The following is a 56,067-nucleotide window of genomic DNA, read 5'->3' as shown; positions in this document are numbered from 1 at the left end:
CTGCGCCATCGGCGCCCGGCCCATCAATTTCCATCTCCAGGGGCTGGAGAAACTCGGCTCCACATACGAATTGACCCAGGGCTATGTTGATGCCAAGGTCGGGGGAAGGCTGCAGGGAGGCACCGTCTGTTTCGATATCCCTTCCGTCACCGGCACCGAGAATATCCTCATGGCCGCGACCCTGGCCGAGGGCGTCACCGTGATCAAGAATGCAGCCCGGGAGCCGGAAATCGGCAATCTTGTTGATCTGCTTGTCGCCATGGGGGCACGGATCAAGGGCAAGGATTCGGACACCCTGGTGGTTGAGGGGGTCAAGAAGCTGCACGGGGCCGAACAAGAAGTCATCCCGGATCGGATCGAGGCGGGGACCTACCTCATTGCCGTTGGCGCGGTCGGTGGTGAGGCCACGGTGACCCAGTGCAACCCGCAGCATCTGCCCGCTCTGCTGGAAAAATTACGGGCCGCCGGGCTCTCCATCGAAGAGGGTCGGGACCGCATCCATGTTACCCGCAAGGGGCCACTCCAGAGCGTGGACATCAAAACCATGCCTTATCCGGGATTCCCCACGGATCTGCAGGCCCAGATCATGGCCCTGATGACCTTGAGCGAGGGCTTAAGCGTGATCGCCGAGACCATCTTCGAGAACCGTTTCATGCATGTGGCTGAACTGCACCGTATGGGGGCGGACATCAAGGTGGACGGGCACAGCGCCATCGTCACCGGCACCGGCCGGTTGAGCGGCGCGCCGGTGATGGCCACGGATCTGCGGGCCAGCGCCTCGTTGGTGATCGCGGCCCTTGCCGCCGAAGGGGAAACCCATATCTCCCGGGTGTATCATCTGGACCGGGGATATGACGACCTGGTCGGCAAACTCACCCAGGCCGGGGCACGGATCAGGCGCGAAAAAGAGTAAACGTGCAGAGCAGCACCGCATCTGCTTCGCAGTCTCGCTACGCTCGCTTAGCTGTCATCGGCCAGCTCATGTGCAATAGCACAGGTCGCGGGCCTCTTGGTCGGCACTGCTGCCGACAATTGACACGCGCATCTGCGGCAGCAGCGAAGCGGCGCTGCTGCGCGTTTACATTTCAGAGATCGAGCCATGCTTCTTTTCTGCTAACACCGCTTACCCCGGCAGGACAATGTTCACCGTGGTGCCTTGCCCTTCCTTGCTTGCTATTTTGATCGTGCCCCCGTGTTCGTCAATGATTTTATAAACCATGGCCAGTCCCAGGCCGGTGCCTTCCGGTTTGGTCGTAAAATACGGGTCCATGACCCGTTCCAGGGTATCTTCCGCGATGCCGCAGCCCGTGTCCCGCACCTGTATTTCCACGGTGCCTGGCCGGTTGCCCTCCTGCACCGACACCTGTAATTCCCCGCCGTGTTCCATGGCCTGCAAGCTGTTGAGATAGAGGTTCAGCAGAACCTGATTGAGGCGGTCTTTGTCAAGGCGCACCAGCTTTCGCGTCAGGGAGATCTCATGGCGCACGGCAACGCCCAGTTCCTTGGCGTCACTCTGGATGAGCTTGAGGGATGCCTCGATAAACGGCTCGATTTCAATCTCGGCGATGGCCAAGGGAAGTGGCCTTGCATAGGTGAGCAGTTCGGTGATGCTGCGGTTGAGCCGCTCCACCTCGTTGACCAACAGCCTGGACGCCTCTCCCTCCTCGCTTTCTTCGGGGAAACGGGAGCCAAGCAGGGTGGCGAACCCTTTGATGGAGCTCAGGGGGTTTCGTACCTCATGGGCGACGCCTGCGGCCATTTTGCCCAGGGCGACAAGGCGGTCATGCCGCCGGACCTGGGCCTCGAGCTTTTTCGTCTCCGTAAGATCGTACATGAGCACAACCCTGCCGATGGTGTTGGCTTGCTCATCGGTTATGGGCACGGAGCTGACGCGCAGGTGCTTGGGGGTTGGCGAATCCGGCGGCAGGAAGATCTCTTGGTCGATGATTTCTCCTTCCTGGCCTGGCGGGGGGATGAGTTGCCGGATCTGCGGCAGGACTGCTGTCTGGAGATGACCAATGATCTGTTCCGGGGGTTTCCCGGTAAACTCCGCCGCGGTGCTGTTGAAGGTCTGGATATGTCCTTCGGCATTGGTTGCGATGATGCCCACGGGCAGACGGGAGATGAGCAAATCCGTGAAGGCCCGCATATTGATAAGGGTTTTTTGCGAGGATCGATAACTCTGCGCGGTGAGCAAGGCAATCCAGCCGCCAATCGCCACCAGCAGCATGGCGATGGACATGTACAGCATGTGGCGCCGGTCCTGCTGGATGATCGCATCCTGTTCCGTCATGTCCAGGCCGACGATAATGAAGAGATTGTTTTCCGGCTGCCAAACATTATTGGCGGGGAAAGGTCGGCAAGGCGCATTTTCTCCGGCAGGGTTGTCCTGTTTTTCCGGCTGCTCCATGGCCTGCATGCGTTGTCTGAAAAAATGGCCGCGGCCGCGCATGAACGGTTTGAATGGCGCCACAACCTCAAACACCTTGTGTTTGGTTTTCGGGTCGTTGATGATCCGGTGTTTGCCAAAAGGGGAAAGATTCGGGTCGGAAAGCAGGGGATGGTCAAGCGTGCCGCCCGTCAGGGAAGGGGTGCTGTGTGCCACGATTGTCCCCGTGTTGTCGGCCACCACGATATAGAGAAGAGTTGATTCACCCGCGACCTGTTCGATAAGATGCTGGAATTGCTGGTTATTGGCGGTGCCCATCATCATTGAGGCCCTGGTCCCTGCGCCGACAAAACGGATGATCGCCTGCCCCTTGTTGAAAAGACTATCGGTCATGATCCGTTTTTCCCGCTGCAGATTGTTGACTGCAAAGAAAAAAACAATGGCAATGAGCATGCCTATGGCCGTGGCGAGAATCCAGGGAGAGGCATAGGCAAAGGGAGAGGTGATGATTTTTGTTTCTTTTTTCATGACGCCTTATCCTGGGGAAATCATTTTTTGCATGGAGAGTCTGGCCGTTTTCATAAAACCACGATTCCAAGACACAAGCAATTGTTGTTCCTCGTTTGCTCCGGTAATGAAAATGAGGCCTGGACAGCATCCGGGCGTCTTGTTGTTGCCCAGAAAATTCCAGGTTGGGTAAAAAATAGCCAGCCCGTCGTCCGGGTATGGATAAAAAATATCCAGCCCGCATCCTTTTGTTGTGATTCCGTGGGGGGTGCGGTTTTCAATTTTATTGAAAAACCTTTAATTACAAGATGTTGCGTTGTTTATTTTGCTTATGGCATGGTTGTTGTATTAACAGGGCGCAGAGAGAAACCATTGCAACCCATTTAATTCACCACCACATATTCAGGAGGTAGACGATGAAAAAGACATTACTCGCAGTTGCCGCAATAGCTACGATTGGCCTGGCCGGTTATCAGGTTGCCGAGGCGCAATCTTGGGGAGGCGGTCCTGGCATGGGGCACGGCTACGCAATGATGGGCATGGGGCAAGGCCAGGGGCAGGTGAGCGAAGAGACCATGAAGGCCAGGGAAAAATTCTTTAACGAGAATACTGACCTGCGTAAAAAGATGGTTTCCAAGAAAACGGAGTTGAGAGCGGTTATGAGCGGAGAAAAGCCGGATGAGAAAAAAGCGGCCAAGCTCTCCGAGGAGTTGTTCGACCTCCGTACCCTGATGCACAAGAAGGCCCAGGAAGCAGGCATTGCCCAGGCCGGGTTCGGCCCTGGTTTTTGTGACGGTCCTGGCATGGGGATGGGCTCCGGCCCGCATCATCGCTCCAGCCGTTGGTAACATGCGCTGAGCGGTTTTCCTGATTCCGGGCGGGCTTCAAGAGTGAAGCCCGCCTATTTTTTTGTCCGCCTTTCGGAGTCTTACCCCCCTGCGGCTTGGCCGAGAGGGGGGCGTGCCCGGCGGGGTGTCAGTTGATTTTTTTCCCCTGGAGGTGCAAACTGCATTCGGTTTCCCGCGCCATGTCGTTGAGGAGGGTCTGCCTGGCTGATTGAACTTTTTCGTACGGCAGCTCAAGGAACATGGCGATGTCGGAGATGTCGATCCCCGCTCCGAAATGTTCTTCCGCGATGATGATTTTGAGAAAATCTTCCTTGACGAAAGTCCGTATCTCCGGGCTGATGTCGTTGAGGGTGTCACAGGCATGGTCATATGTCCGGCCCTGTGATAATTCTTCCCGTATTTTTTTCACCGCGCGTTCGTATTCTCTGTGCATGATGGCGGTAAATTGGCCATACTGTTTCATAGTGGTGGCGGACATGGGTGCTTCTCGTTGTTTTTTTTCGATGAGGCGTGCATCTGCGTTGTTGGCTTGCCGAGGCGACGATGGTATCGTAACTATGTACCATAAAAAAGTTAGGTGAAAACAGCAAAAAAATGAAGAAGCCAATCACGCGGTGGTACTCTTTTTTAGGCGGGGCTCTCGTGCATAGAGTGACTCTGAAAAATATCTCCAATTTCCGGGGAGGTATGCTCCTTGTCTCTCTGCTCTGTTTCCTGCTTGTGCCTCTCCTTGCCTGGGGCGAGGCATTTATCGATGCCGATGGTTTTCTTGTCGTGCGTCCTTCCTCCCCCCGTGCAACCGGGGCACATCCCGGTACCGGCCCAGACGAGGCGTTGCTGCAAACCGCCTATGCCGGAGGGGAGACACTGCGCTATACGGTCAGTTGGCTTGGCATTACGGCGGGGGAACTGGTCATGCGGGTCAACAAGGTCGCGGACAGGCAGGAGATGTTTTCCCTTGATCTTACCGCCAGGAGTGCAGGGCTGCTCGAGGTGTTCTACCCGGTGGAGGATACGTTCCGCACCATCGTGCAGGGGCGGATGCGGTTGCCCCGCCGCCATGAAATGCAGCAGAAGGAGGGGCGTCGGGTTAACAGCAAGCTTACCCTCTATGATCAGGAAAATTTTCGGGTGTCCTACCGTAAAAATGACGAGCCGGCTGATGTCTACCAGCTCGATGGCCCGATGCATAACGAGTTTTCTTCATTTTTCTTCATGCGGGCGTTGTCGTTTGCCGGGGATTCCCCGATGATCGTCCCCACCTTTGCCGATAAAAAGCGGCATGAGGTGGTCGTTACGGTGGAAGGAAAGGAAGAACAGGAAAGCGTGCTGGGAAAGAAAAAGACCCTCAAGGTCCAGCCGCATCTGAAGTTCAAGGGGCTGTATGAAAAGATAGGGGATCCGTTGGTCTGGCTCACCGACGATGCCTGGCGAATCCCCACCAGAATTCAGGCGAAGATCGTCATCGGCGCCCTGACCGCGGAACTGCTCGAATACACAGGTCCTGCCGGACATTTTATCGTCAAAGACACTCCTGCAGAATTGCCTCCACAATCTCCGGCGGATACTCGCTGAGCCGCCACAGCCGTGCCTGCGCCCTGGTATTTTCGGCCAGGGCGGGGATATCCTTGTGCGAGAGACCCAGATCGGCCAGTGAGGTGGGAGCGGCTATTGTTTGCAGCCATTGCCGGAAAAGACCGATCCCTTCCCGGGCAAGGAGGTGCTGATCCGTGGGCGCAAGTCCAAAAACCTGGACGGCAAAAAGGGCTTGGCGGGCTGGGTTTTCCCTGGCACCATACGCCATGGCTCCCGGCAGGATGGCCGCGAGGCCTGCGCCGTGGGGGATGTCGTGCATGGCGCTGAGGGAGTGTTCGATCAGGTGGAAGGGGAAGCCGACCCGGCCCAGGCCTGCCGTGCTGATGCCGTTGAGGGCCAGACTGCTTGCCCAGAGGAGTTCGGCCCTGCTCTGGTAATCCGAGGGGCTGGTCAAGGCTGTTTTGCAGGCTTGCATCAGGGTTTGCATGAGTCCGGCGCTGTAGTGGTCCTGCAATGGAGCAAAGGACTCTTCCCGGTTCAGGTAAAATTCGAGCAGATGGCTGAAGGCGTCCACCGCCCCGAAAGCGGTTGTGGAGGGCGGAACGCTGAAGGTGACGGTGGGGTCCAGAATGGCGATTTTCGGGAAAAGATGCCGGTTGCCGATGCCGATCTTCTGCCCGGTTGTTTCATTGGTGAGCACCATGCCGTTGTTGGTTTCCGAGCCTGAGCCTGCAACCGTGGACACGGCGACAACCGGCAGGGCGTTCTTGATGCTTTTTTTTCCCTTGAAAAATCCCCATACGTCGTGGCCGACCAAGGCTCCGGCGGCAATGGCCTTGGCGCTGTCGATGACGCTGCCGCCCCCCAGGGCGACAACGACCTCGATCCTGTTTTTTTGCGCAAGGGCAATGCCCTGTTGGACGTGACTCAGAATTGGGTTTGGTTGTACGCCTGCATGTTCGGTAACTTCTATCCCAGCCTGATCCAGGGAGTGACGGACAATCTGATGCACCCCCACTTTTTTCAGACTCTCTCTGCCTGAGACCAGCAAGGCTTTGGCGCCTAGGGAGGCGGCTTGTCCGCCTGTTTGCCCAAGGACGTTTCGGCCGAAGATGATCGTGGTTGGGTTGTGAAAAACAAAGTCTCGCATGGCAAATCAGCCCGGGGGGCAGGCGGCCACGGCATTGGTCAGGCGGACAAAATCCTCGAGGGTCAGCCGCTCCGCCCGGGTTTCCGGATTGATCCCCGATTGGCTGAGCAGGGTGGCCATTTGCTCCCGCGACAAGCCGTTGATCATGCCGGCGCTGAGGGAGTTGCGCAGGGTTTTGCGCCGTTGGCCAAAGGCGGCGTTGACGATGCGCCGGAGTAGTTTGCGGTCATGGGGGGGGAGCTGGGCCACCCTTGGCGGGACCGGACGGAAGGTAATCCGCACCACCACCGAATCCACCTTGGGCCGTGGGTGAAACTGGCCGGGGCCCACCTGCATGATGGTTTCCACCGAGGCGCAATCAGCGAGCAGGACGGAGAGCACCCCGTATTCCTTGGAGCCCACCTGGGCGGTAATCCGCTGGCCCACCTCTTTTTGCAGCATGAGCACGGCCCGGTCCAGGGATTCGTGGTTTTCGATGAGCTTGAAAAGAAGCAGGTTGGAGATCGAGTAGGGAAGGTTGGCCAGGATTTTCAGCGGGCCATTGGTCTGGGCCGCAAGCGCGGCGAAATCGGCCTTGAGAAGATCCTGGTGGAGGAGGGTGACGTTGGCGGGCAGATCCTGGTGCTCCTGGTGGTAGGCAATGATTCCGGCATCAAGCTCCAGGCCGATGACCTGCTTGACCCGTTCGGCCAGGGGCAGGGTCAGGGAACCCAAGCCTACGCCAAGCTCCAGAACAGAATCCTCCGGGGTGACGCCCGAGAGCGCGACAATGCGTTCCGCGGTCTGCCGGTGAACCAGGAAATTCTGCCCCAGTTTTTTGCTGGGGGCCAGTTGGTGCTGGGAGAGGATTTTTTTTATGGGAAGATCGTTGCTCATGGGGTCTCATGTAAGGATGTGTTTTTCCCGCCTCTTTTTGCGGAGGGCGCGGAAAAATTTAAAGGCGAGAATATATCCGGCACAGGTAAAAGGGATCGCCAGCAGAACTCCGCCGGCCAGCATGACCGCAACCGCTTCAAGTCCCATCTGTCCGAGGCGGGCAAGGTTTTCCCGGAAGCTTGCGTCCGAGGCGAACACCCCCAGCAGATCCTGTATGCGGTCCCAGGAAAGACGCCCGGGAAGCAGCCAGTTTCCCATCTGCCAGGAAAAATAATATTGCGGCAGCCAGGTAAGGGGATTGCTGACCGCCATGGACGCGATCAGGGCGGCAAGGATGTTTCCGCGCAGGGGCCAGGCAAGGGTGACGATGAGCGCGGTGTGCAGGGGGATGGTCGGGGTTATGCCGACAAAGAGCCCTATGGCCACACCCAGGGCCAGGGAATGCGGGTCTCCCTGCAAGCGGAGAAATTTCAGGTAATAGTATTTTGCGGCGCGGTTGGGGTTCATGGCGCGGCGCGGACCGTTGGCGGAGCCGGCGAATCTCCGCCGGAAAGCGGCCCGGGATGCAGGATCGGCGAGCGGGAATAGGCATCGGTATCAAGCGAGGTCGTGGCTTTTTCGGCAAAATGATAAAATCCTGCCAGGGCGATCATTGCGGCATTGTCCGTGCACAGCTCCAGGGAGGGCATGAAGATTTTGATGCCCCGTTGGGCGCCGAGATCCTGGAGAACGGCGCGCAAGCGGGCATTGGCCGCCACGCCACCGGCCAGGGCAACGGTGGAGATTCCGTGCATCCGTGCCGCCGTGAGCACCTTTTCGCAGAGGACCTCCACCACGGCTTCCTGGAAAGAGGCGCAAACGTCGGGGATATGGAACGGTTCGTTTTTCTGCTGGTGTTGGTGGACATAATTTGCCACCGAGGTTTTCAGGCCGCTGAAGCTGAAATCGAGGCTGTCCTGCCCAAGCCAGGCCCGGGGAAAGGGAATCGCCGCGGGGTTTCCTTGCTCGGCTAAGCGGCTGATCACCGGCCCGCCGGGGTATTCGAGGCCAAGAATCTTGCCCACCTTGTCAAAGGCTTCGCCTGCCGCATCATCACGGGTTCTGCCCAGGGGTTGGATGGTGGTGTGGTCATGGACCAGGAAGATGCTGGAATGTCCTCCCGAGGCAACCAGGGCGATATAGGGGAATTCCGGCTGGTCCTGTTCCAGGAAAGGGGAGAGGAGATGGCCGACAATATGGTCTACCCCCACATAGGGGATACCCTTTACCGCGGAAATGGCCTTGGCAAAGGAAAGGCCAATGAGCAGCGCGCCGACCAGACCCGGCCCCTGGGTGACGGCCAGTCCGTCAAGGTCGTCCAGGCCCACGCCTGCCTGGGCGAGGGCCGCCTCCACCACGGGATAAATGTTTTCCAGATGCTTGCGGGAGGCAAGTTCGGGAACCACCCCGCCGTAGGGGCTATGCACGGCCACCTGGGAGTTGATGACGTTGCTCAGCAGGGTGCGGCCGTCGCGCAGGACCGCCGCGGCGGTTTCATCGCAGGAGCTTTCAATGCCGAGGATGAGCATGGACGGTTTTTCCCAGGGTGAATTTTAAGGGGGAAGGCATAAATGACGATTGACGAATGCTTCCAGGCATCGTAGTCTTACGTCCCCATTATGTAGCAGGAAAGCCGGAAAAAATCAAAGATTGATGCAAGCGGCGCGGACGATTTCATCCGGACAGCCGGAAGGGCGTCGCTTCTGGAAGATCTTTCCCTGCCGGCAACTTTTAAAATATGCGTAAGACGAGCATGACAACCAATCACGAACACCATACGCCACAGCAGCCGGAAGCTCCCGTCACCCCGCCTGAACCGGTGCTCCCCGGCCACACCCAGGGAGAGCGGTTGACGGACATGTTTGCCCGTTCCATCAGCTATCTGCGGATATCCCTTACCGATCACTGCAATCTCCGCTGCCAGTACTGCACACCGCAGGAAGGGCAGATAAAGTTGGCAAGCGAGGAGCTGTTGAGCTATGAGGAGATTCTCCGCGTAGTGCGCATTGCCGTTTCGCTCGGCATTGAAAAGGTCCGGCTGACCGGCGGCGAACCCTTGGTGCGGCGGGATGTGCTCGTCTTTATCAAGGCGCTGGCCGAAATTCCGGGCCTCACCGACATCCGTCTCACCACCAACGGCGTCTTGCTGGCCGATTATGCCGAAGCCTTGCAAAAAGCCGGGATCAGCAAGCTGAATATCAGTCTTGATACCCTGCGCCCGGAGCGTTTCCGGCAGATCACCGGGGTGGACGCCTTTGATCGGGTCTGGGCCGGAATCAGCAAGGCCCGGGAGCTTGGCTTTTCCCCGATCAAGCTGAATATTGTTGCGCTCAAGGGGGTAAACGACGATGAGTTCATCGATTTTGCCCGGCTGACCCTTACCGAGCCCCTGCAGATTCGCTTTATCGAGTTCATGCCCATTGGCGCTTCGGCCCTCTGGGACAAGGGGAAATACATCAGCTCCCAGGAAATCATGGAGCGCCTCAAGCCCTTGGGCCCGCTTGAGCCGGTGGAGGCGAAGCGGATGGATGGTCCCGCCCGCATTTACCGCTTTGCCGGGGCTGCCGGCAGTGTCGGCTTTATCAGCCCCATCAGTCATCATTTTTGCGACCGGTGCAACCGGTTGCGGCTCACCTCGGAAGGCAGGTTGCGCTCCTGTCTTTTATCCGATCAGGAGACCGATCTCAGGAAGAGCCTGCGCAGTGGGGCAACCGATGAAGAGATCCGGGGGCTTATCGTTGCGGCCATCCTCAACAAGCCGAAGGGGCATACGATTTCCCCTGAGGGCGGGGGGAGCTGCCACGGGCAGATGTCGCGGATAGGGGGGTGAAAAAGCGGCGCAGGCAGTACGGGTTGGGCGGCTGTTTCTTTGCCCTGCTTACTCTCCGACCCGAGGGTAGGAGCCCAGCCATTCGAAATACGAGCAGATTTCCTTCAGTTTTTCACAGCCATCCTTGACAATCTCATCCTCCAGATGGCCCAGCATGTCGATGAAAAACAGGTACCGGCCCGGTTCGTCCTTGACCGGGCGGGATTCGATCCGGGTCAGGTTGATGGAACGCGCGGCCAGGATGCTCAGGGCGTCGTTTAAGGCGCCGGGCCGGTCCAGGAGGCTGACCAGCAGAGAGGTCTTGTCCTTGCCGCTTCTGGAGGGCGATTCCTTGCCGATGAGCAGGAAACGGGTGGTGTTGCCCCGGTAATCCTCGATTCCCTTGACCACGGTCTGCAACTGGTAGGTGGTGATGGCCAACGAGCTGGCAATGGCCGCGACGCTGGGGTCTTTCGCCGCCATTTTCGCGGCGACGCTGGTGCTGAAAACGTCTTGGATCGCAACGTTGGGAAGATGTTTTTTCAGCCATTGCCGGCACTGGGCAATGGGTTGCGGATGGGAAACCACCAGCTTGATGTCATCCATATTGCCTGATTTATTGACCAGGTTGTGGATGATGCCCAGGTTCAATTCCCCGCAGATCTTGACGTTGTACTTGATGAAGGAGTCCAGGGTCGAAGTGACCGCGCCCTCGATGGAGTTCTCCACCGGAACAATGCCGTATTGGGTTCTGCCCCGCTCAACCTCGTCGAAGATATCCTCAATGGTCTCCATGGGGAGATATGTGGCGGCGTGTCCGAAGTATTTCACCCCGGCCAGATGGGAAAAGGTCGCCTCGGGTCCAAGGTAGGCGACTTCCGCCTTTTTTTGCGAGAGCCGGCAGGTGGTGATGATTTCGTGGAAGATGCTCAGCAGGGGCTCCTCGGGAAACGCGCCATTGTTTTCCGCCAGCAACCGCTCGAAGATCTGCCGTTCCCGCAAGGGATCCCATTTTGCCTTGTTGTTTTGATCCTTGAGTTCGCCGATTTTTTTGGCGCAGAGCAGCCTTTTTTTGAGAAGCTCCAAAAACTGGCTGTCTATGGTGTCGATCTGTTGGCGAACGTCGGCAAGGCTGAGGTCTTTTTTGTTTTTCATCATGGGATTGCTGGGGTTTAAGGGCTCTGTATATGGAACGGTTTTTTGGGAGGTCCTGTTTCTGGCAAGGTGTTTCTGATTTCAGGCAATTTCCTTTGGGTACAGTGACTTTCTAATCGTATCCAGGGAAAAATAAAAGGGAAAAGTTCTCCGCTTTGCCGGAGGCTGTTTTCTCAAGGGAAAGTCGCCGGGCAAGGGGATTAACTGTTTGCTTCTCCGGGTGGATAATGTATAAACTTGATAATGGTTTTGTCTTGTTTTTGCAGCAACCGCACCCATATTTCTCAGTGTGAGAGAGAAAAAAACGAACAACAGCTTCCCGGACCGGATGGATCATGAAAGTAAAAAACTGCATGCAAAAAGATCTGATCACCATCGGGAAGGACGCTTTGCTGCAAGAAGCAGGGGCGTTGATGAAAAAACATTCCATCCGCCATTTGCCGGTGGTGGAGGATGAACAGTTGGTCGGTTTTATCACGGAAAGCGATTTGCGGCAGTATTCCTTCCCTTCACGGGAAAAAGACATCCATGTGCACGAGGTGATGGTGCTCAACCCCATTACCGTTAATATCAACGCCAGCATCGAAAAGGCCGCCCGCCTCATTCACGATTACAAGATCGGCGGCTTGCCGGTTCTCGACAAGAAAAAACTGGTGGGAATCATCACCGCCATTGATTTGCTTTCCGCCTTTATTAATATGATGGGGTTGTTGCGGGACTCCTCAAGGCTGGATGTTTTGGTCGGCAAGGTCGGCGGGGTCGAGGATGTTACCAGAATCATTAAGGCGCACGGGTGTGAGATAATCAGCGTGGCAACGGAAAGTCATTCCTCACGGCGGAAATTGTATTGTTTCAGGTTGGAGAAGGGCGAGTTGGACAAAGCGATCGACGCCCTGGAAGATGCCGGCCATAAAGTTGTTTCGGTGGTGGATTAGCTTTTGGCCGTCGTTCGACTATTCCCAACAAGGAGCGGGTTGCATGGGTGAGTTCAAGGTTCAGAAAACATACGAAGAAATCAATGCCAAGATCAAGGCGGGTCAGGCCGTGGTGGTCACCGCCGAGGAAATGGTCGGCATTGTGAAAAAGCATGGCCCGGTTGATGCGGCCAGGAAAGTGGATGTGGTCACCACCGGCACCTTCTCGCCCATGTGTTCCTCCGGCGCGTTCATCAATTTCGGCCACTCCAACCCAACCATCAAAGCGCTCAAGGTGTGGATGAACAATGTCCCTGCCTATGCCGGTATCGCCGCCGTTGATGTGTATATCGGCGCAACGGAGCCCACCGAGGATGATCCCCTGAACAAGGTTTTTCCCGGGGAATTCTTGTATGGCGGCGGCCATGTGCTGGAAGATCTGGTGGCCGGGAAAAAGGTGCTGTTGAAGGCGGTTGGGTATGGCACGGACTGTTATCCCAATAAAAACGTGGAAAAAGAAGTGACCCTCGCCGATCTGCCCTATGCGCTTCTGGTGAATCCCCGCAACTGCTACCAGAATTATAACTGCGCCATCAATCTTTCCGATCGCACCGTGTATTGTTACATGGGCACCTTGAAGCCCCAGGTGCGGAATGCGACGTATTGCAGTGCCGGCGAGTTGAGTCCGCTGTTGAACGATCCATACTATAAGACCATCGGCTTGGGCACCAGGATATTTCTGGGGGGCGGAATCGGATATGTGACCTGGCAGGGCAGCCAGCACAACCCGAAAGCCCTGCGTTCGGAAAACGGTACCACCAGAAGAGCGGCCGGCACCCTGATGGTGCAGGGGGATTTGAAGCAGATGTCTTCCCGCTGGCTCAAGGGCGTGAGCATGCAGGGCTACGGGAGCTCCCTGGCCGTGGGTATCGGGATACCGATTCCCATCCTCAATGAGGAAATGGCGGCCTATACCGGGGTTTCCGATGCGGAGATTTTCACCCAGATCGTTGATTATTCCTATGATTACTCCCACGGGGTGGCGCGCAACTATGGCGAGGTCAGCTATGCGCAGCTTAAAAGCGGCCAGATCGAAGTGAACGGCAAGATGGTGCCCACGGCGCCGCTTTCCAGTGTGGTCCGGGCGCGGGAAATTGCCGAGACGCTCAAGGGGTGGATAACCTCTGGAAAGTTTCTGCTTGAAAAACCCATCCAAACCTTGCCCTCAGAGTAGCCGCAAGCGGAGTGAAAAAATCCCCCTCCGCAAAATACAGGGATCTGCAGGGCATATTTTCTCGCCATAAGAAGGTTGCTGTTGCCTTTTCCGGAGGGGTCGACAGCTCCTTTCTCCTGCATGCCGCCTGCGCAACCCTGGGCCCTTCGCTGGTGCATGCCTTCCATGCCCAGTCAGAGCTCAGCCCGCCGCTGGAAGCAGAGCGGGTTGCGCGCATCATTTTAGAGCGGGGGTGCGTATTCCATCCCCTTGCAATCGAGCCGCTCACCTGGCCGGAGTTTGCGGCCAACGGCCCTGACCGCTGCTATCACTGCAAGAAAAAAATCTATCAAACATTCCTGGCTGATCCGTCCTTTCCCGTGGGCGCGGCTCTCTTTGATGGTACCAATCTTGACGATCTCGGCCAAGATCGCCCAGGGTTACAGGCTGTTGCCGAATTGCAGGTGCGGACTCCTTTAGCTGACCTCGGTTTTACCAAGGACGAGATTCGGTTGCTCAGCAGGGAATTTTTTTTGTCAACCTGGGATGTCTATTCATCATCATGCCTGGCAACACGAATATCGCAACACGAACCCATCACCAGGGAAAAAATTTTACTGGTGGCCCGGTGTGAAGCGCTGTTGCAAAAAATGGGGTTCCTGGGCGTGCGGGTGCGTCTTGCCGGGGAGATCGCAACCATTTTTGTTGTAAAAAAAGATTTGTCGCTGATACAAAATAATCGCGTATTTTCAGTGATTAAGAGCAATTTTTTGTCGCTGGGACTGCATAAGGTTTTAATTAATCAACAGGGACGGCCGGATTGAATAGGGTGATCCCTGGGCCGGGATGGCAGAAAAAAATGCAGCAGGAGGTCGTTTTTTTTCTTATTTCATCGCATTTTTTGTTTGACAGACGCTTTTTTTTGTTTGACAATCAGCACACATAAGTTTAAATCGCCCCTAAGGCAACTGATTACGGTGCTTGTAGAAGGCAGAGAATCTCTAAATTCACGAGGAGGAAGGAGAGGAATGAACAAAAGTGAATTAGTCGAGAACATGGCAAAGGCTGGCGGTATCAGCAAGGCTGCAGCAGAGAAAACCCTTGGTGGCATGTTGGCCGCAGTTACCACCGCTTTGAAGAAGGGTGACAAGGTAACCTTGGTTGGCTTTGGCACATTTTCCGTGACCAAGAGGGCCGCCCGTCAGGGTCGCAATCCTCAGACCGGAAAGGCCATCACCATCAAGGCTCGCAAAGTAGCTCGCTTTAAGCCCGGCAGCAAGCTTGCCGAATCAGTAAAGTAAACTGATTTTCATCAGTCGCTGTATCTGTTGATCAGACAAGGCAGGTTCTCCTTCAGAAGGGAGTGCCTGCCTTCTTTTTTGTTGACGCCCCTAAAAACTCTGGGTACATATGGTCCACAATTCTCCGGCAGGAATCAACGGCTGGAAAATTGTGAGTAGGCTTATAATGTCGGGATGTGGCTCAGCCTGGTAGAGCACGTGCTTCGGGAGCACGGGGTCGGAGGTTCGAATCCTCTCATCCCGACCAGTAATAGCAACGGCTTGCGGATTTTTCGCAAGCCGTTTTTTTGTGGGAAATTAGCTACAATTATCCACGCAGGCTCAGCCGGGCCATATTTTTTTCACCTCGCAGTCGATCCCGCCGTGGCCAAGGGTGACGCTGATCCTTTCCCTCGACTGCACCTCTGTGCTGCTCCGCACGACAACTCCATTTTTTTGCCGCACAATACTGTAGCCTCTGCCAAGAACCGCCAGCGGACTTATGGCATGCAGAAGGCCGGCGTTTTTTCCCAGCGCCGCGCGCTTGCGTTCGTGCTGGCGAAGCATGGCCAGGATCAAGCGCCTGCGCAGTTCATGAACCCATTGCTGCTGATATTCCAGGCGTTGTTGGGGGCTATGGCTGGCAAGGATTTGGCTGAGTCTGGCCAGGGCGAGCTGGCGTTGGTGGATGGCGCTGGAAAAAGCGAATTGCAGGGAGGCTAGTGCATGGTCTGTTGTCAGGCGGAACTGGTCAAGCAGGGAGGTGGGGTCGCCCAGTATCTTCCGGTGGGCTTCAATGACGCTGCGGAAAAACGCCAGCCTGTCCGTAGCAGTTTTTGTAAGCCGGCGGGTGAGGTTGTGCAGTTGGGCGGACAACTGGATGCGGCTGGGGACAACCATTTCGGCCGCACCGGTTGGCGTGGGGGCCCGGAGGTCCGCAACCAGATCGGCAATGGTGAAGTCAACCTCATGGCCGATTGCCGAGACAACGGGGATGCGCGAGCCGGCAATGGCCCGGGCAATCCTTTCCTCATTGAAGGTCCACAGGTCTTCCAAGGAGCCGCCGCCCCGGCAGAGAACGATCACGTCATTCTCTGCCCGTTCGTTGCAGAGGGCGATGGCCTCGACGATGTCCTCCATGGCCCCTGCCCCTTGCACCCGGACCGGGATAATCTCCACCGGCACCGCGGCGCATCTTTTTTGGGCCATGCTGAGAAAGTCATGCACCGCCGCTCCGCTGGGCGAGGTGATAAGGGCTATTTTTTCGGGCAGCAGCGGCAGGGGCTTTTTGCGTTCTCCGGCAAAAAGGCCTTCGGCGGCCAATTTGCTTTTGAGCAGGTCAAAAGCGAGCTGCAACGCTCCCGCCCCCTGTGCCGCAAGAACGTCCACAATGAGCTGGTATTCGCCGCGCGCTTCATACAGCGAGATGCGCCCCCGGCAAATCACCTGCATGCCGTCCGCCGGGGTGCAGGGGAGATAGCGTTGCTGGGGCTTGAAGAGCACTGCTTTTATTTGGGCGGTTTCATCCTTGAGGGTAAAATAGAGATGGCCGGAGTGCGGGCAACGCAGGTTGGAAATCTCCCCGGCCACGGTCACAAAGGGAAAGGAAACCTCAAGCACTCCGCGGATTGACTGGGTAAGCTCGCTGACTGTTTGGACATGATCCTTGGCTATGCTGTGCATGTTCACTTCCTAGCATGGTCGGCACGGAAGGGACAAGTTTTTTGTTTTTTGCTGGCGGTGATTCCCCATCGCCTTGCTTCCCAAGTGGCGATCAGGACCATAAAATGACGGATGCTTTTTTCGGGCGTAAAAGGTATAGTGTCGGCACATTTTATTGTTTCAGGATAAAAAACGATAGCAGTGCAACGCTGAGGGGTTGAGGCATGTCCGAAGAAAACACCTATTTGCAACAAGAGATTCTAAACAAGCCTTTGCAGAAGCATGGATTGCTCGAAGAGCTCAACCTGCCTCCCAAGGCCATCCGGTTTATCCGTGAGAACAGGCGGAATCTGGTAATCGCCGTGTTGTGTTGCGTGCTGGCAATTGTTGGTTGGTCGTCCCTGAGCTATTATCTTGCCAGGCAAAATGATCAGGCCGCCGCTTTGTTGTCCAAAGCCATTGAGCAGGGGGAGCCTGAACAGCGCAAGGCTCTTCTGCAGAAGGTTCTTGGCGATTATGGGCGCACCGGCTCAGCCCTGTGGGCAAAGGTCGAACTGGGACATATGGCCCTTGATGCGCAGCAGTATGACGAGGCAGTCAAGGTGTATCTGGCGCTCCGCGATGATCTCTCCGTCTCGAGTCCGGCTTTTCCCCTGGTGCAATTGAGTCTGGCCCAGGCCTATGAACATAAAAATGCACTGCCGGAAGCCCTTGCCGCCTATCAGCGTTTGGCGGAGATCAAGGGGTTTGCCGGGGAGTCCTATCTGGCCATGGGCAGAATTCATGAGTTGCAGAAGGACCTGCCCAAGGCAAAAGAGATGTATGGCAAGGTGCTGGCCGACGAGGGTGTTTCTCCCGAGGTCAAGGACAAGGTGCAGGCAAAGCTGGAGCGGCTTTAGCCTCCGGCTGCACCTCGGGAACACGACGCGGGAAGTATTGAGCCATGGAGATCATCCGCACGCCTGCCGCGATGACGGCCTGGGCAAACAGGATTCTTGCCGCAGGGCAGACAATCGGTTTGGTGCCCACCATGGGTTTTTTTCATGAGGGGCACCTGCGCTTGATGCGCACGGCCAAAGAAAAGGCCGACCATACGGTGGTGAGTCTGTTTGTCAACCCGATTCAGTTTGGAGCCAACGAAGACCTTGGCAAGTATCCCCGTGATTTTTCCCGCGATTGTCAGCTCGCGGAGGCCGAGGGGGTGGATGTGCTTTTTGCTCCCGGGGTCCAGGATATGTATCCGTCGGAAGCTTGCACCAGGGTGATGGTTTCCGGCTTGACCGATGTCCTGTGCGGCGCGAGCCGTCCGGGTCATTTTGCCGGCGTGACCACCGTGGTTGCCAAGCTTTTTCACATCATCAAGCCGCAGTGCGCTGTTTTCGGCAAAAAGGATTTTCAGCAGCTTGCGGTGATCATGAGAATGGTGGCTGATCTCAATTGGGATGTGGAGATCGTCGGACACCCCATTGTCCGGGAACCGGACGGCTTGGCCATGAGTTCCCGGAACACCTATCTCTCCGGCACGGAACGGCAGGCGGCACTTTGTCTTTCCCGGGCCATAGCCCACGCGAGAAGGCGGGTGCGCGAAGGGCTGGTTGAGGCGGAGATTCTGTTACAGGAAGTGGAATGGTTGTTGCAGCAGGAAGCAGTGACCATTGAGTATGCAAGCCTTGTTGATCAGGCGACTTTGCGGCCCCTGGCCGTGTTGCAAAAAGGCGTGGTGCTGGCTTTGGCCATAAAGGTCGGAGCTACTCGCTTGATCGACAACGATACCCTTTTTGAAGAACACTGAGAGAACGACAATGCTGCAATACATGTTAAAATCAAAGATTCACCGGGCCACGGTGATCGAGGCGGATCTCAACTATGAGGGAAGTCTCTCGGTGGACAGGGATCTGATGGACGCCGTTGGCCTGTCCCCCTATGAGCGGGTCAACATCTACAACATCAACAACGGCGAGCGTTTTGACACCTATGTGATCGAAGGAAAGGCCGGATCCGGGATGATTGGCCTTAATGGCGCGGCTGCCCGCAAGGGGATGGCCGGAGATCTCATTATCATTGTCAGCTATGCCTTGTACGCCCCGGAAGAACTGGCAGGCTACAAGCCCAGGATAGTGGTGCTTGACAAGGGCAACCTGATCAAGAAGGTGATGCATGTCGAGGAAGCGCAACATCCATACCGCGGGTAGTCTTCCGGTGGATTGCTGTTTCGGCGGGCCGTGTCTTGTGGCTGGGCCGGGCAATTTCTTTTCCGACGGGCGTTCATGATTCTTCTCGTTGCCGCCACGGAGATGGAAGCCTTGCCTGTGGCCGGGAAAACGACCGGTCAACCCCATGCGCTGTTTATCGCCGGCGTGGGGCCGCTTGAAACAGCGGTCCGGCTCACGCGGCGGCTGGGTGAGGTCCGGGGGGAGATTTCCCTGGTTCTTAATTTCGGCGTGGCCGGAGCTTACGGCGGTTCCGGGGCGGATCTGCTTGATATCTGCCTGGCCGAGCGTGAAGTTCTGGGCGATTTCGGGATCTGCCACGCAGAACGCATCGAACCTTTTGACGGACAATTGGCAGGCAACTCCGTTTTCCCCCTTGACCCACGGTATCTTGCCCGAGCCGCTGAAATGCTTGGGGAGCTGGATTACAACTGCAAAAAAGGCGTGTTTGTGACGGTCAATGGGGCCAGCGCCACGGCAAGGCGCGGCGCCATGTTGCGTGCTGCCCATAACGGCCTGTGCGAGAACATGGAGGGCGCGGCAGTGGCCAGGGTTTGCGAAGAGTTTGTTGTTCCCTGCCTTGAAGTCCGCTGCGTCAGCAACATGGTGGAAGACCGTAATCCGGCGAACTGGCAGCTTGCCGCGGCCGTGCAGAGATGTGGGCAGGTTGTTTCCCTGCTCATCGATCACCTCGCCCCCATCTGAACCAGGCAGAAAATCCGTGTCACTTCTTGCAGAAAAAAACAGGCTCACCCTCGGCTTTTCTCCGTGCCCCAACGATACGTTCATCTTTCACGCCCTGGTGCATGGGCAGGCTTGCCCCGGTTCTCTCAATTTTGACGCCGCGACCCTTGCCGATGTTGAAACCCTGAACGAATGGGCGCTTGCCGGGCGTCTTGACGTGACCAAGCTTTCGTTCCACGCCTTGGGGCATGTCCTTGACCGGTATATCCTGCTCACGGCCGGAAGTGCTCTTGGGCGCGGCTGCGGTCCCTTGCTGGTGGCGGGAAAAAGTTTTTCTCCAGACGAGCTGCCCCGGCTGACCATTGCCATTCCAGGCAAGTACACCACGGCGGCCCTGCTTTTGCACATGTATTCCCCTGTCCCCCTGACGACCAAGGTGATGCGTTTTGACACGATCATGCCGGCCATTGTGGCGGGCGAGGTCGATGCCGGAGTGATCATCCACGAGAGCCGTTTTACCTTTCTGGCGCATGGGTTGCGGTTGCTCCAGGATCTCGGGGTCTGGTGGGAGCAGGAGACGGGTTTTCCTATCCCGCTGGGCGGCATCGCGGCAAAACGTTCCCTGGGCAAGGAGAAGATCCAGGCCATTGACCGGTGTGTCCTGGCCAGTGTTTCTTCTGCCTTTGCCAATCCGGAGGCGGGCATGGCCTATATCCGGCAGCACGCCCAGGAGCTTGACGACTCGGTTATCAAGGACCATATCGGGCTCTATGTGAATCCGTTTTCGCTTGATCTGGGCGAGGAAGGGGTCGGCGCGGTGCGCGAATTTCTGGAGCGGGGGCACCGCCTCGGGCTTTTCCCGCAGCAGTCTCCGGCTTTGCCGTTAACCAGCAGGGATCTGTAATCCCCGGCGAGACGGAAAACGAATCGTCGGAGTTCTCTTTTGGCGTCCTCTTTCGGTCATTAGCCAGAAACGTGCTTGACAAGAAATATATTCAGAATATATTTCAAAATACCCTGTTTTGTAAGGTTTTGGCCTGTGCACGGCAACGCACGGTATATAATGGGTTTATAATCCGATCTTCATCGGAAGACGCATTGAATTCAAAGGTAAGGAACAGAGCATGAAACTCACAGGAGCACAGGCCTTCATCAAGTGCCTGGAAGAACATGGCGTTGAGGTTATCTTCGGCTATCCCGGCGGGGCACTCATCGATGTCTATGACGAGTTGATGAAGAATGACAAGGTCCATCACGTTTTGACCCGGCATGAGCAGGCCGCAGTCCATGCCGCCGATGCGTACGGGCGGGTGAAGGGCGAGGTCGGCGTTGCCCTGGTGACCTCCGGGCCCGGCGCCACCAATGCGGTTACCGGAATTGCTTCGGCCTACATGGACTCGATTCCCCTGGTGGTTTTCACCGGGCAGGTGCCGACCAAGCTGATTGGCAACGATGCCTTTCAGGAGGTCGATATTGTCGGGATTACCCGGCCGATCACCAAGCATAACTATCTGGTGAAAGACGCCGAGGAACTGGTTCCCATTATCCGGGAGGCCTTCCATCTGGCCAAGACCGGCCGCCCCGGCCCTGTGCTCGTTGACCTGCCCAAGGATGTATTGGCCACCCGGATCACCTATCCCGAGGTTAAGCCCATCACCATGCGGACGTACAAGCCGACCTATGAGCCGCATCCCGGTCAGGTCGAAAAGGCCTGCCAGGCAATGCTCAAAGCGAAAAAGCCGGTGATCTACGCAGGCGGCGGAGTCATCCTTTCCAATTCCAATGAGGAGCTGACCGAGCTTGCCAGGAGACTGGACTGCCCCGTCACCATGACCCTGATGGGCTTGGGCGGCTTTCCTGGGACGGATCCTTTGTCCATGGGCATGCTGGGCATGCATGGGACTTACTATGCCAATATGGCCGTGGCCAACTGCGACCTGCTGATTGCGGTCGGCGCCCGTTTCGACGACCGGGTCACCGGCCGGGTGGACGCCTTTGCCCCCCACGCCGAGATCATCCACATTGATGTCGATCCTTCCTCCATCAGCAAAAATGTCCGGGTGGATATCCCCATTGTGGCCGACTGCAAGCACGCGCTTGTTGCCATCAATGCCTGGTTTGCCCGGAGCAAGGATTTCAATGCCAAGGAGTGCGCGGAAAAACATCGCTCCTGGCATGAGCAGATCCGGGAGTGGAAGAATAAGCATCCCCTGGGCTATGTCGAGGAAACCGATATCATCAAGCCCCAGTTTGTTATCCAGAAGCTGCATGAACTGACCGGCGGCGATGCGATCATCACCACCGAGGTCGGCCAGCATCAGATGTGGACCGCCCAGTTCTATCATTTCAACAAGCCTCGCCAGTGGGCCACCTCCGGTGGGCTTGGTGTCATGGGCTATGGCTTTCCCGCCGCCATCGGCGCGCAAATGGCAGCGCCGGACAAGGTGGTTATCGATATCGCCGGCGACGGTTCCATCCAGATGAACATTCAGGAACTGGCCACCTGCAGGCAGGAAAAACTGCCGGTCAAGGTAGCCATCCTGAATAATGGCTACCTGGGCATGGTTCGCCAGTGGCAGGAGCTGTTTTACAACAAGCAATACTCCTCCACGGTCATGGAAGTCGCGCCGGATTTTGTCAAGGTGGCCGAGGCCTATGGCGCGGTGGGACTGCGGGCGACCAAGCCCAGCGAGGTCGAGCCGGTTATCCGGGAGGCCTTGAAGATTAATAATACTGTGTTCATGGACTTTGTCATTGCCAGGGAAGAAGGTGTGTACCCCATGGTTCCTGCCGGTAAGGCCACAACAGAGATGCTGCTGGTTTAGGGGTTGCTGATCTGGGGCCGTCTTCTTTGCTTACAAGGGTAACTTAAGGATAGCGCGATGAAACATACCATTTCCGTACTGTTGCAAAATAAACCTGGAGTTTTGTCCCGAGTCACCGGCCTTTTCAGTGGCAGGGGCTTCAACATTGAGAGCCTGTCCGTGGCCCAGACCCTTGAGCCGGATGTTTCCTGCTTGACCCTGGTGACCTCCGGCGAGGATACCATCATTGAGCAGATCACCAAGCAGCTCCACAAGCTCATCGACGTTATCAAGGTCACCGATATGTGTGAGCATGATAATGTGGAGCGGGAGATGGCCCTGATCCGGGTAAAGGCCGAGGCGCACACCCGAGCCGAGGTGTTGCGGATAATCGACATCTTCCGCGGCAAGGTCATTGACGTCGGGCCGAAGAGCTATGTGGTGGAGGTTACCGGCAAGGCAAGCAAGCTCCAGGCGGTGATTGATATCCTGCGCCCCATCGGCATCCAGGAGATTGTCCGTTCCGGCACCATTGCCATGACCAGGGCGCAAAAGTCGTAACCGGTTCCGGTCAGCCAGGGTTTACAGGTGAACTGACAGGCTGTGATCGCGGCCTGTCAGTTCATTTTTATATGGACCGAAACGATCCGGGCCTCAAGAAACCATTTTGCAGCGAGACAGGAAACCCATGAAAAAACCACAAGTTCCTGTGGCCCTTGAAGGATATCCGTTCATCGGTTTTGCGGCCTTGACCACCCTGGTCCTTGCCATTCTGGACTATGATTGCAGCGCCTTGCTGGCCTTGTTCACCACGGCCTTTGTCCTCTATTTTTTCCGGGATCCGGACCGGGTAATCCCGGAGGATGAGGATGTGCTGGTTTCACCGGCGGACGGCAAGGTTATCCTCATCGAGAAGGTGTTTGACGACAGGTTCGTAAAGGAGCATGTCTATAAAGTGAGCATCTTCATGAATGTCTTTAATGTGCATGTGAACAGGGCGCCCTGTCCCGGCACCGTGACCCAGGTGCAGTATTCCCCGGGCATGTTTTTTTCGGCCAATACCGAGCGCGGGGCCTTGGAAAATGAGGCCTGCGCTCTGACCCTTGAAACCCGGAGCAATCGCAAGATTGCGGTGGTGCAGGTGGCAGGTCTCATTGCCCGGCGGATTGTCTGTTGGGCGGGCAAGGGGGACCGGTTGATGCGCGGAGAGCGTTTCGGCCTGATTCGTTTGGGTTCCCGGGTCGACCTCTATCTTCCGCAGCAGACTCAACTGGAGGTCTCGGTGGGTCAGAAAGTACGGGCCGGCGAGACGATTCTCGGCTATCTCCCTTGATACTCCTATGCAGAAAGGCATTTTTTCAATATACTACCCAGGGTAAGCGTGCGGACATGGCGCGGTTTGTAATTATAATCGGGAGGAAAAGGACATGAACAGGCACCATGAAGCCGAAGATGTAATTTCCTCAAAGGGGAAAATCTGTCTGTTGCCCAGTGTTATCACCACGGCAAGCCTGTTCAGCGGGTTTTACGCTATTGTTGCCGCGATCAACGGCCAATATTTTCATGCCGCCGTGGCGATTATTATTTCCGCGGTTTTTGACGGCTTGGATGGCAGGGTTGCCCGTCTTACCGGGACGACCAGCAAATTCGGCATGGAGTATGATTCCCTGTGCGATCTGGTGGCCTTTGGCGTGGCCCCGGCGCTTTTGGCCTACGAGTGGGTGCTGCGGCCCTACGGCCGGTATGGTTGGCTGGCGGCCTTTCTCTATGTGGCGACCACCGCCTTGCGCCTGGCCCGTTTCAACAGCCAGGACACCACTTCGACCAAGAACGAATTTACGGGGTTGCCGTGTCCCGCCGCCGGAGGGATGATCGCCGCATCCGTACTGTTTTGCAGTTTCTTTGAGTTCAGCGGCACCTTGAGAAATTTCATGGTGTTGGTAACCGTTTACGGACTTTCCTATCTCATGGTCAGTTCCGTGAAATATCAGAGCTTTAAGCATGCGGAAGCCGATCGGGTCAAGAAATTTCAGGTTCTGGTTGGGTTGGTTGTTCTCATCATGATTCTGGCTGCGGAACCACAGGTTACCCTTTTTGTTTTGGGAGCGGCCTACGTTCTATCCGGACCGCTGGCGGCGGGGTATCGTTTGGTGGTGAAGGGCAGGAAGCCTGCCGAAAAAGAACAGGAACCTTCGGTATAAGCTCGATTGCAGGCGGCATTCTTCTTCCGCTGCCCGAGCTGAGAGGAGTGACGAAGCGATGGCTGATAAAATAATTATTTTCGACACCACCTTGCGTGATGGCGAGCAGTCGCCCGGCGCAAGCATGAATATGCAGGAAAAATTCCGCCTGGCCCAGCAGTTGGTCAAGCTGAAGGTGGATGTGATCGAGGCCGGGTTTCCCGTGGCCTCGCCCGGGGATTTCGAGTGCGTGCGCAATATCGCCGAGCATGTCCGGGGTGCGCAGATCGCGGCTCTTGCCCGTTGCAACGTCAAGGATATCGACCGGGCCTGGGAAGCGCTCAAGGCCGGGGAAAACCCCAGGATCCACACCTTCCTGGCCACCTCGGACATCCATCTCAAGCACAAGCTGAAGATGAGCCGCGAGCAGGTGCTGGAACTGGCCGTGGCCTCGGTGAAGCATGCCGCCAAATACACGAGCAACGTGGAGTTTTCCGCTGAGGATGCCTCGCGCAGCGACCTTGATTTTGTCTGCAAGGTTTTCAGCGCGGTGATCGAAGCCGGGGCCACGACCCTGAATTTCCCGGATACCACCGGCTATGCCCTGCCCGATGAGTTCGGCCGCAAGATCGGCTATCTCATCGAGCACATCCCCAATATCCACAAGGCTGTCCTCAGTGTGCATTGCCATAACGATCTGGGCTTAGCCGTGGCCAATTCGCTGGCCGCCATCAACCATGGCGCGCGGCAGGTGGAGTCCACCATCAACGGTCTCGGGGAAAGGGCGGGCAACACGGCCATGGAAGAGCTGGTCATGGTCATCCGCACCCGCGCCGACCAGATGCAGGTCCATACCGATATCGTCACCGAGCACATCTATCCCACCAGCCGGCTGGTCTCCACCATCACCGGCATGGCGGTGCAGGCCAACAAGGCCATTGTTGGGGCCAATGCCTTTGCCCACGAGTCTGGAATCCACCAGGACGGGGTGCTCAAGGAGCGGACCACCTACGAGATCATGAATCCGGCGGATATTGGGATCTCCACCGGCAACATCGTGCTCGGCAAGCATTCAGGACGGCATGCCCTGAAGGATCGCATTGCGGCCATGGGATACAGCCTCAAGGACGATGAGCTGGACCGGGTTTTTCTCAGGTTCAAGGAGGTGGCCGATGTCAAGAAGGATATGTTTGACGAGGATCTGGAAGCCATCCTCATGGATGAGGTGCTGCGGATCACCGAAACCTTCTCCCTGGTGCATCTGGGGGCGATGAGCGGCAACAAGAGCCTGCCCACCGCGGCGGTGCGGCTGCTCATCGACGGCAAGGAACAGGAGAAGGCCTGCATCGGCATCGGTCCCATTGACGCCTGTTTTCGAGCCATTGCCGACCTGACCCAGACCAAGAGCAAGCTCCTCTATTTTTCGGTGAGCTCCATCTCAGGCGGCACCGATGCCCAGGGCGAGGTGCTGGTCCGCATCGAGGACGAGGGCAAGGTCGTGGTGGGACAGGGGGCGGACCCGGATATCATCACCGCCGCGGCCAAGGCCTATCTCAATGGCCTGAACCGGCTGGTGTTTTTAAAAAGGGAAACCATGCGGCAGGGAAACTAACCCGTTGGGTGTGTGTTGTTTGTAACCTGCTGATATTTTTTAATTGCCGGGTGATCCCCGGCTGCTGTCTGTAAGGGATTGTACACAATGACTGCTGCAAAAAAGAAATTCAATGTTGCTGTTGCCGGCGCCACCGGTGCTGTGGGCGGCGCCATGCTCGATGTCTTGGCGCGCAGGGATTTTCCCCTGGACGAACTGCGCTTGCTTGCCTCGGAGCGGTCCGTGGGCAAAACCCTTACCTTCAAGGGCAAGGAGATTCCGGTTCAGCTTTTGAGCAAGGATGCCTTTGCCGGGATCGATATTGCCCTTTTTTCCGCGGGCGCTACCCGGTCTTTTGATTTTGCTCCGGCTGCCGCGGCGGCAGGGGCCGTGGTTGTCGACAACTCCAGCGCCTACCGCATGGATCCGGAGATCCCCCTGGTGGTGCCCGAGGTGAATCCCCATGCCATTGCCCAGTATAAAAAACGGGGCATCATCGCCAACCCGAACTGTTCCACGATCCAGATGCTGGTGGCCTTGAAGCCCATCCACGACAAGGTGCGGATCAAACGCATCGTGGTTTCCACCTACCAGGCGGTTTCCGGTACCGGGGCCAAGGCCATCGAGGAACTCCAGCAGCAGATCCAGGATTATGCGGCGGGCAAGCCCATGACCCATAGCGTGTACCCGCACCAGATCGCCTTCAACTGCCTGCCCCAGATCGACAGCTTCCTAGAGAACGGCTACACCAAGGAAGAGATGAAGATGGTCAACGAAACCCGCAAGATGTTTGAAGACCCGACCATCGGCGTTACCGCCACCACGGTGCGGGTTCCGGTTTTCTACGGCCATTCCGAGTCGGTCAATATCGAGACCGAAAAGAAGATCACCGCGGCGGAGGTCAAGGCCCTGCTGAAAAATGCCCCGGGTGTAAAGCTGGTGGATGAGCCGACCCTGGGCCAGTACCCCATGGCCGTTGATTGCGCCGGCAAGTTCGAGACCCTGGTGGGCCGTATCCGGGAGGATGAGTCCATTGCCAACGGGATCAACCTCTGGGTGGTGTCCGACAATATCCTCAAGGGCGCTGCGCTCAACGCGGTGCAGATCGCCGAGGTCCTTATCCGGGATTATCTGTAATGGTCGGCATCGCCTGCGGCGCGATGCCAACAGTGGTCATGGATTCAACCTTGCACGCTTGCCGGACCTGTGACCTTTTTCCTTTGCATGGGAGACCGGCATAATTGCGGATCATCAGCGGCAGCGCCCGCGGGCGCAAGCTGCTGGCGCCGGGCCAGCGTTTCGGCGATGCTGTCCGCCCCACCTCCGACCGGGCCAGGGAGGCGATTTTCAGCATCCTCGCCGCCAAGGTTGCGGGCGCCCGGGTGGTGGATCTTTTTGCCGGCACCGGCGCCTTGGGGCTTGAGGCCTTGAGCCGGGGCGCGGTGTCGGCTGTTTTTGTCGATGCGCAGCGTTCCGTTGTCGATCTGATCGAAAAAAATATCGCGCTCTGCGGATTCGGCGAACGCGCCACGGTGCTGCAAAAGGATCTGGCCAGGGGGCTTGCCTTTTTGGCGCCGCTCAAGCCGGTCGGCGGATTCGACCTGGTCTTTCTCGACCCGCCCTACTCAGGCACGCTTGCCCAGCGGGTGCTTGCGTCGTTGGCGGAAGGAAATTTTCTCGGGGCCGAGGGGATTGTTGTTCTCGAAGATGCGGCTGCGGCGCAATATCCCCAAACCGTTGGTCCGCTCACCTGTTTTGACCAACGCCGTTACGGAGAAGCCGGGTTCTGGCTCTACCAACACACGTGAGGCAGGGTGCAATGACTGACTATGAACCGTTCGTCTCGGAAGCCACATCCGAATCGGTTGCCGTGTATCCAGGCACCTTTGATCCCATAACCAACGGGCATCTCGACATCATCCACCGGGGGTTGAACCTGTTTGACCGGATCATCATTGCCGTTGCCAGCAATCCCGCCAAGCAGCCGCTTTTCCCTCTGGATGAACGGCGCAGGATGATTGAGGATTGTTTTTCCGCGGCGGAAACCCGGATCGAGGTTGTGGATGTTTCCGGGCTTCTCGTTGATTTTGCCTACAAGCGAGGGGCCAAGGCGATTATCCGCGGCTTGCGGGCCGTGTCGGATTTTGACTACGAGTTCCAGCTTGCCCTGATGAACCGCAGGATCGAGCGGGAGGTGGAAACGGTTTTTTTGATGACCGGCTTCCGCTGGATATTTATCAGTTCCAGCATCATCAAGGACGCAGCCAGGCATGGCGGGGATGTGAGCGGCCTGGTGCCGGACCATGTCTGCGAGAAATTGCGGGCGCGGTACCTGCAGCCATGATGGAGAGCAGCACTTACGGGATACTCCTCCATGGCTGATCTGGAGCAACGAGCAAAACCCCTGACCCGGCGGATATTTCTGATTGGTTCCTGGTCCTGGCTGCGCTGGGGCGCCGGCGCCCTGCTGTTGTATCCGGTTTTCCGCTTTCTCGGTTACCGCGCCCCCAAGCAACCACGGGTGGTGAAAGTGAACAAGGTGGTGCCTCTGGCTGGGTTTGTCCTGGAGCATGACTTCATCCTCTTCGTCGGACAAGCCGGGCCTTGGGCCGTGTCGCGGAAATGCACTCATCTGGGTTGCCGGCTTAACTACCAGGAAAAGGAAGGGGTTTTGGTCTGCCCCTGTCATCATAGCCGATTCAACAAGGAAGGCGTCCGGCTCAGCGGCCCGGCCAAAAAAAATCTTCCCCGTTTTCAGGTGGCGGCCATGCAGGAGGGCCAAGACGGCAAAGGGTACCTTGTTACCTATTAAGGGTATGGATATCCGGACGTTTATCGTCGAGACGAAATGGGGGGGCATGAGCCTGGTCTCCCTCTATCTCTCTGTCCTCTCCGGGATGGCGCTCGCCCTCCAGTACGACCCGGCCACGCCGTTTTTTTCCGCCAGCTCCCTTGACCTGCTGGCCCCTTTCGGTCAATTCTTTCGGGCCTGCCATTTTTATTCCAGCCAGTTGTTTTTTCTCTTCTCCCTCTGTCATCTCGCGGCGATCATCCTGGCAAAGGCCGATCGGCAACTGCGCTTCGGCAAATGGCTTCTGCTGGTCGGTTCCGTCCTTGCCGCGCTGTTGCTGCTTTTTACCGGCTATGTCCTGCGGGCGGATGCAACCGGCGAAGCTGCGGGTGTCATTGCCGAAAATATCACCTTGTCCATTCCCTATCTGGGCGCGATGCTGAATTCGCTGCTTTTTGCCTTCGAGGCCGAGGGCATGAAGCGGGTGTATGCCAATCATCTTATTGGTTTGGGGCTTGTCTGGGGAATCTGCTGCTGGGATCATCTGCGCCGCTACCGGGTGGGCTTTGCTCAGCATAGCCTGTTGCTGTTTGCCACGGTTGGGGTCAGTCTTTTCCTGGCGGCGCCCATGGAGCCGGCCCGTCTCGGGCTCTTCCATATCCAGGGGCCTTGGTTTTTGCTCGGTTTGCAGGAGCTGTTGCGCTACGTCGAGCCTTTCTGGGCCGGGGTGATCTTTCCGAGTACCCTGGTCGTCGCCCTGGTCTGCGTGGGGGCGGAGGAGCCCTGGCGGAGGAGATCGTTGCTGTACATCGCAGGCTGGCTGGCCGTCTATCTTATCCTGTCCGTCATTGCCGCCTTACGATAGTGAAAGGCGATGCATGGAAGATGAAAAATTGAACGAATACAGACGTCCCGCTCTTTATTTTTCACCATGCATTTTTCATGTTTTTTAGGGCAGGGGCAGGCTGACGGAAAAAAGAGTGGCTTGGGGATGGGCATCGCGCAGGGAAATCGTGCCGCCATGGCTGTGCACGATCTGGCGGACAATGGCCAGGCCAAGCCCGGTTCCTGTTTCGCGGGTGGTGAAGAAAGGCTCGAATATTCTTTCCCGAAGATCTTCCGGGATGCCGATGCCGTTGTCAATGACCTCCAGAACAATGGCGTTTTCGGATTGTTCCTCGGCGCGAAGCAGTATCCTTCCATTCTCCATGGTACGGCAGGCATTGGCGCTGTTGGCAACGAGGTTGAGAAGCACCTGTCTGATCAGTTGCGGATCTCCCCAGCCGTTGAGATCGGAGGGGATTTCCAGGTCAAGGCGCAAGGCGGAGTTCCAATCCGGGTTTTGCCCCAGTGTTTCCAGGGCCTCCCGCGCCAGGGCGAGCACGGAGAACCATTCTTTTTCCGGGTTGACCGGCTTGGAAAAGACGAGAAAGTCGCGGATTGTTGCATCCAGCCGGTCTGATTCCCGCATGATGATGTCAAACAGCCTTTTGTTGATGGATTCGTCCCGGGTTTCCCTTTCCAGCAGTTGCACGGCTCCGGAGATGGCCGCCAGGGGGTTCCTGAGTTCATGGGCAATCCCTGCGGCCATTTCGCCGATGGTCGCCATTTTTTCGGCCTGCTGCACCTGGGCCTCCATCTTTTTTATCTGACTGAGATCCTGCAAGGTAAAGACATAGCCGTTTTCGGTATCTTCCGGGGCGTTGAGCCTGGCGCAGGAATATCCCACCGGGATCGTTTCCCCGTCTCTTCGGGGGAGGGCGGTCATCTGCCGTCGTTCGTCGTCGCGCAGGGGGATTTCCAGGCCGGAAAATATCTGGGAAAGATTTCGGCCGAGGATCTCGCCTGGCCTGTAGCCGGTGATGAGTTCCGCCGCCCGGTTGAAGGAGGTAACCCGACTGTCGGCGTCAACGGTGATAATGCCGGTATTGATGTCGTCAAAGATCTGCTTGTAGAGAAAGGAGAGCCGGTCGTAATCGCTTGCGGTCTGAAACAGCTCGGCTTCGGTTCTTTGCAGCCTGGTGGAGAGCATTGAGCTCAAAATGGCAACCAGGAAAAAGGTGAGGCTGTAAATGGCAAAGTAATGGAGGAGCATCTGGAAACTGCTCAGGTGGCTGGGGTAGGTTTGGACAAACCGGGAGGCATAGCCGCCGTATTCGACAACGAGTTGGGAGCCGAACAGCAGGGTGCTCAGCGCGGCGAAGAGCAGGCTTCCCGGCCGGAAAAGCATGAAGGCCCCCATGACGATGGGGAAAAAATATACCACCGTGAAAACGGACTGGCTGCCGCCGGTGGAAAAAACCAGGAGGGTCACCAGGAGGGTGTCAAGGGTGATCTGCATATAGCCGAAGCGGGAATAGCATTGGATTATCCTCACCATCAGGGCGGAGAGGATGGTGAAGACATAGAGCCCGGCAATGAAATAGGCAAGGTAGTGCAGGGGGGGAAGAAAGATGGAAGGCGCCTTTGTCTGGAGCAGGACGCTGATCCCCAGCATCAGGGAAAGAAAAAGCACCCGGAAAAAGAGCAGCCACTGAATCTGTTTCTTAAGGTGATCATTGGCGGCAGGTGAGCCGGTATGGGGGCAGAGGGCGGCAAGTATCATATGACCTTGTGGGAATGAAAAGATGGAAGCAAAGGCTTGCCTGTAATTTTTCGGGGCAGAGCTCAGATATTATATTTTTTCGCCTTGTAGCGGAAGGAGCGGAAGCTCATTTTTAAAAGATCCGCCGCTTTCATCCTGGAATTTCCGGTTCTGGCCAGGGCAGTTTGTATCAGTCGTTTTTCAATCTCGGTGATGTACTGCTCAAGCCCGAGATCAAAGGCGCTTTCTTCCGCGGCTTCGGAGGCCTTTTCGCCGAGTGTTGCAGCGCCGGGGGAGCGGCCAAGCCGATGCCCCGACAGGGTGAGGCTCTCCGGCAGGATGATATTGGAGGATTCAAGGGCGACTCCCCGCTCGACGATATTCTCCAGCTCGCGAACATTGCCCGGGAAATCATAGTCCATCAGGACCTTCAGGGCATAGGAGGAGATCTGCTGCACCTCCTTGCCGAACAGGGCCGAGTACTTCTTCAGGAAATGATCGACCAAAAGCGGCACATCCCCCTTGCGTTCGCGCAGCGGGGGCATGCGGATGGGGACAACGGCCAGACGGTAGAAAAGATCCTCCCGGAAGCGGCCGGCCATGACCTCCTCTTCCAGGTTCTTGTTGGTGGCGGAGATGATCCGCACCTTGACCTTGATGGTCTCGGTGCCGCCGACTTTCTTGAATTCCCTTTCCTGCAAGACCCGCAGAAGCTTGGTCTGGATAAGCGGGGAGAGTTCGCCGATCTCATCGAGAAAGGCGCTGCCGTTGTTGGCCAGTTCGAACAGGCCGGTCTTGTTGGCGATCGCGCCGGTGAACGATCCCTTGGCGTGGCCGAACAATTCCGATTCGATGAGATTTTCCGGGATGGCGCTGCAGGTGATGGGAACAAAGGCGTTTGCCGCGACATTGCTGTGCTGGTGAATGGCCTGGGCCACCAGTTCCTTGCCGGTTCCGGATTCGCCATAGATCAGGACGTTGGCCTGGGTCGGACCGATGCGCTGGATCAGGTCGTAGATCTTGAGCATCTCGGGGCTGTTGCCGATGATTCCGGCAAAAGAATCGCGGTCCTTGACCGGAGGTTTCTCCTGTCTGCTACCCAGGGCGGCCTTGATAACAGAGAGGATGTCATCCACCTTGAAGGGCTTGGTGATGTAGTCGTAAGCGCCGTTTTTCATGGCCAGCACCGCATCCTCCGGCGAGGCGTAGGCGGTGATCAGCACAACCGGGATGGAGAGGTCTTGTTGCTTGACGTTTTCCAGGAGGCCAAGCCCGCTGAGGTCCGGCATGCGAATGTCCGAGACGATCAGGTCAAAGTGGCGCTGCCGCAGAAGGGTGAGGGCTTCCGCGCCGCTTGCCGCGGCATGGGCGCCATACCCGTTTTTATTCAGGAGAATGACAAGAAACTCCCGCATGCTGGGTTCATCGTCAACAACAAGTATCTTGGCTGTCTCGGCCATGGTTTTCGCTCAAGGCTGGAGGTCGTATTCCGAGGAGGTGCATCGAGGTTATCTTAACAGAAAATCCCGACCCTGGAATAACAAACTTGGGAGCACAAAAAAAAGGCATCCGTACCGAAGTACGGATGCCTTTCACTGCCTGTGGCAGGAACTAGCGAGCGCAGGGATCAGTGATCCTGGGCAGCGCCCGCACCCATCGGAACCCGAATGTCTTCGACCAGATGCTGAATGTGCTCGGGCGGTGCCTTGGTGACGCTTGAAACAGCGAAGGCGACGGCAAAGTTGATCAGCGCGCCCACCGCGCCAAAAGAGCCGGGGGAGATGCCGAACAGCCAGTTCGCCGCATTGTCCGGGGCCATGGCGGTTGAAGCGATAAACATGAACCCTTTGAACCAAAAGATGTAGAGCAGGGTGGAGCCAAGACCGGCAAGCATGCCGCAGATGGCGCCGGCACTGTTCATCCGCTTGACAAAGATCCCCATCATGATGGCGGGGAAAATTGACGAGGCGGCAAGCCCAAAGGCCAGGGCCACAACCTGGGCGGCAAAGCCCGGAGGATTGAGACCGAGGTAGCCGGCCAGGAGGATGGCGCCGCCCATGGCGATGCGGCCGTAGAGCAGCTCGGTCTTGTCGTCGATGTTCTTGGCCAGCATGCTTTTCAGCAGGTCATGGGAGATGGAGGAAGAGATGGCCAGCAGCAGGCCCGCGGCGGTGGAAAGGGCCGCGGCGATGCCGCCGGCCGCCACCAGGGCGATGACCCAGTTGGGCAGCCTGGCGATCTCGGGGTTGGCGAGCACCATGATGTCGTTGTCAACCTTGGTCATCTCGTTGCCCTTCCAGCCAAAACCGGCGAATTTGCTTTCGGCGTGCTTGGCGGCAGCTTCATCAACCTTGGTTTGGGCGGCGGTCACGTCGCCGCCTTCTTTCAGAGCTTTGGCCAGGCCGGCTTCCGCTGCACTCAGGCCGTTGTCGCTGTAGTACTGGATCTTGCCGTCGCCGTTTTTGTCTTCAAAGCCAAGCAGGCCGGTTTTTTCCCAGTTGTGCATCCATTGCGGCCGGGCATCCATGGCCAGGTTCCCTTCCGGGGCGCCAATCTCGCCGGTCTGCACCGTGTTCATCAGGTTGAGGCGGGCCATGGCCCCAACCGCCGGGGCGGTGGTGTAGAGGATGGCGATGAAAACCAGGGCCCAACCAGCGGAAGAACGGGCGTCTTTCACCTTGGGCACGGTGAAGAAGCGGGTGATGACATGGGGCAGGCCCGCGGTGCCGATCATGAGCGACATGGTCAGCAGGAAGATATCCAGCGTGCTTCCTTTTTGTGAGGTATAGGCGGTGAAGCCGAGATCAACCACCACCTTGTCCAGTTTGTCGAGAAGATACATCCCTTCCGTGCCGCTGAGAGTCGAACCCAGACCTATCTGAGGAATCGGATGTCCGGTGAGCTGGATGGAAATGAAGATGGCGGGGACGGTGTAGGCAAAGATCAGAACCACATACTGGGCGATCTGGGTGTAGGTGACGCCCTTCATGCCGCCGAGAACGGCATAGACAAAAACGATGGCCATGCCGACCACCAGGCCGACCTCAAAGGGCAGCTCCAAGAACCGGGAGAAGGCCACGCCGATACCCTTCATCTGGCCGATAACATAGGTCAGCGAGGCGACGATCAGGCAGATGATGGCGACCAGACGGGCCGTCTGGGAATAGAAGCGGTCGCCGATGAATTCAGGCACGGTGAATTTCCCGTACTTACGGAGATACGGGGCAAGCAGCATGGCCAGCAGGCAGTAGCCGCCGGTCCAGCCCATCAGGTAGGCGGAGGCGTCATAGCCGCCCATGGCGAGCATTCCGGCCATGGAAATGAAGGAAGCCGCGGACATCCAGTCGGCGCCGGTGGCCATGCCGTTAAGAACCGGATGGATGCCTTTGCCGGCCACGTAGAACTCGCCGGTGTTTTTGGCCCGGGACTTCAGGGCGATATAGAGGTAGAGGGCGAAGGTCGCGCCGACCACGAGGTAGGTGGTGATCATTAAATTCGACATGTTCGGTTCTCCTTACGCTTCTTCGACGTTGAATTTTTTATCAAGCTGATTCATACGCCAGGCGTAGAAAAAGATCAGCGCCACAAAGATATAGATTGATCCTTGCTGGGCAAACCAGAACCCGAGTTGATAGCCGCCAAGACGGAAAGCGTTCAACTGATTGACAAATAAAATACCGCACCCGAACGAAACAAAAAACCAGACAAGCAGGCACCCGATCACGAGCCGGATATTAGCCTGCCAGTACTTCTGCGCATTGTTCATGCCTCTCTCCTCTCCGTTTGTAGTATTCTTGTTTTAGTCAACCGATTGATTGTACTGATGAATACAAATGACTGGGTATATATACCGGTGGGGTTGATGGTGTCAACGGGTTTTTTTTATAACAAACAGGTGCTTCGCAGGGTGAAGGTTTGGATGGCGGCTTGCCGTGCGCTGTAAGGGATTGCCTGTTTATTCCATGCAGCTTTTGGCGGGGATGGTTCGTTACGACCATAAACTTCCCACCCTTCCGGCCTGATAGATGTCTTTCAGGGTCAGCAGCCCGCCTTTCCTGAATTTTTTGAGCAGAAAGAGAAAAAGATAGGCTGTTTGCATCGCATCCTCAAGGGCGTCATGGGGCTTGAATGCGGGGAGATTATATTCTTTGCTCAATGCCCCCAGGGAGTAGTTGTGCGACCAATCTTCTTCGCCGTGAAAATGCCCGGACAATGCGCGACGATACCCCCGGGCCATGCGGATGGTGTCAATCCCGGGATTGGAAAGGGTTCCGCCCAGAATCTTGCGGGCGGCCTTGTTCAGAAAACCCATGTCAAGGGCAACGCAATGGCCCACCATGAGGCTGTTTCCTGCAAATTCGACAAAGGCCGGCAACACTTCTTCCAGAGGGGGGGCCTCAGCCAACTGCTGCGGGGTAATGCGGTGGATCAGGGTGGCTTGGGTGTGTGTGGTATTTTTTGGTCGTATATATTGGTGGAAGGTGGCGCCCAGATCGATTTGCAGGTCACGGATCACTATCGCGCCGATGGAGATGATTTCATCGCGCTTCAGGTCAAAACCGGTCAGCTCGGTGTCGCACACCACAAAGGTGTAATCGGTCAGGGGGCGGGATTGGTCAAAGTGGGCAAAGATTTCCCTGTTTTTTGTAATGAGCGGATGCGGAGGGGCAAACCAGGAGCGTGGCTTCAAGAGATCAAGCATCATGTCACCGGATACATCTGATCCAGCACGCCGTACAGCCGTTCAATGACCGTGAAGGCATCCTTGAGCATCCTGCGTTCAAGGTCGGAGAGGTCGGCCGGATCGATATAGTTGTCGGGAATGGTCTCGGCCTCAATCTGCCGGAGTTGATGCACCAGGCGTTGCTGCATCTGCAGTTCATAGGCCTCGCTGGCCGAGGACCAGAGCTCTGCCTGAATCCAGTCGCCGTCCCGCAGGGCTTTCAGGCGGGCCAGGGTATTGGTCTCATTCACGCCGAATTTCAGGGCCAGCACCCGGGCAAAATTTACAAAAGGGGTCAGCCCCTGCTTTTTAATGTCCAGCCGGTTTTTGTGCTCACCATCTCTTTCCACGATGAAATTCTTGAAAAACGAGAGGGGGGCGCGGGTTTCCATGGACTGGCGGGCCAGGTGGAACAAAAAGAGGTCACGGCCCTTTATGTGCTGGTTTAAGTGCGTTCGCAGGCTCTCGGCCAAGGCGGCCTCGCCGAAACCGGCGCGAAAATCAAAAAAAATAGTGGCATAGCGCAGTTCCTGCGGGTCCGGCTCGGAAACCCAGCGCTCAAAATACCGTTTCCAGGAGGAAAGCGGTTGGCACCAGAGCGGGTTGACCGCCATGACCTCGCCTGGGCAAAGCGGGTAGCCGCAGTTGACCAGGTGGTCAATGGCCTTGGCGGCAAACGCCTTGAAATAAGCGGCTGCTGCTTGCGCCTGGGTCTCATCTTCCGGGTCGGAATAGATGATGGCATTGTCCTGATCGGTCTTGAAGGTCTGCTCCCTGCGTCCTTCGCTGCCCAGGAGCAGCCAGCAGTAGGGGACTGGCGGCGCTCCCAGCTCTTGTTCCAGCAGGGTCAGCATTCGCTCCAGGATATGATCGTTGAGGATGGCGATCATCTGGGTGATATTCCCGGCCTTGGCCCCTTCTCCGATCAGCCCCCGGATTACATCCGGGATCTTGTTCGCCAGGGGATACAGGCCGGAGATCTGTTGCTGGCCCCGGATTTCCTTGAACAGATAATAGGGGGAGTGGCCCTGGAGGAGCATGATGTCATGGGAGGTGATCACCCCGATGATCTTTCCTGCCCGCTCCACGGCGAGGTGATGGATTCCGGTATCCATCATCTTGAGGAGCACGTCGAAACAGAGGGACTGGGAGAGCACGGTCTGCACCGGGGTGCTCATGATGGTTTGCACCGGTTGCTGAAAATCCAGCCCGGCCGCCACCACCTTGCCGCGGAGATCGCGGTCGGTGATGATGCCGACAATCTTTTCCGCATCAACGGCATCATGGATCAACAGGCAGCCCACCCGATGCTCGGACATAAGGGCGGCGGCTTCCTGAATGGTGGCGCTGGCCGCCACCTTGCGCAGGGTCTTCACCAGGTCGCCAACCCTGATGGAGAAAAGGTACAGATCCTCGTTGCTCCGGCGAGTCACCTTGTGATGGCGCAGTTCGTTATAGGCGGTGGTGACGATTTTTTCGGAAAAGCTTTTCAGGTAAAAATGGGCAAAGGACGCCTGTTTTTCAATGAGCCCAAGAAAGATATCCCGGGGCAGGAGAAAGCAGAAGGTGTCCTCCACGGTTTCGATATTGAGATTGGCCGGGGTGCCTCGGATGATGGCAAGGGCGCCGATATAGGCGCCTTCGCCGCGAAAGTCCTTGAGGGTTACTTCGCCGTTTTCGTCTTCCAGAAAGGCCTTGACCCCACCGCGTTGGATAAAATAGAGATGGGTCAGTTCGGTGACATCCGCGGTAAGGAGTCTGGTCCCCTTGGGAAAGAAATCAATGCGGCAATGCCGGGCAAGGGAGCGCAGGGTTTCTTCGTCCAGGGTGTCAAAGGGCATGATCCCCTTGAAAAAAGAGATTGCCACTTCAGGGGCGACCGCATGGACATCATTTTCTATGAAGGCTGTCATTTTTCAGTTCTTTTGTCGCGGAGTTGCAGGGCAAGCCCCGAAGAGCGGAGCGCATGGATCCGGCCGGGAAAATTGAGGCCGAAATGTTTGTGCCGCCAGTTATTTATGCTGTATTGCCCGTTTGGCCGGAAGGGAAAGGATGCCCATTGTTTTTCCGGTTTCAGGACATGCATAGCGTATCCCAAAATTCCGTCATTGAAAAGATCCTTGTGCTCCCTCTTTGGTTAATGGAGGAGAAGAACTGCTTGTGGTATGGTGTTCTTGACATCGGGTCGTGTAACAGAGTAAAAACTCTACGGAAAATCCTTGTGCAAACACTCAGGCCGTGAAGGGGAAAACAATTTCATGAAGAAAGAGCACGCGGTTATCATCCCGGTTATCCTGGCCGGCGGATCCGGCACCCGTTTGTGGCCTTTGTCCAGGGAATGCCATCCCAAGCAGCTCCTTGCCCTGGTCAACGACAAGACCATGCTCCAGAACACCTTACTGCGGGTCCAGGGGTTGCAGGGGGTTGGTGCGCCCATCATCGTCTGCACCGAAGAGCACCGCTTTTTGGTGGCCGAGCAGGTCCGCGCCATGGGCATCGTAGCGACCATCATCATTGAGCCCGTGGGGCGGGATACCGCTCCGGCTGTTGCCGTCGCCGCACTGGAGGCTGTCCGGCAGGATGAAGACGCGGTTATTCTTGTCCTGCCCGCGGACCATGTCATCGGCAACGAGGCGGGTTTTGCCGAGGCCGTGGCCAGGGGGGCTTCACGCGCAGGGCAGGGGCGCCCGGTCACCTTCGGCATTGTCCCGCAGAGTCCCCATACCGGCTATGGCTACATCAAGAAGGGGGCGGAGGCGGACGGGGAGAAACCGCCTGTTTTCACGGTGGATTGCTTTGTGGAAAAACCCTGCCTGGAAAAAGCCCGGCAATATCTGGACGAAGGCTATCTGTGGAACAGCGGGATGTTTCTCTTCCAGGCCGCCGGATTCCTGGCAACCCTCAAGGAGTTTGAGCCGGGCATGGCCGATTGCGTGGCTCGGGCCTATGCTGCCCGCACCCATGACTTGGATTTTACCCGGCTTGATTCCGTGGCTTTTTCCGCAAGCCCCGCCAATTCCGTGGACTACGCGGTGATGGAGCGGGTTCGGGATACGGTGGTCGTGCCCCTGGATTGCGCCTGGAGCGATGTGGGCTCCTGGGAAGCGCTCTGGGAGATCGGCAAGCAGGACGAGAACGGCAATGTTTTCATCGGCAGCGTCTTGGCCGAGGATGTGACTGGTTCCTATATCCATGCCGGAGACAAGCTTGTCGCGGCAATCGGGCTGAGCGATTACGTCATCGTCGAGACCAAGGATGCGCTGCTCGTCGCCGCCAAGGACCGGACCCAGGAGGTGAAGACCATTGTCAAGCGGTTGACCATGGAGAAGCGGGAGGAGGTGCGGCTGCACAAAAAGGTCTTTCGTCCCTGGGGATCGTATGAACGCGTGGATAGCGGGGAACGTTTTCAGGTGAAGCGGATCATGGTGAACCCCGGCGCCACCCTGTCGCTGCAACGGCATTTTCATCGGGCCGAGCACTGGGTGGTGGTAAAAGGCACCGCCCATATCACCAATGGCGATCAGTCCATCATCCTGACGGAAAATCAGTCCACCTATATCCCGCTTGGGGCAAAACACCGGTTGGAAAATCCGGGCACCATCCCCCTTGAGATCATTGAAATCCAGACCGGCAGCTATCTGGGCGAGGACGACATCGAACGATTCGAGGATCTGTACGGGAGATGAAGCGCGGTGTTTTCCCTGACAGGAAACACGACGCTCTCCTTCGGGAAAAGAATTTAAAAAACAGCAAGTTGCCTACTTTTTTTTATTTGCACTTTACAGATAATGGGTATATCAACGTAGGAGTTGCATGAGGGACATTGGGGGAGCCGTGTAGCGGAAGTGTTCATCTCTGCGGAAAGGTGAGGGGATGCAGCGTGTTGTGGTGCTCGGGGGGAGTGGCTTTGTCGGCAGGGCGCTGGTCCAACGCCTTGTGGGTGATGGTATTGAGACAGCCGTGGTTGCGCGGAGCGGATTTTCCGAAGCAGAACCCTCGGGCGTCCGGTTTCTTTCCGGCGATATCGGCGACGCGGATTTCCTGAAAAATTCCCTGGCCGGATATGACACCGTAATCCATCTTGCCTCCAAGTCCGGCATTTGGGGGGATAAAAACGAGTATTACGCAACCAATGTCGTTGGCACCCAGAATGTTTTGGACGCCTGCCGGGCAAATAACGTCGCGGCCCTTGTCTACGCCAGCACGCCAGGGGTTGTTTACCAGAAAGATGACCTGTGCGGGGTGAACGAACGCACGCCCTATGCCCGGAATTTTCTTTGTGACTATGTCCGGACCAAAGCCCTTGCCGAGCAAATGGTTCTGGCGGCCAACTCCGAAGGTTTGAAAACCATAGCCCTGCGTCCTCACCTGATCTGGGGGCCGGGAGACTTCAACCTTATCCCCCGTCTTCTCGGTCAAGCCAGATGCCGGCAGTTGAAGCGGGTCGGGGACGGCCATAATCTTGTGGATGTCACCTTCATCGATAATGCCGTGGATGCCTTTGTCCTGGCGGCAAAAAATCTGCATGGCTCGGCCACCGGGGCAGGCAAGCCGTATTTTATCTCCCAGGGTGAACCGGTCAATCTCTGGAATTGGCTCAATAAATTTTTTCGGCGGCTTGATATTCCCATTGTCGAGGAAAGCATCCCTTTCCAAAAGGCGTACTTGATGGGAATGCTCATGGAAAAGACTTTTTCCTTCGCCCGGATCAAGCGGGAGCCCTGCATAACCCGTTTTCTCGCCGTGCAACTGGCAAAATCCCATTGGTTTTCCATTGAAAACGCCAATCGCGACCTCGGGTATTTCCCCCGGGTTTCGACGGCGGAAGGAATCAACACCATCCTGCAATGGGTCAACAAGAACGAACTGTGATTTTTCTCTTTTCCCCCCCTTCCCTCTGCGAATTTTTTACTACGATTGTCACGCCGCTGTTGAAAAACCATGTGGCTGTTTCGCCTGATCGGAGCGGCGGAACGTTGCCATGCGGGAACTTCCATGGTTGTGTCGCTTATTTTTCAACGGCTCCTAAAAATATCTTGCAGAGAATATCTATTTTTCATAATGTGACCGCCTGGTCATATTATGGATACCCAACTTGTGCAGCCCAAGCAAACCTTTATGAATCTGGCGCCGGAAAAGCGCGAGAGCATCGTGCGTGCGGCGGCCGCCGAGTTTGCCGCACAGGGGTACCAGCGGGCAAGCCTCAATAATATCGTCAAGCAGTTGGGGATATCCAAGGGCTCGCTCTACCAGTATTTTGACAACAAGGAAGCCCTGTTCCTGCATGTATTTGATCATTTTACCCTGCAGGTGAAACAGTATGTCAAGGCTTCGGCTACGGGCAACGGCCGGGAGGATTTTTTTGATGTGGCCCGTCAGGTATTGCTGGCCGGCATAGCCTTCATCGATAGCCACCCGGAATATTTTCAGGTGTATCTCAAGGTGCTGTTCGAGCGGGATGTGCCGCGCCGGGAGGAATTGGTCTCCAGGGTGCGCCTTTTTTCCCTGGAATATTTCGGACCGCTGGCGGACCGGGCCAGGGAGCAGGGGGTGTTGCGCAGCGATATCCCTTCGCAAAAGGTGGTTTTTATTTTGGATGCGATGCTGGATCGCTTTCTGCAAGGATATGCCCAGCCGCATCTCGACGGGGGGCTGGCGCTGGCCGGGATGTCCGCCGACCGGCTCCATGATGAGATCGACAGTATGGTTGCGGTGCTGCGCACCGGGTTGCAACCGTCAGATATGGGAGAGTAGGCAATGGAACAGATGGTGGTTGCGGCAGGGCTTGGCGATGTCCTGGAGAAGGTCAAGGCAGGGGAACGGCTCAGCGTAGCGGACGGGGTCCGGTTGTACAAAACCAACGATATCCTGGCGGTGGGCTATCTGGCCAACCTGGTGCGGGAGCGGCTCAACGGCGATCGCGCCTATTTCATCTACAACCAGCACGTCAATTACTCGAACATCTGCACCAATCTTTGCAAGTTCTGCGCTTTTGGCAAGGACAAGGAATCGCCCCAGGCCTACGAGATGACCGTGGATCAGGTCAAGGCCAAGGTGCGGGAGCGGCTGGCCGAGCCCATCACCGAGGTGCATGTGGTGGGCGGCATTCATCCGGATCTGCCGTACCAGTATTATCTGGACATGCTGCGCGGCATCAAGGAGGTGCGGCCCGAGATCCACATCCAGGCCTTCACCTGCGTGGAGATCGCCCACCTGGCTACCCTGGCCGGAAAGTCGGTAACCGAAACCCTCAAGGAACTGGTCGCTGCCGGGCTTGGCTCGATCCCGGGCGGCGGGGCCGAGGTGTTCAGCCCCAGGATCAGGCAGCGCACCTGCGAGAAGAAGCTTTCCGGCGAGGGGTGGCTCGAGGTTGCCAAGTCGGCGCACCGGATCGGGCTCAAAAGCAACGCCACCATGCTTTACGGCCATATCGAGACCATGGAGGAACGGGTCGAGCATCTTGCCGCCCTCCGCACGGCCCAGGATGAAACCGGCGGGTTCCTCACCTTTATTCCCCTGGCCTTCCACCCGAAGAACACCGAGCTGCACGAGCTGGCCAAGACCAGTGGGATCGACGATCTCAAGAACATCGCGGTGGCCCGCTGCTTTCTCGACAATTTTCCGCATATCAAGGCATACTGGGTGATGATCGGGCCCAAGCTGGCCCAGATCGCCCTCTCCTTTGGCGCCGACGATGTGGACGGCACGGTCAAGGAGGAGCTGATCACCCATATGGCCGGCGGCGAGGCGGGCGGGACCATGGCCGACACCGAGTTGATCCGGCTGATCCGGGATGCCGGACGGAAACCGGTGGAGCGGGACACCTTGTACAACGTGATCAAAGAGTATTAACAGCCATGGACCTCAAACGGATTACGGAAAAGTCCCTGGCGGGCGAGCGGATTACGGCGGAAGAGGGGTTGGCCCTTTTGGAACACGGCGATCTCTACCAACTGGGCTTTCTGGCCAACGCCATCCGCAGGCGAAAGCACCCGGAGCCCATGGTCACCTATGTGGTTGACCGCAACATCAACTACACCGACATCTGCATCTCCGCCTGCAAATTCTGCGCGTTTTTCAAAGCCCCGGAAGACCCGGCCGGATCGGTGCTCTCCTTTGGTGAGCTTGGCGCGAAGATCGAGGAAACCAAGGCGCTGGGCGGTACCCAGATTTTGCTCCAGGGGGGGCTCCACCCGGACAAGCCCCTGGAGTTCTATGAAGAAATGCTCCGTTTCATCAAGGGGCACGGGATCCATATCCACGGGTTTTCCCCGCCTGAGGTCTGCCATTTCGCCACCCTGTCCTCCCTGCCGGTGCGGGAGGTTCTGATCCGTTTGCAGCAGGCCGGGCTCGATTCCATTCCCGGCGGCGGGGCGGAGATCCTCTGCGACCGGGTGCGGCAGGAAACCGCGCCGCGCAAATGCTTAACCGACGCCTGGCTCGGGGTGATGGAAGAGGCGCACCACTTGGGGATGCGCACCACCGCGACCATGATGTTCGGGCATCTGGAAACCCTGGCCGAGCGGGTCGAGCATCTCTCGCGGGTGCGGGAGCTGCAGGACAAAACCGGCGGCTTCACCGCTTTTATCCCCTGGCCCTTCCAGCCGGACAATACGGCGTTGGCCCATCTGCCCAAGACTACAGCCTTTCAGTATTTGAGAATGCTGGCGTTGTCGCGGATCTTTTTGGACAACATCGACAATATCCAGGCCTCCTGGGTGACCCAGGGACCCAAGATCGCCCAGCTCTCCCTCTTCTTTGGGGCCAATGATTTCGGCAGCACCATGATCGAGGAGAACGTGGTGGCTGCGGCCGGGGTGGGGTTCCGCCTCTCCGAGCAGGAGATTCGCACCTTGGTGGAAGGCGCCGGTTGTGTGCCCAGGCAGCGCAGAATGGACTACACTTTGGTGTAACATGCAGGAATACCCTCGCTATCTCTACCGGGCGCCCTTTGTCGTCACGGGCAATGGCCCGGTCATCGCCGACGGCGCGGTGCTCACCGAAAACGGGCTGGTCGCGGCGGTGGGCTCCTATGCTGAGCTGAAAGATGTCGACGCCCAGTTGGAAGAGTATGACGGCCACGTCATCACCTCTCCCTTGGTCAACTGCCACGCCCATCTCGAACTCTCGTATCTGGCCGGGCTGACCGGGGATTCCCCGAAGCCCGGCGACATGACCGGCTGGATCAGGGGGCTGCTTGCCGCCCGGGCGGAAAGTCCCGAGCCGGAAATAGTGCATGATGCCGCGCGCATGGGGCTGGCCCGTCTGTATGCCGGGGGATGCCGGGCCGTGGTTGATATTGGGAACCTGCAGGAAAGCAGTCTGCTGGGGGAAGGCTTCAAGACCGAGGTGCTTTTTTTCCTTGAGCTGCTCGGACTGTGCGGCCCCTCCGAGGAAGCGGCCCTGGCAACCTTGGCCGGAATCGGCAGCGAGGTGTGTTGTACACCCCATGCCCCGTATTCGGCAGGCCCGGCATTGATTCGGGCCTTGAAAAAACGGGCGGGGAACAACCTGTTTCCCATGCACGTGGCCGAGTCTGCCCAGGAAATCGAATTCTTGCGCACCGGCCGCGGACCGTTTGCTGATTTCCTTGCCGAGCGGGGGGTGGAGGTTGCCTCCTTTGCCCCGCCCGGCATGGGCGCGGTCCGTTATCTGGAGTCCCTTGGGGTGTTGGACAAGCAGACCCTGTGCGTCCATGGTGTTCATGTTGAGGATGAAGAGATCGCCCTCCTGGCCCTCCATGGGGCTGCAGTATGCTTATGTCCCGGCAGCAACCGGTTCATGGGGGTGGGGCGTGCGCCGGTGCATAAAATGCGTGCCCAGGGCGTCCCACTGGTGCTGGGCACGGACAGTCTGGCCAGCAATCCACAGCTCAACCTCTGGCGGGAAATGCAGGTGTTGCGGGAAGAGCATCCGGATCTTCCGCCCGAGGCGGTCTTTGCCATGGCTTCAATAAATGGCGCGCGTCTTCTCGGCTTGGAGAACAGACTCGGCCGTATCGCTCCAGGGGTCTCCTCCTCGCTGCTGGCGGTGCGGTGCCCGGCGAAAACAGAGGCTGAAGTCCTTGAGTATCTCACCTTGGCCGGCACGGAGATTCGTCTTGAATGGCTTGAGTAACGGGATGAAGATCACGGCCAGAATCGGGATGGTGAATTACATCAACACCGCGCCCCTGTATGAGGTGTGGCGCCAGAGTGTGCGGCGAGCGGACTGGCGGATTACCGAGGCGCCGCCCTCGGTGCTCAACCGCATGCTGCACGAAAACGAGCTTGATCTCGGCTTTGTTTCTTCCCAGGAATATGCCCTGCATCCCGGGGAGTACCGGATAATGAGCGATCTGTCCATCTCGTCCACCGGACCGGTGGGCAGCGTTTTTCTCTTTTCGGAATTGCCCATTGCCGGTCTGGATGAGCAATTGGTTCTGCTCAGCCCCCAGTCCCAGACCTCGGTGAGTCTGGTGAAGATCATTCTGGAGGAGTTCCACCAGGTTCATCCCCGCTATCGCAGCGGCTTGGCCAGCGAGTTGGGTCAGGACGCGGAAAGGCCCGCCGCGGTGCTGGCCATTGGCGATGAAGCGTTGCGGCTGGCAGTGGAAGCGCGGTATCCCCACCGACTGGACCTTGGCGAGGCCTGGCAGGAGCGTACCGGCCTGCCGTTTGTCTTTGCGGTCTGGGCTGTGCGGGAGAATTTTTGCCGCGAGGAACCGGACACCGTCTTTGCCATTTATCAGGAGCTGCACCGTTGCCTGCGTGAAGGAAAGGCGCGGCTGCCTGAGATCAGCGCCATTGTGGCCAAGCGGGTTCCCATGGACGAGGCGGCATGTTACCGGTATCTCCAAAGGATTGAGTATGATCTGGGCAATGAAAAGCAGGAGGCGCTGAGGCGATTTTTCGAGTATCTTATCAAGCGCGGGGAGGTCCCTGCGTCGGCGCTTCCCCTCAAGGTTTGCGGAAAACAGTAGGCATATGAAGAATCCAGACGAAAAGAAAAAATTTGTTCAGAAAAAGTTTTCCGCAATCAGCGGGAAATACGACTTTCTCAATTCGGTGCTGAGCTTCCAGATCGACCGCTATTGGCGCTGGGTCACCACCCGGGAACTGAAGGAGTTCCCCAAGGGCGTGGTGCTCGACCTTTGCGCCGGAACCCTGCCCCTTTCCCTGGAGCTGACCCGGCAGGCCAAGCAGCGCCGGGTGCTGGCCGTGGATTTTTGCGAGGATATGCTGCGGGCCGGAATGCTCCATCTTCCCGCCGACGACCGGAAAGATCGGATCGGGCCGGTGTGCGGGGACGGGGAGCAGATCCCCGTGAAAACCTCCACGGTCTGGGGTGTCACCGTGGCCTTCGGAGTCAGGAACCTGGCGCGAACCCAGCAGGGACTCAATGAGATGCACCGGGTGCTCAAGCCCGGCGGCAAGCTGCTGATCCTCGAGTTTTCCAGGCCGCAAAATCCGGTGATCAAGCCTCTGTATAATTTTTATCTCAACCGGGTATTGCCGAAGATTGCCGGGCTTGTTTCCGGCGATACCGAGGCCTATGAGTATCTGGCCAGCTCCATCGCCGAATTCTATGCCCCTGAAGAACTGCTGTCCATGATGCAACAGGCCGGGTTTGCCACCACCTACCATCGGCCGCTGACCTTCGGGGTGGTGACAGTCTATGTGGGGGTGAAATGAAGATGGACTTGCCAAAAAAGAAGAAAGTAACAGGTCCGCACTCAACCTTAACGAATTATGCCGTGAAAACCGATGGTGGCGCGTCTTTTTGCGGGGCCATCAAATGAAGAAGGTCGTCCTGGCCATAACCGGCGCCACCGGAGCGGTCTATGCCCTGGAGTTCCTCAAGATCTGCCAGTCTCTTGAGCTTGAGGTGCATGGGCTTTTGTCCGAAGCGGGCGCGCAGGTGCTGGGGTTGGAGCTTGGGATGTCTCGGACGGACCTTGACCCCTATGTGGCCAAGTGGCATGATGTGCATGATTTTGCCGCGCCCATGTCCAGCGGCTCCAGCGATTTTTCCGGCATGGCCGTCCTGCCCTGCACCATGGGAAGTCTTGCCGCCATAGCCAACGGCGTCTGCGGCAACCTGATCCACCGGGCCGCGGATGTCATGCTCAAGGAGCGGCGTCCCCTGGTGCTGGCGGTTCGGGAAACGCCCTTGAATAAGACCCACCTCACCAATATGTTGAAGGCGCACGAGGCCGGGGCCATCATTTGTCCGCCCATGCCCGCCTTGTATCACCGGCCCCGGAGCATCGAAGAAATGGCCCGTCAGTATGCGGGGCGGGTGGCGGGACTGCTCGGCGTCACGGTTGAGGGTCTTGCCAGATGGCAAGGGCTTCCTCCGGAAGATGAGGCATGATAACGGAGCATGACCGGCGTGCGGCCGGAGAGGGATGGCGATGCTGCACAAGGTGAGAACCCTGCTTGAGATGATCAAGTTCGGGCATACCATTTTTGCCCTGCCCTTTGCCCTGATCGGGGCATTTCTGGCGAAACGCGGGGTTCCCGAGGCTGTAACCTTCGGTTGGATCATCCTGGCCATGGTTGGCGCCCGCACCGCGGCCATGGGCTTCAATCGGATCGTTGACCGGAAGTTTGACGCGGCCAACCCCCGCACCGCGGATCGGGCTATCCCGAGCGGCGCGGTGGGGCTGGCGGAAGCCTGGGGCATGGTTTTTCTCTTTACCTTGCTCTATTTTGTCGCCTGCTATCAGCTCAATCCCCTTACCCTGAAGCTTTCTCCATTTGCGCTGGCGCTTACCTTTCTCTATTCCCTGACCAAGCGTTTCACCTGGCTCTGCCATGTGGTCCTCGGTGTTGCCCTGGCTTTTTCGCCGCTGGGCGGTTGGGTCGCGGTCAAGGGAACCGTATTGGATTTTCCCATGGTTCTTTCATTGGGGGTGCTTTTCTGGGTGGCGGGGTTTGATACGGTGTATGCCTGTCTCGATGCCGATTTTGACAGGCAAGCAGGGCTCTATTCCCTGCCGTCACGATTTGGCCGGGAAAAAGCATTCAGGCTCGCGGTTTTTTTTCATGGGCTGGCCTTTCTTTTGTTTATTCTCACAGGTATACTGTCCGGGCTGAATTATTATTATTATCTTGGAATTGCCCTTACGGCAGGAGCCCTTTTTTACCAGCATATTGTCGTTAATCCCAAGGATTTGTCCCGGATTCAGCTTTCATTTTTCACCATGAACGGATTGATCAGCCTTACCTTGTTTGTGGCAACCTGGCTTTCATTGGCCGCTACAACAAAATAATCATGCCATGGTGTATGGCGAGAGCGGCATCCGGAGCCGTCATGGAATACATCAAGAAACAAGATCATTCCAACGGCTCCTCTGTCGTTTAATCAGGAAAATCTCATAATAAAAGGAACTGTCATGCAATTTGGAAAATTTCATAAAGCCGTTCTCGTTTTGGTCGCCCTGGGGGCCACTGTTGTTTTTGCAACCAGTGTCTGGTCCAAGCCGGAAAAGAAGGCAGAGGAGGTTGCGGCCTTTGTCAATGGCGAACCCATTGCTGCCACAGCGGTGCAGGGTGAGATAAATGGTATCCTGGGCCGCTTTCAGGCACAGGGCAGCAAGCCCAACGAGACCGAGATGGCTTCGCTCCGGGAATCCGTTCTTGATAAGATGATCAAGCTCGAACTGCTGGGGCAGGAGAGCAAAAAAGCCGGGATAGCAGTGAGCGCCGCCGATATTGAGAATGAATTGAAGGGATACAAGAAGGGCTTTGCCGACGACAAGGCCTTTGCCAAGGCCCTCGGCGAAGCAGGCATCACCGAGACGGAGCTGCGCAAGCAGATCGGCAAGAATATCGCCATCCAGAAATTCATCGATACCAAGTTCAAGGGCAAGGTCCAGATAACCGAGCAGGAGGCCAAGGATTTCTATAACAGCAATCAGGACAAATTCGCCCAACCGGAAATGGTACATGCCCGTCATATCCTGATAAACGCAAAGGAAACAGAGGCCAAGGCGGACAAGGATCGCAAGCGCGCAAAACTAGTTCAGATACAAAAGCAACTGAAGAGCGGCGCCAATTTCGCCGATCTTGCCAAGCAGTTTTCAGATTGTCCGAGCAAGGAGCGGGGCGGGGATCTGGGCTTTTTTCCAAGAGGTCAGATGGTGAAGCCCTTTGACCAGGCAGTTTTTAAAATGATGCCCGGTGATGTCAGTGACATCGTGGAAACCGAGTTCGGCTATCACCTGATCAAGCTTGAAGAAAAAAAGCCCGCCAAGACTGTGAGCTTTGATGAAGCAAAGGCAAAGATTATCGCCTATCTCACCCAGGAAAAGGTTACAGCCAATATCGAGGCCTTTTTAACGGCGGCCAAAAGCAAGGCAACCATCAAGATGGTTGCCCCCAAGGCAAAAAAATAACCGTCGTTAACAATTCAGAGTGGGGAAAGGGCCATGGTTTGCTGCAAGCCATGGCCCTTTTTGTTTGCGCTTTACAAAGAATGGGGAAGGCGCGGTGCGGGCTGTCCGCCTCAGTTCTGTTGGAGTAATCGTCTAAAAGGATGGCTCGCTGCAGTAGAGTTTGCGGAATTTTTCCATTTCCTGTTGGGTCTCCGGAGCGAGCTCAAGGTCGTAGCGGGCAACATATTCAGCCGCCATGCGGTGGGTATTGAAGATTGGGCAGTTGAGCGTGAGATTGGCGATGCATTTGTCGATATACTGGTCATGCAGGGCTGGATCATAAAACAGCCGCAGCATTTCCGGGAAAACGGTATAGAATGAAGCGGAGTCTTCGTTGTAGAGCAGGGATGAGGGGTGTTCGCTGAAATGCTCGGGAGAGACCGACTCTTCATAGCCGAATTTCCAGCCGGTCCGTCCGTCGTGATACCCCTCAACCCACCAGCCATCCATAATGCTCACGTTGGGCACGCCGTTCATGGCAGCCTTCATTCCGCTGGTGCCGCTGGCCTCCAAGGGGCGCTTGGGGCTGTTCAGCCAGGCGTGGCAACCGGCAACCATCATTTTGGCCAGATGCATGTCATATCCCGGAATGAAGATCAGTTTGGCCAACCCATTACTTTTTAGGTACAGCTCTTCTTGGACGGCCAGAACGTTTTTGATCAGATCCTTGCCCGGCTCGTCCGAAGGGTGGGCCTTGCCCGCATAAAGAAAATGAACCGGCCAGTTGTTTTCGGTAATCATTGCCGCCAACCGGTCGATGTCTTCAAAGATCAGATCTGCCCGTTTGTAGGTGGAAAATCGGCGGGCAAAACCCAGGGTGAAGGTCGTGTGCTCAAGGGTTGCTTCTTTTTCGCTGCGATAGGAAAGGTAATTGGGCGGATCAATCCACGTCGCCAGGCGCTGATTGCGATGGGTGATGAGCATCCGGGTGACATACTCAGCCAGGATTTTTGTATCCGTGCGCCACGCCTGCTCAAAATAGGTGCGGAATTTTTTGTTTCGGTGCAGGGGAGCCGCCTTGGTAAAAACACTGGGGTCTTTCCGCCAATTGCGCAGCTCGGGAAAGGTGTCGTACAGTTCCGCCTTGGCATCGCTGGTCCAGGTGAGATGATGCACCCCGTTGGTAATTGCCGTGATCTTGTCCGCATATTGCGGGAACTGCTTCTGGGTTACCTCTTTATGGAGACGGCTGACGCTGTTGGTGGCCCGGTTGAGTTTCATGGCCATGGCGGTGAAATTGTAGACGGAATGGTTGTGCTCTTCCAGGGCCAGAAGATTCAGCACGCGCTTGCAGAATGGGCTGATTAAATCCTCGTACACGGAAACATTGAACCGGTCATGCCCTGCAATAACCGGGGTATGGATGGTAAAGACAATCCGCTTGGCAACTTCCGTCGCGGCCGCGAGGATACTCTGATCCGTTGCCTTTTTTTCATACTGGGGGCCATATTTCTTTTCCAGAAGTTTGGCGACCAGGGAGAGTACCACGCCCACCCCGTGCTGTTCGTTTAAGTGAATGGTGCGGGAGGTGATACCCAAGGCCTCCATGGCAGGGATAACCCCCAGACCCAGCAACCTGCGCTGGGTTGCCTTCACCTTTTCCGAACTGCTGTCGTACAGATGTTGGGCTGCGTCTTGGATCCAGGAAGGGGATTGCGGGGTCTGGAAATCAAGCAGGATTTCCGGCACGAAAAAATCGAGGGTTTCGTTCAGTTCCATCTTGAGCCAGATTTGAGCGCAGGCAACGGATTGCTTTCCTGCCTGATCATAAAAAGGAACCTCGATGGTCAGAGGTTGGGCGGGGTTTTCCGGGGCGTGCAGCAGATACAGCCCCGGGGTGTTTTTCGGTTCCCATTGGGAGGCCCAGGCCACCTGTCCGATTTTTGAATCGACCATCTGGGAGAAATATCCCTTCCGGTAGAGCAGGGAAACTCCGGCCACTGGAATTTTGCAGTCCGCGAAGCTTTTCAGGGTGTCTCCCGCAAGAATGCCGAGACCGCCGCTGTAGTTGGGGATCTTGACGGGGCCTTGCAAAAAAAGCTGCACGAAACGATTGATGGCTTCATCCGGATGTTCCGTTATTTCAAGTCGATTGAGTTTGTTGCGCACCGGGTGGAAAACATCGAGATCAGCCCCTATTTCCATGGAGATGTAGGTGACGGATTCGCCGGCCGGTGAAGTGAGGGCCTGCCAAACCGAGTCAAGAACCTTTTGGGAAATACCGAAAAAAGTGCCGAATTTGTTCGTGGCGATCATGTCCCGGAGAAGGTGTTTGCCCTCCGAGGAAAAATGGACCTTGGGCGCCGCTGCTTTTGTGGGGCTTGTTTTGCTGTGGGGTGGGAGGGAGGATTTCATTGGTTAACACGGCTCGCCGAAATACATAGCTCGGATTTTTGTTTGGGACGATCAAGAGAACGGAAAGTCAAAAAAACTTTCCGCAGGGTTCAGTCATCCTGTTAATTATCATGTGTTCTCTGGGCCATGCAAGTGAATTGTGCGGGCAGGCAGGGGCGTAATTGGCGGCTCACAAAGGGCAGAGTTAGGCTATTGTACCCTTTTGGGCGATGTAAGGCCCTGAATAAAAAAACACATTGAAAATTAATAAAGAATTCAGTATGATTTTTCAGTTTATTGAATTATATAGGCCTTGATAAGGAGTTGTTTTCATATAAAAATCTGTCACAAGATGTATTTGGAGGAAGGAGAAAAATGAAAAGAGGAATTCTGCAGTATTTGGCAATGGCGTGTGTTGTTGTCTCCCTTTCCCTTTTGTCTGGCGGGTGCGCCAAGAAGAAAGTGCAGAGCGATAAGGACATGGCCGCTGGCACTGGTGCTGGTGCTAGCCCCGCTGTCGGTCAGGAAGAGTCTCTTGCTTCAAAATGGGTTGGTGGCGACAGTGGCGCTGTTCTGGAAGGCCGGACCACCGCTCCGATGCTGCCCATCTATTTTGACTATGACAAATCCGATATCCGGGCAGACCAGAAGGACCGTATCAAGAAAAATGGCGAGCTGTTGATCGGTTCTCCCCAGGTTCGTGTTCGGGTTGAGGGCAACACCGACGAGCGCGGCACCAACGAGTACAATATGGCCCTCGGCGAGAGACGCGCCGTGACCGCTGTGAAGTATCTGGTGAACATGGGCGTTGCGGAAGGCCGGATTGACACCCTCAGCTTTGGCGAGGAGAAGCCCCTCAACCTCGGTCATGATGAAATGGCTTGGTCGCAGAATCGTCGTGATGACTTTGTTATCGTCAAGTAAGCTTCTTTTCTAAGAAGATTGTTGTAATCTGAGATGGGAGCATGTTTATGTTCCCATCTTTTTTTTGTTTTTTAGTCCCGCGAGGGTATAATGGGATACTTGAAAATTTTCTGCCGATAACAAACCGGAGATATGTATGAAGATGAAATTCCTTGGAGGGGTGTTGTGTGTGTGTGTGGCGTTGAGCGTCTCTTCGGTGCTTGCCTTTGCGGCTCCGGAACGTGGAAAAATCGCCACCATCAGTATTCAGCAAATTCTTGGCAAATCCAAAGCGGCCCTGGATGCTCAAAAAATTCTTCAGGCGGAAGTTGACAAGTTTCAAGCAAAGTTCAAGGCGGATGAAGATGCCTTGACCGCCATGAAAAACGAGATTGAGAAGAAAGGGTCTGCCTGGAGCGATGAGATCCGTGCCGAGAAAGAGCGTGAGTACCAGAAGAGACTTCGCGACTATGGCATGAAAACCGAAGATGCAAAGCAAGAGATGCAACAGCTTGAGAAAAGGCATATGGAGCCTATCTTGAAACAGTTGCATGAGGTTATTGCTGAAATAGGCAAGAAAAATGGCTATTCCCTGATTCTTGAGAATACCATGAAAGGGCTACGGAATAGAACGGGCTTGCTCTATGCCGATGATACCCTTGATATCAGCGATCAGGTCCAGAAGGAGCTTGACAGCCGTCTGAAGAAATAGTTTCACAGTTAAAATCTGTTGTCACAAAGAGGCGTTGCGGAATTACCGCAACGCCTCTTTGTGTTGGGGCTCTGCAAGGGGAATGAAAAGAATCAATCCCATGGCCGGTAGGGAGAGAAGGAAACTGATCCCGAAAAAATAACCATACCCGGCCCAGGCGGCGAGAAAGCCGCTCAATACCCCGGCATACAGACCGCTGAAACTCATGAGTCCGGTGCCGATGGCGTAGTGCGCTGCTTTGAAGCGCGGCTGGCATAAGCGCATGAGAAAAATCATGAGCACGGCTGTGCCGAGGCCTCCGGCGAGTTGGTCAAAGGCGTGGATGCAGGCAACCATGAGAAGATTTGCTGGGCCTATCACCGCGGGATCGGGATTCCCGGTGTTGAGCAGGATGAAGGCCTCGAGCTTAAGAGCCAGAAACATATAGGTCAGATTGGTGAAATTCTGGGCAAGCAACAGGGGCCAGATCATTCTTCGGAGTGAATATTTCGAGATGAGCCATCCGCCGAGCATTGCGCCGATTATGGAGAACGGCAGGCCAATCCCGCCCGAGATCCAGCCGTAATGTTTTTTTATGCCGAGATCGACCATGAACGGCGCAACCATGCTGGAAAGCATGTATTCTCCGGTTCTAATCAGGACGATAAAGGCCAGGATGGGAGCGATTTTATCTCGATCCATAAAGGAAAAGAACGCTTCGCTGAAAAATGGGTTGCCCTTGCTGTGCAGCCATTGTTCAATTTTTTTTCTCTGGGCGCCTATAATGATGAGTCCGCTGACCAGAAGCAGACCGATCAGCCCGGCCAGGTTGATCTTGTGCAAAAATCCCGGGAGCAGCACAAGGCCCTGCGCGAGAATTGTCTGATCGTAAAGGCGCACGGCGATCACGGCAAGGGCTGCGGCGCAGGCAAGTCTGAGCAGTCGGCCGGTTGTGGGTTTCGGCAGCAGTAAGGTCAGCGGGAGGCGGGCTGTTTCCCCTTGGGGGAGATAGCGCAGGTGGTAGGTGGAAAAAAGTGCCAGAATGAGTGCCGATCCGCCAAAAGCCATGGGCCATCCCTTGGTTGTACCGATGGTTGCGATAACCCCGGCGCCGGCCATCATGGCAATACGGTAAGCCATGACCCGATAGCCGATGAAACGGGCCTGTTCGCGAGAGTCCAGGGTTTCGAGGTAGTAGCCGTCAATGGCGATGTCGTGGGTGGCGGCCAGGAAACTCCCCGCCAGGAAAAGCATGCCGATAAGGACGGGGGCCTGGGGCAGGGGGGCAAGGGCTGCGGCAATCAGCAAAAGTCCTGCCAGTAAAGCCTGCATGATGAGGAGCCACTGGCGTTTGCTGCCATACCGGTCAATCTGCGGCGCCCAAAAAAATTTCAAGGTCCAGGGTAAACCGAAAAGGGAGGTGAGCCCTATTCCTTCAAGGCTAACGCCGTTATCTCGGAAGAATACGGTGGAAACGGTGCGGATGATCGAATAGGGCAAGCCTTCGCAGAAATACGTGGTAAAGGCCCAGATCGCTGCGCCGGCTGGTTTGGGGCCGGAATTTTTTTTTTCAGTTGTTGTCATGGAAATCGATATGCGGGGTGGAAATATTTTCTGTTATGCGGATTGATTTCAGTATATAGTTTTTTATATGGCAATGCGCCATACATACAAGGCTTTTGTATGAAGATGCATGAGGAAACAGAGCCGAATGCGCAACCAGATCGAAACCGTGCCGGATTGTCGGCAACGCTGAAAAGGGATGAGGGGTACGTTGACCGATTGCATCGTTTTTCATGTGGACACCAAGTTTTCCAAGGAGTGAGTCATGGCGCGAAATATCATTATAATGGACAGCTCGGCCAGCATGCGGCGCATAATCAGGACCATGATTCAAGCCACGGTAAACGATGCGGTTGTTGCCGAGGCCCAGGATGCCGAAGAAGCAAGGGGGCTTATCGAAGATGCCCACTATCATCTGGTGATTTTTTCAAGGGAGTCATCCGGTAAAAAATGGCTTGAATTCGCCCAGAAAAAACTTGCTCTTCCTGAACCGCAACGAACAAAATTTGTTCTTTTTACTTCCACTAAAAAACGGGATTATATCGAAGAGATCAAACGCTACGGCATAGAGGAATATTTTACAATCCCCTGCGCGCCCAACGTTCCTGGCGAACTCATCACCAGGCTCTGCACGCCTTTTTCCTTGCGGAAAGCAAGGCGGTACAGCGTTCCAGGCGCCGCTGCCAGCTTGGAGCAGGGAAACGACACATACCAGGCCGAAATTATCAACTTCAGCGAGGGTGGGCTCCTGTGCGAACTCGAAGCCCAGGCGCGGTTCAACTGGTTTTTCCCTGCAATGATCAATCTGGAGATTCTCCTCGAAGGCGCAACGCTGAAAGTTGCGGGGCTGTATTCCGTAGCCAGGCGTCTTATGGTGGTTGAGGCAAATTCTGATTACTCGCCAAGGCGTATCCGTCTGGCCTGCAGGTTTATCAGTGTCCCGGAGGAAAGCAAAAAACAATTGCTTCAGGTTTTCTCGGTGATCGAGAAACAGGAAGGGCTGCTCGGGCACGAAGATTAGGAGTTGTTAAAACTCCTGCGCGCTCGAGCGACTGCGTTTTGTGGCTTTATCGAGGGTGTAAAAAGGATTGTGTAAATGGCCATTCCGGGGGTAGAAAAGTTCGCCCCCAACCAAGGAGAGAGATATGGCCATTTCCAAAGAAGTGCTTGACCAACTGATTGCCGATTACAAAAAGCCGGAAGACCTGATC

General features: G+C 56.4%; 54 protein-coding genes and 1 tRNA gene (1 of these 55 only partly in view). 39 read left to right on the top strand and 16 right to left on the bottom strand.

Features of this window, described 5'->3' with window-relative positions; all coding sequences use genetic code 11:
* On the top strand, positions 1–913 hold the 3' portion of the coding sequence (murA, locus tag MWR57_RS03320) for a UDP-N-acetylglucosamine 1-carboxyvinyltransferase (protein WP_423123367.1). It extends 344 nt beyond the left edge of the window; 913 of the gene's 1,257 nt are visible here — the last part of the coding sequence; its start codon lies beyond the left edge, outside the window; its stop codon occupies positions 911–913.
* Between the two features lie 210 nt (positions 914–1,123).
* Here the strand turns inward: murA and MWR57_RS03315 are convergent, their stop codons facing one another.
* The gene (locus tag MWR57_RS03315; RefSeq protein ID WP_423123366.1) at positions 1,124–2,917 is read right to left on the bottom strand and encodes an ATP-binding protein; all 1,794 of its coding nucleotides are present in this window, start codon (positions 2,915–2,917) and stop codon (positions 1,124–1,126) included.
* 27 nt (positions 2,918–2,944) lie between these two features.
* Between MWR57_RS03315 and MWR57_RS03310 the strand changes: the two genes are divergently transcribed.
* Together MWR57_RS03310 and MWR57_RS03305 are read left to right on the top strand one after the other, a co-directional pair.
* Positions 2,945–3,283, top strand: coding sequence for a hypothetical protein (locus MWR57_RS03310; RefSeq protein ID WP_423123365.1), 339 nt, complete (start codon positions 2,945–2,947; stop codon positions 3,281–3,283).
* A 29-nt stretch (positions 3,284–3,312) separates the two neighbouring features.
* Positions 3,313–3,744: a periplasmic heavy metal sensor gene (locus MWR57_RS03305; protein ID WP_423123364.1), complete on the top strand. Its 432-nt coding sequence runs from the start codon at positions 3,313–3,315 to the stop codon at positions 3,742–3,744.
* 127 nt (positions 3,745–3,871) lie between these two features.
* Here the strand turns inward: MWR57_RS03305 and MWR57_RS03300 are convergent, their stop codons facing one another.
* Entirely contained in the window at positions 3,872–4,222 is a 351-nt protein-coding gene (locus MWR57_RS03300; protein ID WP_423123363.1) for a hypothetical protein, read from the bottom strand.
* A gap of 209 nt (positions 4,223–4,431) precedes the next feature.
* Between MWR57_RS03300 and MWR57_RS03295 the strand changes: the two genes are divergently transcribed.
* Positions 4,432–5,319 (top strand): DUF3108 domain-containing protein, encoded by an 888-nt coding sequence (locus tag MWR57_RS03295; RefSeq protein ID WP_423123362.1) that lies wholly within the window; start codon positions 4,432–4,434, stop codon positions 5,317–5,319.
* Here the strand turns inward: MWR57_RS03295 and MWR57_RS03290 are convergent.
* From MWR57_RS03290 to tsaD, 4 genes are read right to left on the bottom strand one after another with little or no spacing between them, the layout of a single operon-like run.
* Positions 5,267–6,430 (bottom strand): iron-containing alcohol dehydrogenase, encoded by a 1,164-nt coding sequence (locus tag MWR57_RS03290; protein WP_423123361.1) that lies wholly within the window; start codon positions 6,428–6,430, stop codon positions 5,267–5,269. The two genes, MWR57_RS03295 and MWR57_RS03290, sit on opposite strands and share 53 nt — an antisense overlap.
* Before the next feature lie 6 nt (positions 6,431–6,436).
* The gene (rsmA, locus tag MWR57_RS03285; RefSeq protein WP_423123360.1) at positions 6,437–7,306 is read right to left on the bottom strand and encodes a 16S rRNA (adenine(1518)-N(6)/adenine(1519)-N(6))-dimethyltransferase RsmA; all 870 of its coding nucleotides are present in this window, start codon (positions 7,304–7,306) and stop codon (positions 6,437–6,439) included.
* Between the two features lie 6 nt (positions 7,307–7,312).
* A complete protein-coding gene (locus MWR57_RS03280; protein WP_423123359.1) occupies positions 7,313–7,813 on the bottom strand; it encodes a DUF2062 domain-containing protein in 501 nt (166 codons plus the stop codon).
* Positions 7,810–8,874 carry a tRNA (adenosine(37)-N6)-threonylcarbamoyltransferase complex transferase subunit TsaD gene (gene tsaD / locus MWR57_RS03275; protein ID WP_423123358.1) on the bottom strand — a complete coding sequence of 355 codons (1,065 nt, stop codon included), beginning with the start codon at positions 8,872–8,874 and terminating at the stop codon, positions 7,810–7,812. Before tsaD ends, MWR57_RS03280 begins: the two co-directional genes overlap by 4 nt.
* Before the next feature lie 224 nt (positions 8,875–9,098).
* Between tsaD and moaA the strand changes: the two genes are divergently transcribed.
* Positions 9,099–10,175, top strand: coding sequence for a GTP 3',8-cyclase MoaA (gene moaA / locus MWR57_RS03270; protein WP_423123357.1), 1,077 nt, complete (start codon positions 9,099–9,101; stop codon positions 10,173–10,175).
* A 48-nt stretch (positions 10,176–10,223) separates the two neighbouring features.
* On the opposite strand, the gene pheA is transcribed toward moaA, so the two are convergent.
* Positions 10,224–11,312, bottom strand: coding sequence for a prephenate dehydratase (gene pheA / locus MWR57_RS03265; RefSeq protein WP_423123356.1), 1,089 nt, complete (start codon positions 11,310–11,312; stop codon positions 10,224–10,226).
* A 332-nt stretch (positions 11,313–11,644) separates the two neighbouring features.
* Here pheA and MWR57_RS03260 point away from each other — a divergent pair, with 332 nt between their 5' ends.
* From MWR57_RS03260 to MWR57_RS03240, 5 genes are all read left to right on the top strand, one after another.
* The gene (locus tag MWR57_RS03260; RefSeq protein ID WP_423123355.1) at positions 11,645–12,244 is read left to right on the top strand and encodes a CBS and ACT domain-containing protein; all 600 of its coding nucleotides are present in this window, start codon (positions 11,645–11,647) and stop codon (positions 12,242–12,244) included.
* A 43-nt stretch (positions 12,245–12,287) separates the two neighbouring features.
* Positions 12,288–13,457: a homocysteine biosynthesis protein gene (locus MWR57_RS03255; protein ID WP_423123354.1), complete on the top strand. Its 1,170-nt coding sequence runs from the start codon at positions 12,288–12,290 to the stop codon at positions 13,455–13,457.
* Between the two features lie 11 nt (positions 13,458–13,468).
* Positions 13,469–14,260 (top strand): ATP-dependent sacrificial sulfur transferase LarE, encoded by a 792-nt coding sequence (gene larE / locus MWR57_RS03250; RefSeq protein ID WP_479723936.1) that lies wholly within the window; start codon positions 13,469–13,471, stop codon positions 14,258–14,260.
* 204 nt (positions 14,261–14,464) lie between these two features.
* Entirely contained in the window at positions 14,465–14,737 is a 273-nt protein-coding gene (locus tag MWR57_RS03245) for an HU family DNA-binding protein (RefSeq protein WP_307633524.1), read from the top strand.
* A gap of 170 nt (positions 14,738–14,907) precedes the next feature.
* A tRNA-Pro gene (locus MWR57_RS03240) sits at positions 14,908–14,984 on the top strand.
* Positions 14,985–15,058: 74 nt separating this feature from the next.
* On the opposite strand, the gene xseA is transcribed toward MWR57_RS03240, so the two are convergent.
* A complete protein-coding gene (xseA, locus tag MWR57_RS03235) occupies positions 15,059–16,399 on the bottom strand; it encodes an exodeoxyribonuclease VII large subunit (protein ID WP_423123352.1) in 1,341 nt (446 codons plus the stop codon).
* 203 nt (positions 16,400–16,602) lie between these two features.
* On the opposite strand from xseA, the gene MWR57_RS03230 reads away from it, so the two are divergent.
* The 15 genes from MWR57_RS03230 to MWR57_RS03160 all read left to right on the top strand — a co-directional run bounded on the left by MWR57_RS03230 (position 16,603) and on the right by MWR57_RS03160 (position 29,503).
* Positions 16,603–17,277: a YfgM family protein gene (locus MWR57_RS03230; RefSeq protein WP_423123351.1), complete on the top strand. Its 675-nt coding sequence runs from the start codon at positions 16,603–16,605 to the stop codon at positions 17,275–17,277.
* 44 nt (positions 17,278–17,321) lie between these two features.
* The gene (panC, locus tag MWR57_RS03225) at positions 17,322–18,170 is read left to right on the top strand and encodes a pantoate--beta-alanine ligase (protein WP_423123350.1); all 849 of its coding nucleotides are present in this window, start codon (positions 17,322–17,324) and stop codon (positions 18,168–18,170) included.
* Between the two features lie 10 nt (positions 18,171–18,180).
* Positions 18,181–18,570, top strand: coding sequence for an aspartate 1-decarboxylase (gene panD, locus MWR57_RS03220; RefSeq protein WP_423123349.1), 390 nt, complete (start codon positions 18,181–18,183; stop codon positions 18,568–18,570).
* Positions 18,571–18,645: 75 nt separating this feature from the next.
* Positions 18,646–19,293: a futalosine hydrolase gene (gene mqnB, locus MWR57_RS03215; protein WP_423123348.1), complete on the top strand. Its 648-nt coding sequence runs from the start codon at positions 18,646–18,648 to the stop codon at positions 19,291–19,293.
* 16 nt (positions 19,294–19,309) lie between these two features.
* Complete coding sequence (locus MWR57_RS03210) at positions 19,310–20,176, top strand: 1,4-dihydroxy-6-naphtoate synthase (protein ID WP_423123347.1); 867 nt, start codon at positions 19,310–19,312, stop codon at positions 20,174–20,176.
* 220 nt (positions 20,177–20,396) lie between these two features.
* Positions 20,397–22,097, top strand: a complete 1,701-nt coding sequence (gene ilvB, locus MWR57_RS03205) for a biosynthetic-type acetolactate synthase large subunit (RefSeq protein WP_423123346.1) — start codon at positions 20,397–20,399, stop codon at positions 22,095–22,097.
* Between the two features lie 57 nt (positions 22,098–22,154).
* Positions 22,155–22,637 (top strand): acetolactate synthase small subunit, encoded by a 483-nt coding sequence (gene ilvN / locus MWR57_RS03200; protein WP_423123345.1) that lies wholly within the window; start codon positions 22,155–22,157, stop codon positions 22,635–22,637.
* Positions 22,638–22,764: 127 nt separating this feature from the next.
* Positions 22,765–23,409, top strand: coding sequence for a phosphatidylserine decarboxylase family protein (locus tag MWR57_RS03195; protein WP_423123344.1), 645 nt, complete (start codon positions 22,765–22,767; stop codon positions 23,407–23,409).
* 94 nt (positions 23,410–23,503) lie between these two features.
* Positions 23,504–24,277 (top strand): CDP-diacylglycerol--serine O-phosphatidyltransferase, encoded by a 774-nt coding sequence (pssA, locus tag MWR57_RS03190; RefSeq protein ID WP_423123343.1) that lies wholly within the window; start codon positions 23,504–23,506, stop codon positions 24,275–24,277.
* A 58-nt stretch (positions 24,278–24,335) separates the two neighbouring features.
* Positions 24,336–25,868, top strand: coding sequence for a 2-isopropylmalate synthase (locus tag MWR57_RS03185; RefSeq protein WP_423123342.1), 1,533 nt, complete (start codon positions 24,336–24,338; stop codon positions 25,866–25,868).
* Positions 25,869–25,955: 87 nt separating this feature from the next.
* A complete protein-coding gene (locus MWR57_RS03180; protein WP_423123341.1) occupies positions 25,956–26,984 on the top strand; it encodes an aspartate-semialdehyde dehydrogenase in 1,029 nt (342 codons plus the stop codon).
* A 104-nt stretch (positions 26,985–27,088) separates the two neighbouring features.
* Positions 27,089–27,655 (top strand): 16S rRNA (guanine(966)-N(2))-methyltransferase RsmD, encoded by a 567-nt coding sequence (gene rsmD, locus MWR57_RS03175; protein ID WP_423123340.1) that lies wholly within the window; start codon positions 27,089–27,091, stop codon positions 27,653–27,655.
* Between the two features lie 11 nt (positions 27,656–27,666).
* Positions 27,667–28,191, top strand: coding sequence for a pantetheine-phosphate adenylyltransferase (coaD, locus tag MWR57_RS03170; protein ID WP_423123339.1), 525 nt, complete (start codon positions 27,667–27,669; stop codon positions 28,189–28,191).
* Between the two features lie 30 nt (positions 28,192–28,221).
* Positions 28,222–28,659, top strand: a complete 438-nt coding sequence (locus tag MWR57_RS03165) for a QcrA and Rieske domain-containing protein (RefSeq protein WP_423123338.1) — start codon at positions 28,222–28,224, stop codon at positions 28,657–28,659.
* Positions 28,660–28,663: 4 nt separating this feature from the next.
* On the top strand, positions 28,664–29,503 hold the full coding sequence (locus MWR57_RS03160; RefSeq protein WP_423123337.1) for a cytochrome b N-terminal domain-containing protein: 840 nt from the start codon (positions 28,664–28,666) through the stop codon (positions 29,501–29,503).
* A gap of 84 nt (positions 29,504–29,587) precedes the next feature.
* On the opposite strand, the gene MWR57_RS03155 is transcribed toward MWR57_RS03160, so the two are convergent.
* The 6 genes from MWR57_RS03155 to MWR57_RS03130 all read right to left on the bottom strand — a co-directional run bounded on the left by MWR57_RS03155 (position 29,588) and on the right by MWR57_RS03130 (position 37,858).
* Positions 29,588–31,243, bottom strand: a complete 1,656-nt coding sequence (locus MWR57_RS03155) for a two-component system sensor histidine kinase NtrB (protein WP_423123336.1) — start codon at positions 31,241–31,243, stop codon at positions 29,588–29,590.
* Positions 31,244–31,305: 62 nt separating this feature from the next.
* Positions 31,306–32,682, bottom strand: coding sequence for a sigma-54-dependent transcriptional regulator (locus MWR57_RS03150; RefSeq protein WP_423123335.1), 1,377 nt, complete (start codon positions 32,680–32,682; stop codon positions 31,306–31,308).
* A gap of 167 nt (positions 32,683–32,849) precedes the next feature.
* Entirely contained in the window at positions 32,850–34,724 is a 1,875-nt protein-coding gene (locus tag MWR57_RS03145; protein WP_423123334.1) for a sodium:solute symporter family protein, read from the bottom strand.
* A 12-nt stretch (positions 34,725–34,736) separates the two neighbouring features.
* The gene (locus MWR57_RS03140; protein WP_423123333.1) at positions 34,737–34,988 is read right to left on the bottom strand and encodes a DUF4212 domain-containing protein; all 252 of its coding nucleotides are present in this window, start codon (positions 34,986–34,988) and stop codon (positions 34,737–34,739) included.
* A 222-nt stretch (positions 34,989–35,210) separates the two neighbouring features.
* Positions 35,211–35,927 carry a 3'-5' exonuclease gene (locus tag MWR57_RS03135; protein WP_423123332.1) on the bottom strand — a complete coding sequence of 239 codons (717 nt, stop codon included), beginning with the start codon at positions 35,925–35,927 and terminating at the stop codon, positions 35,211–35,213.
* Positions 35,924–37,858: a DUF294 nucleotidyltransferase-like domain-containing protein gene (locus MWR57_RS03130; protein ID WP_423123331.1), complete on the bottom strand. Its 1,935-nt coding sequence runs from the start codon at positions 37,856–37,858 to the stop codon at positions 35,924–35,926. The genes MWR57_RS03135 and MWR57_RS03130 overlap by 4 nt, the downstream gene beginning before the upstream one ends.
* 345 nt (positions 37,859–38,203) lie before the next feature.
* Between MWR57_RS03130 and MWR57_RS03125 the strand changes: the two genes are divergently transcribed.
* The 11 genes from MWR57_RS03125 to MWR57_RS03075 all read left to right on the top strand — a co-directional run bounded on the left by MWR57_RS03125 (position 38,204) and on the right by MWR57_RS03075 (position 49,326).
* A complete protein-coding gene (locus tag MWR57_RS03125) occupies positions 38,204–39,631 on the top strand; it encodes a mannose-1-phosphate guanylyltransferase/mannose-6-phosphate isomerase (RefSeq protein WP_423123330.1) in 1,428 nt (475 codons plus the stop codon).
* A 187-nt stretch (positions 39,632–39,818) separates the two neighbouring features.
* Complete coding sequence (locus MWR57_RS03120) at positions 39,819–40,817, top strand: NAD-dependent epimerase/dehydratase family protein (RefSeq protein WP_423123329.1); 999 nt, start codon at positions 39,819–39,821, stop codon at positions 40,815–40,817.
* A gap of 210 nt (positions 40,818–41,027) precedes the next feature.
* A complete protein-coding gene (locus MWR57_RS03115) occupies positions 41,028–41,699 on the top strand; it encodes a TetR/AcrR family transcriptional regulator (RefSeq protein WP_423123328.1) in 672 nt (223 codons plus the stop codon).
* A gap of 3 nt (positions 41,700–41,702) precedes the next feature.
* Positions 41,703–42,797 (top strand): aminofutalosine synthase MqnE, encoded by a 1,095-nt coding sequence (gene mqnE, locus MWR57_RS03110; protein WP_423123327.1) that lies wholly within the window; start codon positions 41,703–41,705, stop codon positions 42,795–42,797.
* A 5-nt stretch (positions 42,798–42,802) separates the two neighbouring features.
* Positions 42,803–43,858 carry a cyclic dehypoxanthinyl futalosine synthase gene (mqnC, locus tag MWR57_RS03105; protein WP_423123326.1) on the top strand — a complete coding sequence of 352 codons (1,056 nt, stop codon included), beginning with the start codon at positions 42,803–42,805 and terminating at the stop codon, positions 43,856–43,858.
* Between the two features lies 1 nt (position 43,859).
* Positions 43,860–45,062 (top strand): amidohydrolase family protein, encoded by a 1,203-nt coding sequence (locus MWR57_RS03100; protein WP_423123325.1) that lies wholly within the window; start codon positions 43,860–43,862, stop codon positions 45,060–45,062.
* Positions 45,046–45,906: a menaquinone biosynthetic enzyme MqnA/MqnD family protein gene (locus MWR57_RS03095; RefSeq protein ID WP_423123324.1), complete on the top strand. Its 861-nt coding sequence runs from the start codon at positions 45,046–45,048 to the stop codon at positions 45,904–45,906. Before MWR57_RS03100 ends, MWR57_RS03095 begins: the two co-directional genes overlap by 17 nt.
* 4 nt (positions 45,907–45,910) lie before the next feature.
* Positions 45,911–46,618, top strand: a complete 708-nt coding sequence (gene ubiE, locus MWR57_RS03090) for a bifunctional demethylmenaquinone methyltransferase/2-methoxy-6-polyprenyl-1,4-benzoquinol methylase UbiE (protein WP_423123323.1) — start codon at positions 45,911–45,913, stop codon at positions 46,616–46,618.
* Positions 46,619–46,721: 103 nt separating this feature from the next.
* Complete coding sequence (locus tag MWR57_RS03085; protein ID WP_423123322.1) at positions 46,722–47,300, top strand: UbiX family flavin prenyltransferase; 579 nt, start codon at positions 46,722–46,724, stop codon at positions 47,298–47,300.
* A gap of 34 nt (positions 47,301–47,334) precedes the next feature.
* Positions 47,335–48,201, top strand: coding sequence for a UbiA-like polyprenyltransferase (locus MWR57_RS03080; RefSeq protein ID WP_423123321.1), 867 nt, complete (start codon positions 47,335–47,337; stop codon positions 48,199–48,201).
* 123 nt (positions 48,202–48,324) lie between these two features.
* Positions 48,325–49,326 carry a peptidylprolyl isomerase gene (locus MWR57_RS03075; protein ID WP_423123320.1) on the top strand — a complete coding sequence of 334 codons (1,002 nt, stop codon included), beginning with the start codon at positions 48,325–48,327 and terminating at the stop codon, positions 49,324–49,326.
* Between the two features lie 132 nt (positions 49,327–49,458).
* On the opposite strand, the gene glgP is transcribed toward MWR57_RS03075, so the two are convergent.
* On the bottom strand, positions 49,459–51,720 hold the full coding sequence (gene glgP / locus MWR57_RS03070; RefSeq protein ID WP_423123319.1) for an alpha-glucan family phosphorylase: 2,262 nt from the start codon (positions 51,718–51,720) through the stop codon (positions 49,459–49,461).
* 354 nt (positions 51,721–52,074) lie between these two features.
* Between glgP and pal the strand changes: the two genes are divergently transcribed.
* Both pal and MWR57_RS03060 read left to right on the top strand, forming a co-directional pair.
* Positions 52,075–52,623 carry a peptidoglycan-associated lipoprotein Pal gene (gene pal, locus MWR57_RS03065; RefSeq protein ID WP_423123318.1) on the top strand — a complete coding sequence of 183 codons (549 nt, stop codon included), beginning with the start codon at positions 52,075–52,077 and terminating at the stop codon, positions 52,621–52,623.
* 136 nt (positions 52,624–52,759) lie between these two features.
* Positions 52,760–53,314 (top strand): OmpH/Skp family outer membrane protein, encoded by a 555-nt coding sequence (locus MWR57_RS03060; protein ID WP_423123317.1) that lies wholly within the window; start codon positions 52,760–52,762, stop codon positions 53,312–53,314.
* A 42-nt stretch (positions 53,315–53,356) separates the two neighbouring features.
* On the opposite strand, the gene MWR57_RS03055 is transcribed toward MWR57_RS03060, so the two are convergent.
* Positions 53,357–54,877, bottom strand: a complete 1,521-nt coding sequence (locus tag MWR57_RS03055; RefSeq protein ID WP_423123316.1) for an MFS transporter — start codon at positions 54,875–54,877, stop codon at positions 53,357–53,359.
* A 244-nt stretch (positions 54,878–55,121) separates the two neighbouring features.
* On the opposite strand from MWR57_RS03055, the gene MWR57_RS03050 reads away from it, so the two are divergent.
* A complete protein-coding gene (locus MWR57_RS03050; protein ID WP_423123315.1) occupies positions 55,122–55,877 on the top strand; it encodes a PilZ domain-containing protein in 756 nt (251 codons plus the stop codon).
* The last annotated feature ends 190 nt before the right edge of the window (positions 55,878–56,067 follow it).

The organism is Hydrosulfovibrio ferrireducens (assembly GCF_046883345.1).
Lineage (GTDB): Bacteria > Desulfobacterota > Desulfobulbia > Desulfobulbales > Desulfurivibrionaceae > Thiovibrio > Thiovibrio ferrireducens.
Note: the sequence above shows the minus strand (reverse complement) of the source record. Positions and strands in the feature narration are given on the sequence as shown.

Excerpts from the sequence above, each read along its gene's own strand:
- MWR57_RS03315 (WP_423123366.1), bottom strand. The coding sequence starts at position 2,917 with ATGAAAAAAGAAACAAAAATCATCACCTCTCCCTTTGCCTATGCCTCT.
- MWR57_RS03305 (WP_423123364.1), top strand. The coding sequence starts at position 3,313 with ATGAAAAAGACATTACTCGCAGTTGCCGCAATAGCTACGATTGGCCTG.
- MWR57_RS03300 (WP_423123363.1), bottom strand. The coding sequence starts at position 4,222 with ATGTCCGCCACCACTATGAAACAGTATGGCCAATTTACCGCCATCATG.
- MWR57_RS03295 (WP_423123362.1), top strand. The coding sequence starts at position 4,432 with ATGCTCCTTGTCTCTCTGCTCTGTTTCCTGCTTGTGCCTCTCCTTGCC.
- MWR57_RS03290 (WP_423123361.1), bottom strand. The coding sequence starts at position 6,430 with ATGCGAGACTTTGTTTTTCACAACCCAACCACGATCATCTTCGGCCGA.
- rsmA (WP_423123360.1), bottom strand. The coding sequence starts at position 7,306 with ATGAGCAACGATCTTCCCATAAAAAAAATCCTCTCCCAGCACCAACTG.
- MWR57_RS03280 (WP_423123359.1), bottom strand. The coding sequence starts at position 7,813 with ATGAACCCCAACCGCGCCGCAAAATACTATTACCTGAAATTTCTCCGC.
- tsaD (WP_423123358.1), bottom strand. The coding sequence starts at position 8,874 with ATGCTCATCCTCGGCATTGAAAGCTCCTGCGATGAAACCGCCGCGGCG.
- moaA (WP_423123357.1), top strand. The coding sequence starts at position 9,099 with ATGACAACCAATCACGAACACCATACGCCACAGCAGCCGGAAGCTCCC.
- pheA (WP_423123356.1), bottom strand. The coding sequence starts at position 11,312 with ATGATGAAAAACAAAAAAGACCTCAGCCTTGCCGACGTTCGCCAACAG.
- MWR57_RS03260 (WP_423123355.1), top strand. The coding sequence starts at position 11,645 with ATGAAAGTAAAAAACTGCATGCAAAAAGATCTGATCACCATCGGGAAG.
- MWR57_RS03255 (WP_423123354.1), top strand. The coding sequence starts at position 12,288 with ATGGGTGAGTTCAAGGTTCAGAAAACATACGAAGAAATCAATGCCAAG.
- MWR57_RS03245 (WP_307633524.1), top strand. The coding sequence starts at position 14,465 with ATGAACAAAAGTGAATTAGTCGAGAACATGGCAAAGGCTGGCGGTATC.
- xseA (WP_423123352.1), bottom strand. The coding sequence starts at position 16,399 with ATGCACAGCATAGCCAAGGATCATGTCCAAACAGTCAGCGAGCTTACC.
- MWR57_RS03230 (WP_423123351.1), top strand. The coding sequence starts at position 16,603 with ATGTCCGAAGAAAACACCTATTTGCAACAAGAGATTCTAAACAAGCCT.
- panC (WP_423123350.1), top strand. The coding sequence starts at position 17,322 with ATGGAGATCATCCGCACGCCTGCCGCGATGACGGCCTGGGCAAACAGG.
- panD (WP_423123349.1), top strand. The coding sequence starts at position 18,181 with ATGCTGCAATACATGTTAAAATCAAAGATTCACCGGGCCACGGTGATC.
- mqnB (WP_423123348.1), top strand. The coding sequence starts at position 18,646 with ATGATTCTTCTCGTTGCCGCCACGGAGATGGAAGCCTTGCCTGTGGCC.
- ilvB (WP_423123346.1), top strand. The coding sequence starts at position 20,397 with ATGAAACTCACAGGAGCACAGGCCTTCATCAAGTGCCTGGAAGAACAT.
- ilvN (WP_423123345.1), top strand. The coding sequence starts at position 22,155 with ATGAAACATACCATTTCCGTACTGTTGCAAAATAAACCTGGAGTTTTG.
- MWR57_RS03195 (WP_423123344.1), top strand. The coding sequence starts at position 22,765 with ATGAAAAAACCACAAGTTCCTGTGGCCCTTGAAGGATATCCGTTCATC.
- pssA (WP_423123343.1), top strand. The coding sequence starts at position 23,504 with ATGAACAGGCACCATGAAGCCGAAGATGTAATTTCCTCAAAGGGGAAA.
- MWR57_RS03185 (WP_423123342.1), top strand. The coding sequence starts at position 24,336 with ATGGCTGATAAAATAATTATTTTCGACACCACCTTGCGTGATGGCGAG.
- MWR57_RS03180 (WP_423123341.1), top strand. The coding sequence starts at position 25,956 with ATGACTGCTGCAAAAAAGAAATTCAATGTTGCTGTTGCCGGCGCCACC.
- coaD (WP_423123339.1), top strand. The coding sequence starts at position 27,667 with ATGACTGACTATGAACCGTTCGTCTCGGAAGCCACATCCGAATCGGTT.
- MWR57_RS03165 (WP_423123338.1), top strand. The coding sequence starts at position 28,222 with ATGGCTGATCTGGAGCAACGAGCAAAACCCCTGACCCGGCGGATATTT.
- MWR57_RS03160 (WP_423123337.1), top strand. The coding sequence starts at position 28,664 with ATGGATATCCGGACGTTTATCGTCGAGACGAAATGGGGGGGCATGAGC.
- MWR57_RS03155 (WP_423123336.1), bottom strand. The coding sequence starts at position 31,243 with ATGATACTTGCCGCCCTCTGCCCCCATACCGGCTCACCTGCCGCCAAT.
- MWR57_RS03150 (WP_423123335.1), bottom strand. The coding sequence starts at position 32,682 with ATGGCCGAGACAGCCAAGATACTTGTTGTTGACGATGAACCCAGCATG.
- MWR57_RS03145 (WP_423123334.1), bottom strand. The coding sequence starts at position 34,724 with ATGTCGAATTTAATGATCACCACCTACCTCGTGGTCGGCGCGACCTTC.
- MWR57_RS03140 (WP_423123333.1), bottom strand. The coding sequence starts at position 34,988 with ATGAACAATGCGCAGAAGTACTGGCAGGCTAATATCCGGCTCGTGATC.
- MWR57_RS03135 (WP_423123332.1), bottom strand. The coding sequence starts at position 35,927 with ATGATGCTTGATCTCTTGAAGCCACGCTCCTGGTTTGCCCCTCCGCAT.
- MWR57_RS03130 (WP_423123331.1), bottom strand. The coding sequence starts at position 37,858 with ATGACAGCCTTCATAGAAAATGATGTCCATGCGGTCGCCCCTGAAGTG.
- MWR57_RS03125 (WP_423123330.1), top strand. The coding sequence starts at position 38,204 with ATGAAGAAAGAGCACGCGGTTATCATCCCGGTTATCCTGGCCGGCGGA.
- MWR57_RS03120 (WP_423123329.1), top strand. The coding sequence starts at position 39,819 with ATGCAGCGTGTTGTGGTGCTCGGGGGGAGTGGCTTTGTCGGCAGGGCG.
- MWR57_RS03115 (WP_423123328.1), top strand. The coding sequence starts at position 41,028 with ATGGATACCCAACTTGTGCAGCCCAAGCAAACCTTTATGAATCTGGCG.
- mqnE (WP_423123327.1), top strand. The coding sequence starts at position 41,703 with ATGGAACAGATGGTGGTTGCGGCAGGGCTTGGCGATGTCCTGGAGAAG.
- mqnC (WP_423123326.1), top strand. The coding sequence starts at position 42,803 with ATGGACCTCAAACGGATTACGGAAAAGTCCCTGGCGGGCGAGCGGATT.
- MWR57_RS03100 (WP_423123325.1), top strand. The coding sequence starts at position 43,860 with ATGCAGGAATACCCTCGCTATCTCTACCGGGCGCCCTTTGTCGTCACG.
- ubiE (WP_423123323.1), top strand. The coding sequence starts at position 45,911 with ATGAAGAATCCAGACGAAAAGAAAAAATTTGTTCAGAAAAAGTTTTCC.
- MWR57_RS03085 (WP_423123322.1), top strand. The coding sequence starts at position 46,722 with ATGAAGAAGGTCGTCCTGGCCATAACCGGCGCCACCGGAGCGGTCTAT.
- MWR57_RS03080 (WP_423123321.1), top strand. The coding sequence starts at position 47,335 with ATGGCGATGCTGCACAAGGTGAGAACCCTGCTTGAGATGATCAAGTTC.
- MWR57_RS03075 (WP_423123320.1), top strand. The coding sequence starts at position 48,325 with ATGCAATTTGGAAAATTTCATAAAGCCGTTCTCGTTTTGGTCGCCCTG.
- glgP (WP_423123319.1), bottom strand. The coding sequence starts at position 51,720 with ATGAAATCCTCCCTCCCACCCCACAGCAAAACAAGCCCCACAAAAGCA.
- pal (WP_423123318.1), top strand. The coding sequence starts at position 52,075 with ATGAAAAGAGGAATTCTGCAGTATTTGGCAATGGCGTGTGTTGTTGTC.
- MWR57_RS03060 (WP_423123317.1), top strand. The coding sequence starts at position 52,760 with ATGAAGATGAAATTCCTTGGAGGGGTGTTGTGTGTGTGTGTGGCGTTG.
- MWR57_RS03055 (WP_423123316.1), bottom strand. The coding sequence starts at position 54,877 with ATGACAACAACTGAAAAAAAAAATTCCGGCCCCAAACCAGCCGGCGCA.
- MWR57_RS03050 (WP_423123315.1), top strand. The coding sequence starts at position 55,122 with ATGGCGCGAAATATCATTATAATGGACAGCTCGGCCAGCATGCGGCGC.